Origin of the sequence: Dolichospermum sp. UHCC 0406, from assembly GCF_009712025.1 — a bacterium.
Classification (GTDB): Bacteria; Cyanobacteriota; Cyanobacteriia; order Cyanobacteriales; family Nostocaceae; genus Dolichospermum; species Dolichospermum lemmermannii.
On record NZ_VILA01000018.1, the window covers coordinates 1 to 48,676 of the forward strand.

General features: G+C 37.6%; 23 protein-coding genes, 4 rRNA genes and 1 pseudogene. 11 read left to right on the forward strand and 17 right to left on the reverse strand.

The window, feature by feature from the left end; all coding sequences use genetic code 11:
* Together FJR09_RS17210 and rrf (FJR09_RS17215) are read left to right on the forward strand one after the other, a co-directional pair.
* Window positions 1-186: ribosomal RNA gene (locus tag FJR09_RS17210) — 23S ribosomal RNA — on the forward strand; the annotation flags it as partial.
* Window positions 187-350: 164 nt separating this feature from the next.
* A 5S ribosomal RNA gene (gene rrf / locus FJR09_RS17215) occupies window positions 351-468 on the forward strand.
* A 436-nt stretch (window positions 469-904) separates the two neighbouring features.
* On the opposite strand, the gene FJR09_RS17220 is transcribed toward rrf (FJR09_RS17215), so the two are convergent.
* On the reverse strand, window positions 905-1,150 hold the full coding sequence (locus FJR09_RS17220) for a hypothetical protein (protein WP_015081551.1): 246 nt from the start codon (window positions 1,148-1,150) through the stop codon (window positions 905-907).
* Window positions 1,151-1,468: 318 nt separating this feature from the next.
* Between FJR09_RS17220 and FJR09_RS26225 the strand changes: the two genes are divergently transcribed.
* Both FJR09_RS26225 and nifJ read left to right on the forward strand, forming a co-directional pair.
* Entirely contained in the window at window positions 1,469-1,615 is a 147-nt protein-coding gene (locus FJR09_RS26225) for an AAA-like domain-containing protein (RefSeq protein ID WP_083881489.1), read from the forward strand.
* A 370-nt stretch (window positions 1,616-1,985) separates the two neighbouring features.
* Window positions 1,986-5,573: a pyruvate:ferredoxin (flavodoxin) oxidoreductase gene (nifJ, locus tag FJR09_RS17230; protein ID WP_168652820.1), complete on the forward strand. Its 3,588-nt coding sequence runs from the start codon at window positions 1,986-1,988 to the stop codon at window positions 5,571-5,573.
* Between the two features lie 121 nt (window positions 5,574-5,694).
* Here the strand turns inward: nifJ and FJR09_RS17235 are convergent, their stop codons facing one another.
* On the reverse strand, window positions 5,695-6,399 hold the full coding sequence (locus FJR09_RS17235) for a hypothetical protein (protein ID WP_200863832.1): 705 nt from the start codon (window positions 6,397-6,399) through the stop codon (window positions 5,695-5,697).
* A gap of 37 nt (window positions 6,400-6,436) precedes the next feature.
* On the reverse strand, window positions 6,437-6,589 hold the full coding sequence (locus FJR09_RS17240; protein ID WP_148279087.1) for a type I restriction enzyme HsdR N-terminal domain-containing protein: 153 nt from the start codon (window positions 6,587-6,589) through the stop codon (window positions 6,437-6,439).
* A gap of 572 nt (window positions 6,590-7,161) precedes the next feature.
* On the opposite strand from FJR09_RS17240, the gene FJR09_RS17245 reads away from it, so the two are divergent.
* From FJR09_RS17245 to FJR09_RS17255, 3 genes are all read left to right on the forward strand, one after another.
* A complete protein-coding gene (locus FJR09_RS17245) occupies window positions 7,162-7,590 on the forward strand; it encodes a ubiquinol-cytochrome c reductase iron-sulfur subunit (RefSeq protein WP_015081554.1) in 429 nt (142 codons plus the stop codon).
* A gap of 335 nt (window positions 7,591-7,925) precedes the next feature.
* Window positions 7,926-8,849 carry a LysR family transcriptional regulator gene (locus tag FJR09_RS17250; RefSeq protein WP_015081555.1) on the forward strand — a complete coding sequence of 308 codons (924 nt, stop codon included), beginning with the start codon at window positions 7,926-7,928 and terminating at the stop codon, window positions 8,847-8,849.
* A gap of 58 nt (window positions 8,850-8,907) precedes the next feature.
* Window positions 8,908-9,951 carry an anthranilate phosphoribosyltransferase family protein gene (locus FJR09_RS17255; protein WP_015081556.1) on the forward strand — a complete coding sequence of 348 codons (1,044 nt, stop codon included), beginning with the start codon at window positions 8,908-8,910 and terminating at the stop codon, window positions 9,949-9,951.
* An 85-nt stretch (window positions 9,952-10,036) separates the two neighbouring features.
* Here the strand turns inward: FJR09_RS17255 and FJR09_RS17260 are convergent, their stop codons facing one another.
* The 3 genes from FJR09_RS17260 to FJR09_RS17270 all read right to left on the reverse strand — a co-directional run bounded on the left by FJR09_RS17260 (window position 10,037) and on the right by FJR09_RS17270 (window position 15,609).
* A complete protein-coding gene (locus FJR09_RS17260) occupies window positions 10,037-12,217 on the reverse strand; it encodes a molybdopterin oxidoreductase family protein (RefSeq protein WP_168652821.1) in 2,181 nt (726 codons plus the stop codon).
* Between the two features lie 190 nt (window positions 12,218-12,407).
* Entirely contained in the window at window positions 12,408-13,904 is a 1,497-nt protein-coding gene (locus FJR09_RS17265) for a NarK family nitrate/nitrite MFS transporter (RefSeq protein WP_015081558.1), read from the reverse strand.
* 142 nt (window positions 13,905-14,046) lie between these two features.
* A complete protein-coding gene (locus FJR09_RS17270; RefSeq protein WP_168652822.1) occupies window positions 14,047-15,609 on the reverse strand; it encodes a ferredoxin--nitrite reductase in 1,563 nt (520 codons plus the stop codon).
* Between the two features lie 421 nt (window positions 15,610-16,030).
* On the opposite strand from FJR09_RS17270, the gene FJR09_RS17275 reads away from it, so the two are divergent.
* The 3 genes from FJR09_RS17275 to FJR09_RS17285 all read left to right on the forward strand — a co-directional run bounded on the left by FJR09_RS17275 (window position 16,031) and on the right by FJR09_RS17285 (window position 18,681).
* On the forward strand, window positions 16,031-17,905 hold the full coding sequence (locus tag FJR09_RS17275; protein ID WP_168652823.1) for an AIPR family protein: 1,875 nt from the start codon (window positions 16,031-16,033) through the stop codon (window positions 17,903-17,905).
* A gap of 166 nt (window positions 17,906-18,071) precedes the next feature.
* Entirely contained in the window at window positions 18,072-18,287 is a 216-nt protein-coding gene (locus tag FJR09_RS17280; RefSeq protein ID WP_015081560.1) for a hypothetical protein, read from the forward strand.
* Window positions 18,277-18,681, forward strand: a complete 405-nt coding sequence (locus tag FJR09_RS17285; RefSeq protein ID WP_015081561.1) for a type II toxin-antitoxin system VapC family toxin — start codon at window positions 18,277-18,279, stop codon at window positions 18,679-18,681. Before FJR09_RS17280 ends, FJR09_RS17285 begins: the two co-directional genes overlap by 11 nt.
* 527 nt (window positions 18,682-19,208) lie before the next feature.
* Here FJR09_RS17285 and FJR09_RS17290 read toward each other — a convergent pair.
* The 5 genes from FJR09_RS17290 to FJR09_RS17310 form a co-directional block, all read right to left on the reverse strand.
* Entirely contained in the window at window positions 19,209-19,358 is a 150-nt protein-coding gene (locus FJR09_RS17290; RefSeq protein WP_371260363.1) for a hypothetical protein, read from the reverse strand.
* A gap of 134 nt (window positions 19,359-19,492) precedes the next feature.
* Window positions 19,493-19,876, reverse strand: coding sequence for an aspartate 1-decarboxylase (gene panD, locus FJR09_RS17295; protein ID WP_015081562.1), 384 nt, complete (start codon window positions 19,874-19,876; stop codon window positions 19,493-19,495).
* A gap of 129 nt (window positions 19,877-20,005) precedes the next feature.
* Complete coding sequence (locus tag FJR09_RS17300) at window positions 20,006-20,524, reverse strand: inorganic diphosphatase (RefSeq protein ID WP_015081563.1); 519 nt, start codon at window positions 20,522-20,524, stop codon at window positions 20,006-20,008.
* 200 nt (window positions 20,525-20,724) lie between these two features.
* A complete protein-coding gene (locus FJR09_RS17305; RefSeq protein ID WP_041458148.1) occupies window positions 20,725-20,913 on the reverse strand; it encodes a hypothetical protein in 189 nt (62 codons plus the stop codon).
* A 182-nt stretch (window positions 20,914-21,095) separates the two neighbouring features.
* The gene (locus tag FJR09_RS17310) at window positions 21,096-21,887 is read right to left on the reverse strand and encodes a DUF4231 domain-containing protein (protein WP_015081564.1); all 792 of its coding nucleotides are present in this window, start codon (window positions 21,885-21,887) and stop codon (window positions 21,096-21,098) included.
* A 380-nt stretch (window positions 21,888-22,267) separates the two neighbouring features.
* On the opposite strand from FJR09_RS17310, the pseudogene FJR09_RS17315 reads away from it, so the two are divergent.
* Window positions 22,268-23,098 (forward strand): annotated as a pseudogene (locus FJR09_RS17315) (IS4 family transposase); the annotation flags it as partial.
* A 2-nt stretch (window positions 23,099-23,100) separates the two neighbouring features.
* On the opposite strand, the gene FJR09_RS17320 reads toward FJR09_RS17315, so the two are convergent.
* The 6 genes from FJR09_RS17320 to FJR09_RS17345 form a co-directional block, all read right to left on the reverse strand.
* Window positions 23,101-23,364 carry a hypothetical protein gene (locus FJR09_RS17320; RefSeq protein ID WP_041458150.1) on the reverse strand — a complete coding sequence of 88 codons (264 nt, stop codon included), beginning with the start codon at window positions 23,362-23,364 and terminating at the stop codon, window positions 23,101-23,103.
* Between the two features lie 689 nt (window positions 23,365-24,053).
* Window positions 24,054-45,425 (reverse strand): LamG-like jellyroll fold domain-containing protein, encoded by a 21,372-nt coding sequence (locus FJR09_RS17325; RefSeq protein WP_168652824.1) that lies wholly within the window; start codon window positions 45,423-45,425, stop codon window positions 24,054-24,056.
* Between the two features lie 50 nt (window positions 45,426-45,475).
* Complete coding sequence (locus FJR09_RS17330; RefSeq protein WP_015081567.1) at window positions 45,476-47,473, reverse strand: DUF4347 domain-containing protein; 1,998 nt, start codon at window positions 47,471-47,473, stop codon at window positions 45,476-45,478.
* Between the two features lie 299 nt (window positions 47,474-47,772).
* A complete protein-coding gene (locus FJR09_RS26230) occupies window positions 47,773-47,937 on the reverse strand; it encodes a DNA-binding transcriptional regulator (RefSeq protein ID WP_015081568.1) in 165 nt (54 codons plus the stop codon).
* 284 nt (window positions 47,938-48,221) lie between these two features.
* A 5S ribosomal RNA gene (gene rrf, locus FJR09_RS17340) occupies window positions 48,222-48,339 on the reverse strand.
* 163 nt (window positions 48,340-48,502) lie between these two features.
* A 23S ribosomal RNA gene (locus FJR09_RS17345) occupies window positions 48,503-48,676 on the reverse strand; the annotation flags it as partial.

Here is a 48,676-nt window from a genome sequence, read left to right on the forward strand (position 1 = left end):
GCTGGGTAGCCAAGTGCGGAGAGGATAACCGCTGAAAGCATCTAAGTGGGAAGCCCACCTCAAGATGAGTACTCTCACTACAATTTGTAGGTAAGGTCACGGGCAGAACACCCGTTAATAGGCTTTAAGTGGAAGTGCAGTAATGTATGAAGCTGAGGAGTACTAATAGACCGAGGGCTTGACCTCTAATTCAATTAAAAATTGATAATTAAAAATTAAAAATGTAAGTTTTTGGTGGTTAATTATCACTGCTGATTCTCGTTCTTTTTGCAGTCTTCAGGGTTGTGAATACCCTAAGTTAAAAATCGGTAATTAATTTTTAATTCTGAATTTTTAATTTTTAATTGTTTCCTGGTGTCTATGGCGCGGTGGAACCACACTGATCCCTTCCCGAACTCAGAGGTGAAACGCTGCTGCGGCGACGATAGTTTAGGGGTAGCCCTCCGTGAAAATAGCTCGATGCCAGGTTTATTATTTACAAAAAACTCTCTCTTTAGTTGACTATCGAGGGAGTTTATTTTTGGCGTTTTTTCTAGGAGTTAAAGTCTAGCCCTTTCAAGGTGACTAACGGAAATACGTTGTTTCATTACTACCATCTTGAATCTTTCGGTCATATTTTCGGTTTTGCGAAGCTTAAAACAACCAATTGTCGTTCCAAATTTCACCATCTTGAAAGGGCTAGCTTGAAAGGGCTAGGGTTAAAGTCCAACTACGAACTCAGTCTGAATTAAATATGTTTTGATAAGTTCATTTATTTGAAAACAAGATTTTTGTTGTGTAATTAAACAGCGATCGCTTAATTTTTCGGCGTTGCTGATTAAGGGTATGAATTTTAGTCTCACGCAAAGGCGCAGAGACGCACTGAGGTTTGAGTTTTAAAGGTTCAATTTGGGAATTTCATACCTCAATTCAGCAACGCCAATTTTTCTAATCCATTAATTACTTCATTTAAAGATAAAGATGATTGTTTAAATATATCACTTGTAGATAAAGATGTTTCATTATTTGCTAATATCATTAATATCTTTTTTTCCCTAGTTGAAAGTTGATTAATAATTAGATTAAATTCCTGTTGCATATTATCTGTCAGAAAAGTTTCAGTATTTTCTAATATCAGCGATGGATCACGATTAAGTAAATTTTCGATCACGTTGACAATTTGCTTGAACCATAAAGGATGAGATTGATAAATCTGAATAAGTTTTTCTATTAAATATCTCCGAAAAAGAATAACCGTATGGCATATAAATTAGGTGTTTCATTGGAAGAAGTACAATAAATTCGTAGGGTAATTAACCCTTTTTTAGCACTACCTGAAAGCCATAATTGAGCAAGCGATCGCTATTGTCTATATCTAAATGATAAGAAAAAGTTGGATAGGGTTTTAGAATGATGTTGTAAACTCGTTCCCAGCCGGAGTCTGGGAACGAGAAGGGAGAATGAATGAGAGGAAGGTGAGGCAAAGACGATTGTCAACCAGTCAACTCCTGTAGATTATACTCCAGAGCAAGGTTTTCAGTTACAAAAGATGGGGTTAGTTGATCTAAAAGGTGATCAAGCGAGTCTGTCTTGCGAGTTATTCCTTGAGTATTTTTTGTCTATTTTACCTATTTAACGTGTAACTGAGTGAAACGCGATTTTGTGAGGTACTAAAACCAAAAAAAGGAAATAGGCTAATTTAGGATAAAATGACAACGGAAAAACCTCCCGCACCTCCACCCCATAAAAATCATCAAACCTTGATAAATCAAAGATCATAAATCTTGAGTACAACATTAATATTAATATAGATAGAAAATTTACCATCTGCTATAATTAAAATATTGGCTAAAAGTCAAAATGATTCATAATTAATAATTCCCAATTCATAAAACTGTAAAAAAGATCACAAATTAACTTCCTGACTTTAGCTATTTCTAATGCTTATCTTTTTGGTTTCTCTGCATACAGTTTAAACAACCAGAAAAGACACAAAAAGGAAAATCATGACCAAATCCTATGCCACAATTGATGGTAATGAAGCCGTTGCCCGTGTAGCTTACAAACTAAATGAAGTCATTGCCATTTATCCTATCACCCCATCTTCAAATATGGGTGAATGGGCTGATGCTTGGATGTCAGAAAATAAACCCAATTTATGGGGAACAGTTCCCAGTGTCACCCAAATGCAAAGCGAAGGAGGGGCTGCTGCTGCTGTCCATGGGGCATTACAAACGGGGGCATTAAGTACAACTTTCACCGCTTCTCAGGGATTATTATTAATGATTCCTAACTTGTACAAAATTGCCGGAGAATTAACCAGTTTCGTACTTCATGTTTCTGCTCGTTCTTTAGCTACCCATGCGTTATCTATTTTCGGTGATCATAGTGATGTCATGGCTGCAAGAGCGACTGGTTTCGCTTTTTTATGTTCCGCTTCTGTACAGGAAAGTCATGATTTTGCACTGATTTCTCATGCAGCAACATTAGAAGCAAGAGTACCATTTATGCACTTTTTTGATGGATTTAGAACTTCCCATGAAGTGCAGAAAGTTGAGTTATTAGCAGATGAAGATTTACAATCTTTCATTCCCCAATCTTTAGTATTTGCACATCGTCAACGGTGTTTAACTCCAGACAAACCAGTATTACGAGGAACGGCACAAAATCCTGATGTTTATTTCCAATCGCGTGAAGGTGCAAACCCTTATTACAATGTTTGTGCTGATATTGTCCAAAAAATTATGGACAAATTTGGAGAACGCACAGGCAGATATTACAAACTTTATGAATATCATGGAAGCACTGACGCAGAAAGAGTAATTGTGATTATGGGTTCTGGTTGTGAAACTGTTCATGAAACAGTGGATTATCTCAACAACCAAGGGGAAAAAGTCGGAGTTATCAAAGTGCGGCTTTTCCGTCCTTTTGATGTTTCCAGATTTATAGAAGCATTACCAAATAGTGTTAAATCTATTGCCGTTCTTGATAGAACCAAAGAAGCCGGAAGCGCAGGAGAACCTTTATATTTAGATGTGGTGACAGCTATTTATGAAGGCTGGAAAAAAACCACATTTCCGAAAATTGTTGGGGGAAGATATGGACTTTCTTCTAAAGAATTTACTCCTGCAATGGTGAAGAGTATTTTTGATAATCTCACTCAAATTAAACCCAAAAATCATTTCACAATTGGGATTAATGATGATGTCACTTTCACTTCTTTGAATTTTGACCCTAATTTCTCTACAGAACCAGATCATGTAGTTCGCGCAATGTTCTATGGTTTGGGTTCAGATGGTACAGTTGGTGCAAATAAGAACTCCATCAAAATCATCGGTGAGGGAACAGAAAATAACGCCCAAGGTTACTTTGTTTATGATTCTAAAAAATCCGGTTCAATGACAGTTTCTCATCTGCGTTTTGGTGCTGGAAAAATTCGCTCAACTTACCTCATAGACAAAGCTAATTTTATCGGTTGTCACCATTGGGGATTTGTGGAAAGTATTGATATTTTAAAAGCGGCTGCACCCGGAGCGACTTTGCTGTTAAATAGTCCTTATGATGCTGATCATGTTTGGGAAAATCTACCCCCAAAAGTCCAACAGCAGATTATTGACAAAAATCTGAAAATTTACGCTATTAACGCTAGTCAAGTAGCGAAAAATAGTGGTATGGGACACAGAATCAATACTATCATGCAGGTGTGTTTCTTTGCTTTAGCAGGAGTATTACCAGAAAAAGCAGCAATTGCTAAAATCAAACAAGCCATAGAAAAGACTTATGGTAAAAAAGGCGCGGAAGTTGTCAAGATGAATTTGAAAGCCGTAGACAACACTCTAGAAAATCTCCATGAAGTCGGTAATAGGTCATTGGTAAGAGGTAATAGGGAAGAAACGCAATTAGCAATTACCAAACCCAAATTTATCGAGAATGTTCTTAGCAAAATCATGGTCTGGGAAGGTGATGATTTACCTGTCAGTGCTTTACCTGCTGACGGAACTTTCCCCAGTGGCACTGCAAAATGGGAAAAACGCAACGTTGCAGAAGAAATACCCGTTTGGGATGGTGATGTCTGCGTTCAATGTAGCAAATGTGTGATGGTTTGTCCTCATGCGGCTATTCGCGCTAAAACTTATCAACCCGGTGAGTTAGTCAATGCACCGATAACTTTTAAATCCACTAACAGCAAAGATAAAAACTTTGCTAACCAGAAATTCACCATTCAGGTAGCGCCAGAAGACTGTACAGGCTGTGAAATTTGTGTTAGCGTCTGTCCTGCCAAAAACAAGGCAGAACCCACCCGCAAGGCGATTAATATGAGTCCGCAATTACCGTTGCGGGAACAAGAACGGGAAAATTGGAACTTCTTTTTGAATTTACCAAATCCTGACCGGAAAACTTTGAAAGTAAGCCAAATTCGTCAGCAGCAATTACAAGAACCATTGTTTGAATTTTCTGGTGCTTGTGCTGGTTGTGGAGAAACACCCTACCTTAAATTATTAACACAATTGTTTGGCGATCGCTCACTCATTGCCAACGCCACCGGTTGTTCTTCCATTTACGGGGGAAATCTCCCCACAACTCCCTGGAGTCAAAATGCTGAGGGAAGAGGTCCGGCCTGGTCCAATAGTTTATTTGAAGATAACGCCGAATTCGGTTTTGGTTATCGTTTATCTATAGACAAACAAGCGGAATTTGCAGGCGAATTATTGTCACAATTAAGTAGTGAAATTAGTGATAATTTAGTTAATGCTATTCTGAAATCTGAACAAAAAACCGAAGCTGATATTTGGGATCAACGGGAAAGAATCGTCATTCTCAAACATAAACTCCAAGAAATTTTAAACGCAGATGAACACAGATACACGCAGATAAATGAAAAAAATATCCGCGTTAATCCGCGTTTATCTGCGTTCAAAAATCTTCAATCCCTCGCTGATTATTTAGTTAAGAAAAGTGTGTGGATAGTTGGGGGTGATGGTTGGGCGTATGATATAGATTTTGGTGGGATTGATCATGTGATTTCTACAGGCAAAAATGTGAATATTTTGGTCATGGATACAGAAGTTTATTCTAACACTGGCGGACAATCTTCCAAAGCCACACCAAAAGCCGCAGTTGCTAAATATGCGACTGGTGGAAAACCTGCACCTAAGAAAGATTTGGGTTTAATGGCCATGACTTATGGTAATGTTTATGTGGCGAGTGTGGCGTTAGGTGCAAAAGATGAACATACACTCAAAGCATTTTTAGAAGCGGAAGCTTTTGATGGGCCATCAATCATAATTGCTTACAGTCATTGTATTGCTCATGGTATTGATATGACCAAAGGTTTACATCAGCAAAAGGCTCTAGTAGACTCAGGAAGATGGTTGTTATATCGCTATAATCCGGCATTACAATCACAGGGGAAAAATCCCTTACAATTGGATATGAAAGCACCTTCTGAATCGGTGGAAAAGTCAATGTATCAGGAGAACCGATTCAAGATGTTGACGAAGAGTAAACCAGAGGTTGCCAAGTTGTTGCTAGAACAAGCGCAAGCAGAAGTTAATGCAAGATGGGAAATGTATCAATATTTGGCTAATAGGTAATTTAATTTAGATCCCCGACTTCTTAGAGAAGTCGGGGATCTTGCTATTCACGATTTGGGAAAAATTATTTATTCGATTTTTAAATGCGAGTCCTTCTTTTTCGACTTTGGATTATCTCTAATCAAAATAATGAAAGTTGACCTTCTTTTTTTAATGTCCAACTATTTTCTCCTATTCGTTCTCCAATATCTTCTAATACGCTCAAAATAGTTTGATTTTCTGGGGTAGTTCCATTTTTTAAAAGCGGTAATAGATGCAAAACTATTTCATCAAAACTTGGCTTTTTCTTTTCTCGTTCCATTCTGCGTAAATAACTAATCAAATAGTATTTAATTCTCAATTTTACATCAATATGTGACTTGAATTTCGTGTCTTTTTTCAGAGTAAATAGTTCTGTTTTTTCGTCATATTCAAAATTATCAATTAAAATTGGTGTTAAATCTGAATACTGTTTTTTTAACAAGTCTAAAAAACCTAATTCTAAGCCTTTAATAATGAGTTCATCATTAATTTGTTCCAGGCTTGCACCATCATTTTTTGCAATAATTCCTTCAATAGTCTGAATGACAATTTCTGCAATATCCATCCCTAAATTGGCTTTCATGATGGCTTTAGGACTGCGAACTTTACGAAAATTAATGATTAGTTGTCCTGACAAAACTGTAAAAGGATTTTGTCTTTTCTTAAAACTTGTTTGTCCGTTTTTTTGCGGTACTGCACCAACATATTCAAAACCACAACTTTCCGCAGTGTCAATAATTAAATGCCAAAATTCAGGATCTTTATGAGCAAATACAAATGATAACCAACGATCAAACTTTAGCACTCGATACATTTCTTTGATACTTTCGGCTATTAATTTGTTATTGTAATGTTTTACTACGAACTATATTTGTTTCTGTATACCCAAGTGCTTTTAAAATAGGAAGAATAATTACTTCTCTAACACTATCTTCTTTGAAATCTGGGTTTTCTTGTAGTGTCTGAAAGTTTAAATTACCAAAAAGATTATCCATTTTTTCTTTTTCCTTATCAAATTTTTAGATTAAAGCATTTTTAACCGCATCATGGCAAGTATTCATAGCTATAATATTATACTAAACCAAAAATTCATTATACATCAAACTTAATAGTTAAAAAATTAATTTCAAAATCTGACAAAATCTATTCCTCAGAAATTAACACTGGAGAAATGAACAGACATCAGATAACTAAAAATGCTACAATGTATAACATCCCTGAATATCATTTACATTTTGGTGGAGTATTGTAGGGTGTGTTAGCAATCGCGTAACGCACCTACGTATCTTTCCAAGAATTAAACCGGATTCCTATATGACAATCAATTAAGATTATTTTATGTTTAGTTAAAATTCATGTAATTAAATTATTTAATAATAAATTAACTTACTACTTTAATAAAGCATTTATAACAAAAATAATGATTTAAACTCACAAAAACCGTAGAGTTGCAGAGTATGCGCCCTCAATTCCATCAGCACAAATCAATAATTAAATAATGACATTATCCAACATCGCCAGTAATAATAGATGTTAGTAAAAAATCACATATTGATTACCAGCAAATATGAAACGTCGTGACTTTATAAATTGGGTAGGATTAGGTTGTTTAGCGAGTTCCTTACCTGTCGCAATTGCAGCCTGTTCTCCCGAAACGAGTACATCTGCTAATGCTGCCACGAAAGGCTGGCAAAAAGTGGGTACTGTAGCACAATTAGACAAAACTGGGCAACTATTAGTAGAAAATTCAACCATTGGCGCAGTATTAGTAGTTGGCACATCTAAAGCCGCAAAAAATCTGATTGCTGTTAATCCTACCTGTACTCATCAAGGTTGTAGCATCGACTGGAACGCAAAACAAGGTAAATTTGTCTGTCCCTGTCATGGTGCAAAATTTGCTCCTGATGGTAAAGCACAAGAAGGTCCTGCTAAAAAACCGCTGAAAACTTACCAAGCTAAAATTGAAGGTGGTTCTATCTTAGTTAAAGCAACTTGACAATCTCCAGGCTGTCATCATACAGCAGATTTTGCTCTAATGAGGTACAAACTTGAATTATGAAACTCTTGTAGTGCGGGCATCTTGCCCGCTGGATATGTACCTCATAGCAGGAATCAGGACGAAAGAGGCAGAGGGAAATAATTTTCTGACTTTATTCCCTATTCCTTGCTATATCAGTTGTTATACAACGCATCAATTCAGTATGCACAAGTATTTTTGCTAATGTGATTATGTAAATTAAATGCTGGACAACAAATTAAATTAAATTAAAATTATACAGATAACCCGTTAAATTAATAAGAGTTATTCATTTATACTTAGGTTCTATTAAAATGCGTCTAGAGCAGTTGCAAGCCTTTTTGGCGATCATTCAAACAGGTAGCTTTCAACAAGCAGCTAAACAATGTGGTGTGACTCAATCAACTATTAGTCGGCAAATTCAGGCATTAGAAGCAGATTTGGGCATAGAATTATTTCATCGCAGCACCCATGCCAAATTAACCTTAGGAGGTGAACGCTTACTTCCTCGTGTGCATAAAATCTGCCAGGAATGGGAATCCGCTACACAGGAATTAACAGATTTAATGGGGGGAAAGCAACCAGAACTATGTATTGCAGCAATTCATTCAGTCTGTGCTTCTTACCTACCACCAGTGTTACAAAAATTTTGTCATCATTATCCAGAGGTGCAATTGCGAGTCACATCATTAGGAAGCGATCGCTCTCTGAAAGTCCTCAAAGATGGTTTAGTAGACTTAGCAATTGTAATGCACAATCGCTTTTTAATCACCGGCAAAGAAATGGCCGTAGAATTGCTATATGAAGAACCCATAGAAGTCCTCATCGCAGCAAATCATCCCCTATCTGAATATGAATCTATCCCCTGGTTAGAGTTAATTCGTTATCCCCAAGTGGTATTTAAAGATGGTTATGGAATGCAACGTCTGATTCAAGATAAATTTGAACAGATGAAAGCTACACTCAAAGCAGCTTTAGAAGTAAATACCCTGGATGCCTTTCGGGGAGTAGTTCGTCAAGGAGAACTCATTGCCTTACTTCCCCAATCAGCATTAATAGAAGCCAGACATGATCCCACCCTGGCAGTTCGTCCCCTAGCCGAAAATAGTAATTTAGCTGATAATTCTAGTTTAACTCGTCGGGTAGTGATGGTAACAACTCAAGATCGTCTCCACATTCCCCCTATTCAATATTTTTGGCAACTTGTCAAAGATAATATTCCGGAAATAAAAAATTAAAAATAAACTATTACCTTTTTCCACTGACAACTGACAACTGACAACTAACAACTAACAAATGACTAATAAATTTAGAGAATTTATTCAAAAAGTAGGTAGTGGAACTCACACATCAGATAATTTAACTCGTGCTGAAGCCGCTACTGCAACAAAAATGATGTTATTAGGTGAAGCCACACCAGCGCAAATTGGCGCATTTTTAATTGCTCACCGCATTAAACGTCCCACAGGTGAAGAATTAGCAGGGATGTTAGACAGTTACTATGAAATCGGACCCAAATTGCTACCAATAGCCCAACCTGTGATAGTTTTGGGTGTACCCTATGATGGCAGAACCCGCACTGCACCAATTAATATAATTACGGCTTTATTATTAGCTGCTGCGGGACAACCTGTAATTATGCACGGAGGAGATCGCTTACCGACAAAATATGGTTTACCTTTAATCGAGATTTGGCAAGGTTTAGGAATAGATTGGACTGGTTTATCACTCGAACAAACCCAGCAGGTTTTTGAACAAACAGGAATCGGTTTTATTTACACACCTAAGCATTTTCCTTTAAATCAAACTTTGTGGGAATACCGTGAGCAATTGGGGAAACGTCCACCGTTAGCCACAATGGAGTTGATTTGGTGTCCATATACGAGTGATGCTCACATTATTGCCGGTTTTGTTCATCCACCCACAGAAGGAATGTTTCAGACTGCTTTGGGATTACGTGGGGTGAATAAATACACTTTTATCAAGGGTTTAGAGGGTAGTTGTGACTTACCACGCGATCGCACAGCCATTATCGGCTTATCTTCATCAAACCCAGAAGTATTAACCCGGCTACAACTCGCACCCCGTGAATATGGCTTTATCACTAAAAACGTTCCCCTCACAACCACAGAAGAACTCATTAAGGAAATGCAGGGGATTTTAACGGGAAAAACCAGCGAACTAAGCCAAACAGCCCTATGGAATGGTGGTTTTTATCTATGGCGCACTGGTATTTGTTCAGATATGCAAACTGGTATAGACACAGCCACTGAACTAATCAGCAGTGGTGTATTAGCAGCTAAACTGCAACAAATTAATACTTTGCTGCAAAGATTTTAATCGGTAATTGGTGATAAAGTTTTTGTTCTCACCCTATTTATCCTGTTTATCCTTTAATCCTGGACATCCTGATTCAGACAAAAGCTTACCACTGAGAAGACTGAAGTTGATAATTTTTAACCGTAGATTCTACAAGAATTGGAACTAACTGCACAGCACAGGCTTTTAATTCCGGTTGCAGGGAATCAGGACAAGCTTCTGAATGGGTAAGAGCGTTAGCTTCTGCATCATCTGCCCACAGTTTACCCCAGTGCATAGGGACAAAGACAGTACCGGGAGAAATAGCTTTTGTAACTTTAGCTGGAAACTTAGTTGTACCACGACGCGATCGCACCTCTAACCACTGATTATCAATAATACCCAAAGTAGCAGCATCACGGGGATGAATCTCAATAAACGGTTGCGGGTGCAGTTTGCGAATTTTCTCAATTCTGCCGGTGCGTGTTTGTGTATGCCAATGACCATATAATCTACCAGTAGTTAATATAAAAGGATAATTCTCATCCGGTGGTTCAGCAAGTCCTTTAGAATAATATGCACCAAACTTAGCGCGTCCATCATTTGTATGAAATCGCAAATTAGTATATAGACGTTTAGTTCCTGAATTACTACCCTGTGCATAAGGCCAATGGGTTGGACCTTGTGCGGCTAAAAACCCATGACTTAAACCCGACATATCACAAGGACGCTGACGAGTTAATTGGACAAATTCCTGATAAACTTCTGCCGAATTTTGGAAATTAAACTTATCATTAAAACCTAATCTTCTTCCCACTTCTGCGAAAATTTCCCAATCAGGTTTTGCTTCTCTGGGTGGTTCACGAAAAGCCGAACATAGAGTGACCATTCTTTCCGAATTCGTCATAATCCCAGTTTTTTCACCCCACTGTGCCGCAGGTAACAAAACATGAGCATAAGCTGATGTTTCCGTAGGGTAATAAGCATCTTGATAGATAGTAAAAGGAGATTTTAATAACGCCTTTTTAGTTCTTTCTAAATCTGGCATACTCACAGCCGGATTAGTGGCAGCAATCCACAATAAACCCACATTTCCAGTTTCTAAACCAGTGATCATTTCCCAAGCAGTTAAACCAGGAACAGGGGAAATTTGTCCTCTTTCCAAACCCCAAAAATCCTCAACTTCTGCGCGATGTTGGGCATTTTTTACCAACCGATAACCCGGTAATAAATGGGCTAACCCTCCCGCTTCTCTGCCACCCATAGCATTAGGTTGACCAGTCAAAGAAAAAGGACCAGCACCAGGTTTACCGATTTGTCCCGTCATTAAATGTAAATTAATAATAGTTCTAACTTTAGCCGTACCTTCTGAAGATTGATTAACACCCATTGACCATAAAGAAAGTACAGATTTTGATTTTCCCCAATATTTAGCAGCAGTTTCTAAATCTTCAATACTAATACCACAACGACTCGCCACTACCTCCGGCGAATAATGCCGAATTACCTCAGCATAAGCCGGAAAATTGCTAGTACAATCATCAATAAAAGCTAGATCAACATAATTCCATTTCATTAATAAATGGGCAATACCATTTAACAAATCAATATCTGTACCTGGACGAATAGCTAAATGTAAATCGGCTGCTTCGGCTGTGGGAGTCCGCCGAGGGTCAACCACAACCATTTTAACATGGCGATTTTTTTTATGATATTTTGCTAACTTATTAAAAATAATGGGATGACATTCTGCTGTATTTGTACCAATTAAAAAAGCACAATCAGTTAATTCTAAATCATCGTAACAGCAAGGAGGACCATCAGCACCAAAACTTTGAATATACCCAGATACCGCACTAGACATACACAACCGGGAATTAGCATCGAAATTATTAGTTCCTAAACAACCTTTAAGTAACTTTTGAGCAATATAATAATCTTCTGTTTGAAATTGTCCAGAACCATACATACAGATAGAATCTGTGGCTTGATTCAATCTCAATGTTTGAATCCGGTGGGTAATAATATCAAAAGCTTCATTCCAACTCACACGCCGAAATTCTGCATCTAAAGAATCGCGCACCATGGGATAATGTAATCTACTTTTATCCAAAGATTCAGCAATAGTTGCACCTTTAACACATACCATTCCTTGACTAGAAGGATGGGATTTATCACCCCTAACTCGCCAAATAGGAATTCCTTCACTATCTCGATTTGTGGCTTTTCCATGTTGGGCTGGTGGAGAAACTTCTAAACCGCAACCAACACCGCAATAAGGACAAAGTGTTTTGGTAAATTCTGTCATAATATTTGCAGGTTTAAAAAGTTATTTCGCGCAATCTCTCTTAGAGATCCCGCAGGGTAGACGCTAAGGAGCAAAGTTATGATAAACGAACCACAGAGGCACAGAGGACACAGAGATAATTTCATAAGAGGAGAAATATTTTTAATTTCTAGTTTTTATTTTCTTACCTTTGCGCCTTTGCGTGAGATAATTATTCTTCTATTAAAACAGATTGATGATTAATTATTTCTCCTTCATTTTCATTATCAGATGCAAATGAATTTTTTGGTTCTTTGAGGAAGAATCCACACATAAAGGCGCAAATCATGGCGGCTATTCCCATGGTGGCAAATAGGGTTGATGGGTCTGTTAAACTATAGATTGTTAGATAAACTACGCCGCCAAAGTTGCCGTAAGCACCGACGTTTCCGGCTATTTGTCCGGTTGCTTCTTTTTTGATTAATGGCACTATTCCGTAAGTTGCACCACAACCAGCTTGAGCAAAGTAAGCCGCAAACATGGTGACAGCAATTGCGAGGGGGATAGGCCAATCTTTGTTAATGAAATGTGCCATTAAATAACCTATTGCAATCCCCGCAGAAACTATTGTCATTGTCCATTTACGCGAACCTAATTTATCGGAAATTAAACCACCACTGGGACGAGAAACTAGGTTAAGAAAGGGATAAATGGAGGCAATCATGCCGGCGACAATATGTTCTAAACCAAAGGTTTTTTCAAAGAATGCCGGGAGCATGGAAACGGCTGCAAGTTCTGAACCAAAGTTGGTAATGTAGGTAAATTCTAATAATGCTACTTGACCGAATTGATAACGTTGATTTGCTGGGTAGGTTTTTTTTCCTGTTAGTAATTCGTGATTGACTTGATATGCTTGGTAAGTTTGGTAAGCAAATAATCCTGCTAATACAATCCAAACTATATACATTTGGCTAAGTGTGAGGAAATGAATTTTCTTTTGTTCTAGTCTCCAAGCTAATAAACCCAATGCGAATATTAAACCAAGGTTGGAAACAATCAACGCCCAAAAGCTTTTAATAGAAGTTACTTCTAATGAGCCATTTTTCTTGGGTTTTTGATAAACTTTACCGCTGGGTGTATCTTGAACGCTTTTAAAGTAGAATAATCCGTAAATTGCAGTGACAATTCCTGTTAAGGCAATTGTTAATCTCCAGTTAGAACCGCTACCACCTAAAAAGCTGGTTGCAATTGCAATTGTTGGTAATGCAAATTCTGCTCCAAATGCTCCAAAGTTACCCCAACCGCCATAAATACCCTGGGCAATTCCCATTTCTTTGGGAGGAAACCATTCGGCTACCATGCGGATTCCTACCACAAATCCAGAACCGACTATTCCCATTAATAAGCGACTAATAACTAGTTGGTTAAAGTCTTGGGCTAATGCTGTTGCTAAACAAGGAACAACTGCAAACATTAATAAGAGGGAATAGGTAATTCTTGGCCCGAATTTATCCAATAACATCCCAATAATTAGACGAGCCGGAATTGTTAATGCTAGGTTACAAATTCCTAATGTTTTAATTTGTTCAGGAAGTAAATGTAATTCTTTTCCAATTGTGGTAGCGAAGGGGGCAAAGTTAAACCAACAAACAAAGGTTAGGAAAAATGCAAACCATGTCTGATGTAATATGCGATAGCGTCCTTGGAATGAAAATAATCCTTTTAACATTTCTTTTCTCGCTAAATAATTGAATTTCTGAAAAATTGGATATAAAAATCCAAGGACAATTATGAAATTGCCTAAATTAATGATTTATCAAACGCGGATAAACGCAGATAAACGCGGATGATTTTATGTCTAGTTATTGAGGTTAAATTATTGCTGGTTCTCGCAATTTTGCCCCAAATTTGGTAATTAGTATTTCTTTCAATATGGGTTGTAAGTCTTCGCAGGGAATACTTTTTTGCACACAAGTTCCTAAATGTGCGTCTTTCCCCACTGTTCCACCCATGTAAATGTCTACACCTTCCAACATTTTGCCATTTTTACGCACTTTAGTTCCCATTAAGCCAATATCGGCTACTTGGGGCTGTCCACAGGAGTTAGGGCATCCTGTCCAATGAATTCGCACAGGACGTGATAAAGTTAGTTCAGATTCCAATGATTTAATCATTGCTAAGGCGCGATTTTTGGTTTCTATTAAGGCAAAGTTGCAAAATTGTGCGCCTGTACATGATACTAGCGATCGCATTAATAAACCAGGATTAACTGAAAATTTCTCTAATATAGATTCTGTGAAAAATGTTGTTAAACTGGAATCGGGAATATTCGGGATAATGACATTTTGTTCTACGGTAAACCGGATTTCTCCGCTTCCGTAAACTTCCGCTAATCTGGCAATTTCCAACATATCATCAGCAGACAATCTGCCGACGGGAATATTTAAACCTGCGTAGTTAAATCCAGGTTGTTTTTGTTTATATATGCCCACATGATCCCGTTTTTCCCAGTCAATTTCATCTTTTGCTGCTGCGGGTAATAATGATTTTCCAACTCGCTTTTCTACTTCAGCACGGAATTTTTCTATCCCCCATTCATCAAGTAACCACATTAATCGGGCTTTTAGTCTATTTGCACGTAAGCCATGATCTCGGAAAATCTCGACAATGACTTTGCATAATGATACAACTTCGGCGGGAGATACCCAAACATTGAGAGGAATAGCAGCTTCACAACGTTTTGCCGAAAATAAGCCGCCGACAATGACGTTAAACCCAAAGATTGGTACTTCGTTTTCATTTCTCCAAAAAGCGGGAATAAAGGCTAAATCGTTAATTTCTGCATGAACGGAATTATCTCTTCCTCCAGTAATTGCAATATTAAATTTGCGGGGAAGATTGCTAAATTCTGGATTACCTTCACCGTTGTTAGTCAGCATATCCTGGATTTGCTGCACTAATTCTCTGGTATCATAAAACTCATCTGCATCTAAACCAGCTACAGGATCACCTGTAATATTACGGACGTTATCCATCCCTGATTGGATAGTAGTCAATCCGACTTTGTGAAATTTATTAAAGATATCGGGGATATCTTCAAAGTTGATCCCGCGTAGTTGTATATTCTGTCTAGTGGTAATATCGGCGCTGCCATTTTCACCGTAACGCTGTACCACTTCTGCTAAAACTGACAATTGACTGCTGTTGAGAATACCGTTAGGTAGACGCATTCGCATCATGAATTTACCGGGAGTGACTGGACGGAAAAATACACCTAACCATTTTAGGCGATGGTTGAGGTCGTTTTCGTCCACTGCTTCCCAACCAATTTGGGCAAAATTTTCTATTTCGTTTTTAACTACGAGTCCGTCTTTTTCGGCTTTGAATTTCTCGAATTTATTGAGTTTATCTGTGGTAGTTGCTGTTTCTATCATTATGCTTTTTTTGGGGAAACAGGACTGAATTAACTGTGTATCCGTGTTCTTATCGGTTCTGTACTTGCCACTTTGGGGAAATAACTGATAGTAGTTTCCTGGTTGGTGGTGTAACAGTTTCGATATTGTTACGTTAGTGTGATTTTTCATAACAGTTCGTATAGTAGGTTACTAAATTTGAGTAATTATGCAAAAATTGGATATATTGATTGCGGTTTTTGCATAATTAATGGAAGATTGTTTTTAATAGATATGTTTATACAGATAAAAGCGGCAATAATTGTTTTGTCACTGGTAAATAACAATCACCTTGCTAAGTTTGATAGCAAAGTTTATTTTTGTAAAATTAGGTAGTTTGTTTGTGAGAATTGCTATATTATAATCTTGTGTTAATACCAAGATATTGAAATTAAAAAAAACCATGATAGATCCCGTAATCAACAGTTTTGTTCAGGAATATTTGCAAGATTATGAGCTAGAATCGAAAGATGATCCTACAGATTTTGAACGATTCGCTAATTATTGTGTCTTTTCGTCTTCTAATCGAACAGGAGACGAATTTGATATTACTAAAGTTCATACTGGACAACCGAGTGATACAGGATTAGATGGTATTGGTATTTTAATTGATGATATTTTAGTTAATTCTAAAGATGATGCAGAAAATATAATTGGAGATAATAAAAATAGAAGTTTTGAATTAAAATTTATTTTCATACAAGCTAAGTTAAAAAACAGTTTTGAACTTACTGTTGTAGAGAGAACAATGAGTGCAATTAAAGATTTTTTTGCAGATTATCGAGATAAAAAACCTTTCTATTCAAGAAGTCAGAAAGTTCAGGAAAAGGCAAACTTAGCATCACATTTACTGAAAACATATATTAAAAATATACGGAAACGTCCAGAATGTAAGATTTACTATATCAGTATTTCTCACAAAGATGCTGAGTCTAAAATCAAAAATAAACAATTAAGATTGTTGAAAGAGTTAGAAGAGGAATTGACATTTTTATCTAGTATTAATTTTTCTTTTTGGGGATATAAAGATATTGAAAAGTTATATAGACAAACTCAACTTCAAGTTGAGACTACTATTAAAGTTAATAATTCCTTTGATTTGGAAGTTCCTGGAGTAGAGAAAGCATATATAACAACAATGTCTTTTTCTGAATTTAGGAAAATAATTTTGCGTGAAGATGAAGATAAAAGCATCAGAGATTTTATTTTTTATGATAATGTTAGAGGTTTTTTAGGAGAAGAAAATAGAATTAATGAAGGCATAAAACAAACTCTTGAATCTGACGATAAAATTTATCTTTTTCCTATTTTAAATAATGGAGTTACTATTATTACTCAAGAGTTACACATAGTCAAAGATAAAACATATAGATTAGTTGACTATCAAATTGTTAATGGTTGTCAAACTAGTCATGTACTGAATATTTGTAAAAATGTATCTAACATAGATGATACAATTATTCTTGTTAAAATAATAGAAACAGATAACGATAATATTAGAAATGAAATTATTAAGGCGACTAATTCTCAAACAGAGGTTCAGAAAGAATTACTAGCTGCTTTATCTGATTTTAATAAAAAATTAGATGAATATTATGAGATTCAGAAATCAGGACATCAGAAGCCACTTTATTATGAAAGAAGACCCGGACAATTTCTGCGCCAAGATGTTATTAAAAATAGAATTATTAAAATTAGACCTCAGATTAAAACTTTCACTGCAATGTTTTTGGATGAACCTCATAATTTTAGCTATTTTGATAAAAAATTAATTGATAGAATTGGAAATGATATTTTTGCTAATTCTCATTATCCAATCCCTTATTACACAAGTTCATGGGCATTTTATCAACTTAACTATTTATACAAAAAATTGAAAATATATGTAAATCTGAATTATGAAAAAAAAGATACATCAACTAAAGTTAAATATTATCTACTAATGATTTTTAAATATATTGTTAGTGATAGTGATTGTCCTAGTTGTAAAAATAAGAAAGATATAGAAAAATATTGTGAAACAATTATTAGTATTCTTAATGATATTGAAAAATGTGAAGAAATATTTATCCAAACCAATGATAAATTTAATACTCTAGCCCAACAATATTATCAAAAATCTAATAACTCAGATTTTATTGATTATGAAAAAATTTGTAAACAACAAGCTTTTACTGATTTTATTTTGTCAGAACTAAATGCTACCAATAAAAATCTTCCAAGAATTCGACAAAACCATATAAATAGTAAGCAACTATTGCTTCCCCTGGAGAACTAGTTAATCATATGAGATATATCTGACACAATCTATTACTCGGATATTAACACTGGAGTAATAAACAGACATCACAAAACTAAAAAATGCTATAATGTGCAACACCAGAAAATTTACAGAGTCATTTGCTATAATTGTACTTAAGAATAGTTATGTGAGGTAAGTTACTATGATTACAAAACAAATGATTCAAGAGAAACTAAAAAATTTAACAGAAGAACAACTTAATCAAGTTTATGGAATTATTGAACAGTTAAGCGATTCAGAAAATGCTGTTAAAAAACCTAGTCTCATGTCCAAATTACGAAAGATTAAAATTGATGCTCCTGAAGATTTCTCGATTCAAGTGAGTGTTAGTTTAGGGAGAGATACAAGTGAGGGATAAAATTTTTGTTGATACGCTGTTTATTGTAGCCTTAATAAACAAACGGGATCAATATCATCTCAAAGCTTTAGAATTAGCTCAAAAATTTGAAAATTATCCTTTGATAACCACTGATGCAATTTTATTAGAAGTTGGTAATGCTTTATCGAGTAATTATAAAAGTGAAGCAGTTGAATTAATGGAAACTTTTTTAAATTCTGATGAAGTAGAAGTTATCCGGTTAAATCCTGAATTATTTGAAGAGGCATTAAATTTATACAAACAACATCAAGATAAATCATGGGGTTTAGTTGATTGTGTTTCTTTTGTGGTAATGAAACAAAATAAAGTTACTCAAGCTTTAACTTTTGATAAGCATTTTATTCAAGCTGGGTTTCAAGCATTAATGAGATAATAAAGATTGTCCTAAACTAACATTATTAACAGGTTTTACAATAATCCAGTCATAAGTTTTGACTTCTTTTGCTCCTGGTATTGAATCTCCCCATTGTGTTAATTCTTGAAAAACGGCTGATGATATGATAATTTATCCATAAAGTTGTTCTACTAATTGGATTTTTCCCTATAGCTGATAGATTAGTAATACAGCGGTTTCCGCTCTTATGAGGTACAAAGTTGAATCACGAAACTCTTGTAGTGCGGGCATCTTGCCCGCTAGATATGTACCTCATAACACCGGGAAGTGCTGTAGGTGAAGTATTGCTAACTATGATCATAAATTTTAGATAATTCCCAAGTTTTTTAAATCAACATCTAAATCAGTTTCATCATAATGAATATTAATGTTTCTAATGATAGTGATTTATTGAGAGTTGAAGAATTAAGTTTAGAGAATTGGTAACAGGAAGATGGCAGTTTTGGGCGATTTCACGTTTCTGTACACATTTTGGCGATTTCCCGCCCACCTCTTAGGCGGTTATATTAATTAATACTTAAAATAAGTCCTTCACGAGCTAGTAATGCTTTAGGGAATACTGACTGAATTTCAGTTTGAACATGATCAAGAAAATCATCATCATCAGAATGATGATAGGAGATTACTAACCGTTTTACTCCAGCTTTCTGAGCCACTAGGAGTAGGAATCAAACCACGTACAAGAATCGCACCTGAAATAGATCAGATTCACCAGCAAGAGTAGGACTTAGTTGTTCAGGAGCATAAATTTGAGAATCGGACAACTCAAAATTTAACATTTTATTGAAAATTAGAGCTTACTGAGCAGATCATCATAATGTCGCACTTCTAATAACTGGTTTTTTTCACCCACAATTACAACAGTCGGAGAGTAACATTTTAACTCTTCTATAGTAAACTGCCCGTAAGTCATGATAATCAAGCGATCGCCAACTACACCTAAACGTGCGGCTGCTCCATTTAATTCAATCGCTCCTGAATTAGCGGGAGCAGGTATGGCATAAGTAATAAAACGCTCACCATTAGCAATATTCACTACTTGTACCTGCTCATAGAGGAATATACCAGCTTTTTTCAGGAGAACCTCGTCAATGCTGATACTACCCACATAGTTAATATTTGCTGCTGTGAGCGTACAGTTATGAATTTTTGCCGACAAGAGAGTGCGCTGCATTTGAGTTTAAATTTTTTTTGCAACCAGTAAGATAGTTGGGAATTAGACTCAGTAAGTGATTACTGATGATTCCACAATTATCGGTTTAGTGGGTAATGAGTAATTCACATTACCATCACCCATAATCTATTATGCTTTAGCTTTAGCTGCTTGAATGAACTTTTCCACCAAGGGAGCTACCTTATCCACATCCTGCCAACCGAGAATTTGCGTGACCTTTTTTTCCAAATTTTTATAACTACGGAAAAATTCAGCAATTTCTTCTAGTCGGTGAGGGGATATGTCTTTGAGAGACTTTACATGAGCATAGCGCGGATCTTTATCGGGAACACAAAGAATTTTTTCATCACGATCGCCACCATCAATCATTTCCAAATAACCAACTGGTCTAGCCGCAATCACGCAACCGGGAAATGTTGGTTCATCCATCATTACCATACCATCTAACGGATCGCCATCATCAGCTAAGGTATTAGGGATAAAACCATAATCATAAGGATACTTGACCGAAGAATAGAGAACCCGATCTAAAGCAAATGCTTGTAAATCCTTATCGTATTCGTATTTATTTTTACTTCCGCCAGCAATTTCAATCAGGACATTAATTACACCTGGCTTTGGTTGGGCAGGAATCAAAGATAAATCCACAACAAAACTCCTTTACTAAAAGTGAATAAGCGGTAGCAGCCATTTTCGCTCCCAGTGTAAGATTCTAAGGCATTGTGGATCTCTTCCCCCAGATTCCTGCTAAAAATCTTGGCGAATTTCACAAATGATCAAAAAAAAGCAGAGAAAAAAACTCCCTGCCCATTATCCTCTGCTTTGACTCCTAAATTCTGCTGTATATTTTAATCTCCGGGAATAGATAGGTTATAGCTTAAGGATGGCTGATTGTTTTCAACATTTACTGAAGAATAGTGGGCGATGATAAATACTGGTAAAGTGAGGGTGATCAAAGCGATCACTGTTCCCACAATGTCTGCCAAACGTTGGGAATATGTATCGGAAGAATGGGCAGACTGGCTATTTAAATTCATACAAGGTTGCAATTAATCAGAATCACGAGTGGGTTGACTCCCTGGAAAAGAGGGTCTACACCATTCTAACTATTTTTTTACTATAAACCGTAATGTCAGGGATAACTGACATTTTTGATCCTTCAGAAATTCCGTAGGGGCGCAGGTCTTGCGTCCAATTAGATTAGTCCCTGCGCCCAAGATTATGCAGCCACTTTTTGTCCTGTAGTTGATTCTTCAGGTTGTGGTGACTCTTGTTTTTCTTGATTTCCTTGTTCTGAATCACTGCTGGGTTGAACTATTTGGAGGTGAATATTATTCACTTGATTAATAAATAGTTCTATTGCCTGACTTACTCTTTGTTGTTGTTTACCTTCTTCGGAAATATCATAACAACGATAGGCTGGGCTAATTCCCAAAATAAACTTTTCCTGTTCAGCTTCTAATAATTCAACGGCTTTGTTAGCAGCCATCCAATTTTTTTCAAAAGGAAATGAGGTAACGATACTAGCAACAATGGAAGCAACGGCTGGGCAAATAACAGGCAGCCATTTTAACCAGCTTTGTCCTGCTTCTAATTTATCCACCAACACTAAAATTGGTGTGACACCTGACAAAATAACGGTAGAAATTTGCAAAACATAGTAAAGAGTTCTGGCGAGATTTCGAGAACTTTTATAATCATCAATCAACTCTTGACAATATTCTAAAGCTTTAGCTCGTGCTGGTAAAACTGTATTATAGTCCAATGTAGTGCCATTGCTTAATAGAGAGGTATAGAGTTCAGCTTTTTTGGAAAGCTCAGTTTTTTGTGATTCCTTTTGAGCATTCTTCACAGATTGTCTATTGAAGATAAACAAACCAAGAGCAACAGTTAAAGCAACGGATGCAGCAGTTATATATTGTTGATCACTAGAACCAACATAAATGATGAAAATTGATGTGATAGCAACTGCGGCTAATAAATAATCAATCAACTTGAAAAAAAACAGCATATTTTTTCCTGGTGTGGTTATTGTCGGAATGTTGAATTGATGATTGGAAACCCCGTTGTAAAAATATTTTCACAACCAAAGATCTATATTACACGAAAGTAACATTATTGACAAGTTGCCAGGACTAGCAATATTTTTCGGAAAAAAGGTTAAGATCCGGATTTTCCAGTTGTTTTCAAGGATACGCTCAAAGATTGATGGAATAAGGATTGTAGGCAGGTATGATGGGAAGCGGTAACACATCAAAACCCGTACCCAATAAAAATGTTGCCTATGCTACCTGTATTTTATCAGACATATTTAGAGACACAATTTAGCCCTAGCGAAAGTTTATTTCTAAATATAATAATTACTGTATTACAGTCAATTCAAAATATAGGTTTATGGTAAGTGTGGTATGGGAGAACAGAAGTTTTCCCGTATATTTTGAATTATTACCAAAATTAGGGAGTAGTAATTTTGATGAACAAAAGAAAATATTATCCCATATTTTACCGATATTTGATATTTATAAAATATGTGTATTAGGAGATAGAGAATTCTGTTCTGTTGTCTTGGCAAACTGTTTCAGGGAAAGGGAAGTATATTTCTGTCTTCGATTGAAGAATAATCACTTTGTAGAAATAAAAAAAGATATTTATGTGCAATTAAAAACTTTGGGATTATCTCCAGGTGTTTCTTTATTTTTACAAGGTATTGAAGTCACAAAAACTCATGGGTTTGATAATTTCAATATCGCTGGTAAATGGAAAGGTAAAGTTAAGGGAATAGCCCCAAAAGAACCGTGGTTTATTTTAACAAATTTAGATACTATCGCCGAGGCTATTTCAGCTTACAAGAAAAGATTTTGTATTGAAGAAATGTTTAGAGACTTTAAAAAAGGAGGTTATTGTTTAGAAGGTACTCAAGTTAGAGGCAATCGACTAATCTCTTTGGTTATATTAATAGCTATCGCCTACACTAGTGCTACTATTGAAGGACGGCAAATTAAGCGCCAAGGGTTGCAAAAATACGTTGGTCGCGTTAAAGAATTTGGCAGATATGAACGTCGTCATAGTACTTTTTATATTGGATTTTATGGTACAGCTTGGGTTGATTTTGATACAAGTTGCTGGGACTCGGTTTTAGATTTATTGAGACTTATTCCTAATAAGCGCAAGTACTATCAACGGGGTCTAAGGGCTATAGAGCTTATTCTACCTACATCCTAGCTTCATTGTCGCCCCGTCAGACCATTACCTTGAACTAAAGTAAGTTGACTATTAGATAATTCTTTCAATCTTTTTGCTAATTGAACTCCAATTAATGGCTCATTTTTGAGGACTTTAACCAAAAAATCGTTGCGTTCTGCTTCTGGTAAAGTGGGAATTAATGCTTCTAAAGATGTAAATTCTGCCTGTGTAGAATTACTAGCTGTAGCTGCTACTGTAATTAGGGCTTGCTGAATAAGTATCCAAAGCGAACCTAGATGCCACACAGTGCGAAAAATGGTGGTTTGGGAGATTGGTTTCCAAATTCACCCCCTGATTTTCCATAGAAATGCAAGGATTTTGAGGCTCTAAATGCCATAGCCTTGCACTTTTTTGTTCCCAAAATCAGCAAAACCCTTATTTAGAGGCGGTTCTAGCTTTACTCAGCAAGCCCTACTTAACCAGCTTTTTGTTGATGTGTGACAGTTAGGGTGCGGAATGTGGGCTACAAACCCATCTTCCGCACCCTAAACTGTCACACAACGAAAAATGGTCGTTGGTGGATTTGGGATTAGCGAACTGCTTGCAGCAGCGCTTCGCTATCGCCACATAAAATTTCGACCTTTTTGTATAAAAATCATCCTTTAATATATTAAAAAGTCCGAAATTACCGATTGTGACACCGGGGGGTGCGGAATGTGGGTACAAATACCACCCTTGACAATTTCCCCTTTTCCTTAACTTGTCACCAATGCCTTAGTATGTGACAGTTGAGGGGGCGGAATGTGGGTTTTATACTACTTGCTTATCCGTAGTTTTTGATTCGGGATGGCTATGGTGGGTAAAGCCATCACCCTTGAGGAAAAACTTTTTGGTTTACTGTTTTCGGAAGCTCGACGTTTACTTGAAGATGCTTCAAGTCACATATAGAGTCGTTTCGCCGAAACGACTCTATATTCTTTGAGTCCGATAGCTATTATATTACAGAGAACTTAGCCTGAACAACAATATCATTGAAATCCAAATCACCACCATTAGGTAAATCTTCAAAGCCCCACATATTATCACCCAAAGAAAGAACATGATCTTTCTTGTCGGGATTAGCGCCCAAGAAAGCAAAGTAAACAGGTACGCCCGTATTACCTAAAGCACCATCCACAGTACCATTAGCAATCAAATAGGGAGCATAAATCTTACCACCAGCAAACACACCTTGAGTACCAGCCCCATGGTCATTCATTATTACACCATGCAACTGACTATTACGGATAGCGGCTTGATCATAACCAGCATCACCAGGACGGAACAAAGTACCAGTTAAACCATCCTTCACAGTTCCTTGAGTATCCTCAACCTCATAGAAACCAATAGTATTATCATAAGCCGCCTCACTAGCAACCACAGGGAACAAAGCCTGAATTTCTTTACCATTGAAATCTCGCAAATCAACAACTTCCATACCTGATTGTCGTTGCAAATCAGCACCCAAAGGCACAGGTTCATTAGTAGTTTCCACCGTTAATACTAAATCCTTTTGAGCATCACCCAATTGGTCTTGGAAACTCAATTGCAACTTACCAGCAGCCAGTTCATTAATATCCAAAATCTTGGAACTGCTGCTATTAAACGGAGAACCCAATAACACCCGATTCAACAAACTAGAATCAGCCTTCACCGCATCCAAACTAGTATCCTGCAACAACACAGCACCCAGATATTGACTTTGGAAACCATCAATAATTTTCGTGGGGTCAGCAATGAAATTATCAGGAATTACAGAGAAGATAATTTCAGCACGTTGGAGTAAAGCATTGAGATAACCATTTTGACCTGGTAATAAACCATTCACAGCACCTTGTTCATTGTCATAAGCCACAAAAGCAACTTCATGAATGACTTGTTTCTCTAGATGCTTACTATTCAGAGAGAATTTGAGCTTCTGATTATTTAACTGTCCTTGCAATTTCAAAACATTGTTTTGGTTGTTAAAGACTACTGCTGATTTAACAGAAACATTAACTGAAGCTGAATCTGTACCGCCCTTACCATCATTAACTTGATAGGTGAATTTATCTATTCCCGTGAAATTGCTGTTGGCAGTATAGATAATAAAATCATCAGTTTTGTCATTAGGTGTGCCATTATCATTAATTTGCACTTGCCCATGACTGGGAGTAGAAACAATGCTCAAAGTTAAAGAATTATTATCTAAATCTTTGTCATTGTTGAGAACATCAATATTAACTGCTGTGTTAGTTGTAGTTTGGGCGTTGTCATCTTCAGCAATGGGGATACTATTTAAATTGTTGGTATTGATACCCAAAGGTGCAGTAGTCTGTAATCCCAATTCTTTAGATAATTCATTTTTCTGACGGGGTAACAGGTCGGTATTGAAATTACGGGCATAAATTTCGCTATAGTTACCCACCTCTTTAATCATCTTCACTACAAAGTCATTGGGTAAACCAAGAGATGTACCGATATTTCCTCGCAGTCCTAAGAATGCCTGAATTTCTATTGATGAGTTATTTTCCTTGAGGTCATCGGTATTATCAGCAATGAATTGATCAATATTTTCAGAGGTAATGCCATATTCTTCCGCTTGTTTTAAGGCATTTGTTACCCAGCGCACTACATCAGACCAATCTGATTGATTTTCATCAACAATTAGGGCTAAAGGCTCTTTAGTGAAATTATCTCTGATAATTTGATGTTCTTCGGGATGGGGTAGGGAAGAAATTCTACCTGCTAGTAAGGAAACATCATTAAAAACAGCATCTACTTGTTTGCTGTCGTAAGCAGCATACATCTCACTGCTGCTGCTATAAATGACGGGATTGATCTTGACATCAAAGACCTTGAGGGCATCTTCTAGGTTTTGTAAGGCTGTAGTTCCTGCAACTACACCAATTGTGCGACCGTTGAGCAGAGGTAAAGCAGTAATACCACTATCTAATCGTGTCAAAAGTCCCTGTTCGGTGTAGAGATAAATGGGACTGTAGTCAACACCCAATTTGGCATCACGCATCAGGTTTTGGGTATATGCACCAGCAGAAACATCGACTTTACCATTAGCAGTATTAGCAAAACCATCGTTAAATTGCTGAGACACAAATTCAATCTTGCTGGCATCGCCAAATACTGCTACTGCGATCGCTCGACCTAAGTCAATATCAAAACCTTGGTAAGTACCATCATTGTTCTTCTCAACAAAACCTGGGAATGTAGAGCTTTCTGGGATACCAAATTTGAGAACTCCGCGCTGTTGAATCTCTGTGAGCAAATTGCGTTGATCATTATTAATTAATTGGATATCTTGGGTGACACCAGAGAAGGGTGGAGAATACATTAATCCATTGTCTGTCCACAGAAGATTGCGATCGCGCTCTAATTTAGAGAAATGACGTTGATAAATTTCCCCATAGTTACCAACTGCCTCGATGATTTGCACGACAAAATCATTGCGGATATTTAATGCTTTTCCTAGTTCATCTTGCAAACCTAAGAAGCGACGAATCGCCGGTGAAGCATCATTCTTGGTATCAGTATCAGTATTCTCGGCAATAATTTGGCCAATGTTTTGGGAAGTAATACCAAATTCTTCTGCTTGAATGGTGGCATAAGTCACCCAACGGACCACATCTGCCCATTCTGATTCATTTTCTGGCAATACCAAAGAAATGGGTTCTTGAGAAAATTCTACGTCGAGGATGCGGTTTTGAGCTATGGCATCACCTAAACGATTGTAAATTAATGCCCTGTCTGTAGAAATAGCAGCTATCTCGCCATTCTGATATGCCGCAAATAATTCATCTGTTGTTTTAAATTCTTTGGGTGTGAAGTTAATTCCCTGGGGTGTTAACAGGTTTTGCAGATTACCTAATGCATTGGTATCACTGACGACACCAATAATCAACCCGTTCAAATCTGAGGCATTTTTGATCGTGCTATCGGCTTTAACTGCGATCGCTTGGTAATCATAGAGATATGTAGGCCCAAAATCTACATTCAGTTTAGCATCCCGATCAAGATTTTGGCTGACTCTCCGCGTAGTTAAATCTAAAGTTTGGTTAGCCACCTGTGTGAAGCCATCGTCAAAAGAAGTTGTAACTAATTTGATTTTGCTCTCATCACCAAACAAGGCAACTGCTATGGCTTTCACAAATTCTAGGTCAAAACCCAAGGTGGTAGCATAACTGTTTGATGTTCCAAAGGTGATGTAACCACGTTCTAAAACTTTGTCTAGTAAGGATTTATTACTAGTATCTGTAGATTCTGGTATGGAATTAGCAGCAGTAACACCAGTATTTATAGTCTTTAAGGGTTCTGTTGCTGCTTTAACTTGCGGTGTTACTTCTGGTATGGCTTGAGGTGCATCAACAATCTGAATAATTTCACTCAGGTTCGGGAAGAATGAGTAAGTTGCCCCATTATTTTGGATCAGTGCCAGATTCTTACCTTGGAAATCTAAGATGCCACTGAGGAAAGTAAAATCATTGAGGTCATTAACACCAAAGCCACTCTGGGAAATTTGGATTTTATCACCTTGATTGGGATTGAAATCTAATAGAGTATCAAATCCATCATTAGCAGAATTGAGGAAGAAGACATCTGCACCTTGACCACCATTGAGGATATCATCACCCAAGCCACCAATTAAGATATCATGACCTTCACCACCAACTAACCAATCGTTATCTTCATTACCGACCAGGGTATCATTACCGCTTTGTCCTTCTATTTGGTCATTACCTGCATTACCTTCCAGATAGTCATTGTCCACCCCACCTTTGAGGATGTCGATCCCTGCACCACCTTGGAGACTATCTTCGCCAACACTACCTTCAAGAATGTCGTTTCCGTCCCCACCATTGAGGCTATCATCCCCATAATTGCCTTCTAGAAGATCATTACCTGCACCACCAATCAAGGTATCGTTGTCTTTACCACCACGCAACAGATCATCACCTGCTTGACCATCGAGGATATCACTACCATAATCACCCTCTAGGCGGTCATTGCCGGCTGCACCTGTCAAAGTATCATCAGCAAAAGTACCAAGCTTAACAATGGCTGTAACTGGGTTATTAACTACACCTTGATCATCATCTGCAATTTCAATTAATCCAACTGTGCCTGTGGGGTCAATGGTATAACCTTCACCTACTGATTTCAGTCTTAGGGCAATGGTTTCTAAGGGTTCATCAATGGTATCGTTGAGGGCTGTAACTTTAATGGTGGCACTGCTTTGACCAGGAGCAATATACAGTTCACCAATGTTATCTGCGGATACGTCTAGTTGATAGTCTTGGTTGAGAGTCGCAGTTCCGGTGAGGGAGTAGAAGACGGTTAAACCTTGGTTGGGTGCAGGTTGGTTGAGTTCAATAGTGAATTCTACTGAGTTGGTACTGTTTTCAGCTATTTCTTTGTTAACTGTAACTACGCGAATCCGACGGTTGCCAAAGGCCGCGATGTCTGCATCCACGAAGGTGTTACTCTTCTGGAGAGTAGTTTGAAACTCTTGCTCAACCGCTGCTGATGTTTTCTGACCTTGAGCCAATTCTGTTACCAACTTGGCACTATCACCCTGTACCAACCGTTTCATTGAAGCTATAGCTGGCAACACTTCAGCGAGAGTTCTCTTAGTAGCGATTTGGGCAATTTGAGATAAATATTCGTTACCTTGGACGACTATTTGCGCTACTGTATCTAACTGTTGTTCTGTAGCTGTAAGATTTCTTTCTGTAATCAGGAAGCTAAAGAAGGGTTTAAGGTCAGTTTCTTTAGTGAAATCTAAACCTGTCTGGGTTTGTGCGGAACGTTGTTGGAGGAACTTAGCGAGTCCAGCGATCGCATCTAGTAAATTATTAGGATTAGCTTGTCCCTCTGGTGTAGCAGTTTGCAACCCATCCAATAATGCTCTACCTTGATTGAGCAATGCCTGAATCTGTACATGAGTTAAGTAAACTTTTAAGCCATTTGCTGAGTTTTCACCTACAGCTTTGAGAGGATCAAAGGTTTCTAAATTAACTGCTAAATTTAGCCCTAATTGCTGTTTAACTAAAGTATTCGCTTCATCTCGGTCTAATCCACCTTGTACCAGCTTTGCCTGTAAGCTGGTAAGGGGAGTAATAATTGTTGCACCAGGTAGAGCAATTAACGCCCCTGATGGTAAGCCACTGGAAGTATCAAAACCTCCTAAACCCAGCAGTTGTCCTTCATTGATATCTATTTGTCCATTGTTGTTTTTATCCAGTTCTACAGGCAAATCAAGATTAAATTGACCATATTCATCCGTAATGGATTTAATTTCTTCTTCATCCCACTGATTATTAAAGTTGACATCAAAGAATATCGTTGCACCAGCAATATAGCTTTGAGACAGTGCGCCACTAGCACTAAATCCACTTGCGCCCAAGGAGAATTTCGCTAAATTAAAGCGGGCAAATTCTTTTTGCCATACTGTACCTACGATGGCGACGCTGACTTTAGCATCGAGGAAAGCATCAATATTTCCATTCAGGTCAAATAATTGTAATGGGTTGTTGATCCGAGAAATAATCTCAGAACCGCGAATCTTGCCATCGCTAGTACCATTATTTTCGCCAACATCATTGAAGCCTAGACCAACTTTCCCCTGAATGCCACCGCGCATAAAAGCACTAGCAAAACCAACATCTAATCCTAATCCTGCTGCAATAGTGGCATTCAAAACTAACTCATCAATATCTTGTCCTTGAGCATTCCAATCACCGACGTAAAAACCATCAAAGATTCGATAAATATCTTTAAAGGCAAAGTCTTTGTCTTTCCATTGATTGACACCATAGCTATCAAATCCAACCAGCAAATTAGTTTTAGCACTAAACTCACCACTTAGCTGACCTGCTATTGGCCCCCAAATGGGGAAGTTTTTAGACATTGCAAAGTTAAAGTCGAGGTCGGGAACATCATAAATTACCAAATCTGTAGTTTTACCCAAGAGCAAATCAATTGCTTTCATGGGGTTAGTAAGGACAGGGAACTGTAAACCTTCAATATTTTTCAGCTTGCTTAGGAAACCACTGGCAGGTTTACCACTACTTTTTTGTTCCGCTTGTTTGATTGGGTCTATGGTGCTATTGGTTGTTTGTAATGCCGAGGTATTGCCGTTGTTATTTGTTTCGACTTTATTGGCTGCATCTTTCGCATCTTTACTGGCAGCTTTAAAGCCGCTTAATGTATAACTGCCCAAATCAATAATAATTGGTTGATTGGCAGGCATCTTACTTAATTCAGTAATCAATCCAACAATATCACCAACTGCCTTAATGAATTTTTGTGATGTTTCTATTTTGGCTTTCTGGTCAGCAGGGGCTAATTTTTTAGCGATTTCTAACAGGGTAACTTTCCCATCTCTGTTATCGTCAAATCCACTTAATCTCAGTGTAGTAAAGAGTTTCGTATCGCTATTGAGTAGTTGAATAACAGGTTTCAGAGGCTCAATTATTTCGTTGACTTCTTTGATAATAGGTCCAATCAAGTTACTTATGAACGAGCCTAAGTCAATAGCTATATTATTCAGCTTGATATTTGCCCCGGTTTTTGATGCTTCCTGTTGATTGCCGTAGTTAAATACGGGGAAGTTAGCGGCTAAATCGAAACTAAAGGCAGGGAAGGCAGGATTACCTTCGATACTGGTTTTGGTTGTGAGTCCCAGATTAGCTCCACCAGTCAATTGATATTCCACTAGATCAAAGAAACCTTGTTTGGCTTTTCCTCTGCCTTGTTTGAGCAGATCAATTAAGTCTAAGGCACTTAACCGTCCACCATCATCAATACCTTTAGATGTCCATTTACCATTGCTGTAAGTTAGACCTAAATTTAAACCGCTCACTGTTCCGTTGAGGCTAATTTCTTTACCAGCAGTACCCTTAATAATACTCAACTGGGCGTTATCTAGTTTGATATCAGGGATATATTGGGTAATTACTTCTGGTAAACCAAGACTGTTAATAGGAACTATTGATTTGAGATCGAGACTTTGCGGTGCACTGAAGAGGAGGCGATCGCTACCAACAAATAAGTTAACAGTTGGTAAATATGTGCTGATATTGCTGGGTAATCCCAAAGCTGTAGCTAGTGTATTTAACTCAACCTCACTGCTAGCAAATTGATATTGAGTAGTGCCTTGACCAAAGTTACTTAAAGTTAAACTGGTGTTTTTTAAGGTTAACTCAGGAATCGTGGTAAAGATGCTATTTAGTTCAATAGCCTTGATTACTTGATCCAATTTGATCGTATCGGCACTAAATTGTAATTTGTCGTTGGCTAGGGATAGGTTAACTGGACCAAAGGCAGTCAATATTTCCTCAACTGGTTTAGAAATGGTAGTGGGTAGAATTGATCCAGCTTTATTAGTTAACCAATTTGCTAATTGTTCTGTGGGCAATTTGTCGGCTTTAAAGCTAAAGCTAGCATCTTTCCAAGTTCCAGGAGTACCACTAGCTGTTACTTCCGGTTTGGTAATCGTGACACTGGGGTTAGTAATCGGTAAATCTAAGCCATTAAAGGATAGATTATTGATGCCAGGGATTTTCTCTAAAACATCAGCTAAATCTAAAACCCCTTGGTAGGTAATTTGAACTGTGTTTTTGCCTAGTTGCAGGTCAATACGTCGTGCTAATTCTAGTAAATCATCAACTACATTGAGGACACTTTGAGGCAGTTGGGAAGTAGCTTGTTTGGTTAGCCAATTTATTAATTCTTCCTTCGGTAAATGATCTGCTGCAAAGGTATAATTGGCTTTGCTGATTCCTTTATCTAAGTCATAGATAGTGAGGATGGGATTAGTGATTGGTAGGGCTAAACCAGTGGTTTGTAATTCAGATAAACCAGGAATTTTTTGAATGACTTTGGCAGCGTCTAACGTACCTGCATAACTAATTTGTAGTTTGTTGTTTTTGAACAGGACATCAAAATCAGCCGCAGTATCTATCAGGGCAGTAACTAAATCTTTGATGGATGTAGGTAAGGCATCTTTCGCCGCATCTATTAACCATTTCTTCAAGCCATCTTTATTCAGTTTTTCGCCAGTAAAGCTAAAGTCTATAGGTTGTCCTGTAACTTTTGTGAGGGTGATCGCTGGATTGATAACTGATAGTGTACCAGCAGGGGGTAAAGGGACATCTTTGACCCCTGGAATTTTTTGCAGAATGCTCAATATATCCAAACTGCCGTTATAAAGAACTTGAATGTCATTTTTATCAATTAAGACATTCACGTCTTCAACTACACCAGTGATACCTTCGATGATATTTGTGGCAACTTCTGGTAGGGAATTTACCACTTTCTTAGTTAACCAATCTTTTAACTGCTTAACAGGTAGCTTATCTGCTTTAAAGCTAAAGTCGGCATTTCTACCAGGATTAAGAATGGTGATACTGGGATTTTGAACATTTAGGGTTAAATCGGAGACATTGAAGCTATCTGAATCACCACGAATACCCTTAATAATATCCATCAGGTTCAAATTTCCCTGATACATGACCTGCAACTGACTGTCACCAAAGCGCACATCCAGGTTTTGTCCGATGTTAGCTAAGGTGTTAAATATCGATAGCAGTTCGCTGGGTATAAGGGCTTTTGCTTGGTCTTTTAACCAGTTAATTAATTGTTCTTTGGGTAATTGAGCAGCAGCAAAGCTATAGCTGGCATTTTTACCTGGGTTGGTGATGGTGAGACTAGGGTTAAGAACTGGTAAATCTAAACTTTGAATTGGTAGTTCATTAACTCCAGGAATTTCCTTGAGGACATTACTTAAATTCACTGTTCCTTGGAAGGAAAGTTGAATTTGATTTGTACCAATTTCTAAGTCAATGCCTTGAGCGATCGCACTCAAGCTACCGAGAATTTTCGCTACATCTGCGGGCAGTAATTCTGTAGCTTTTTCTTTTGCCCACTTTGCTAATTCTTCTTTGGGTAAGCGATCGCTCTTTAATAGATACTGTGTCTTGAGTCCTGTACCTGGTTTGGGATTAATAATGGTAATGCTGGGATTGGTGACAGGTAAGTTCAACCCTTTGAAGAAACTAACATCTTGCAGTCCAGGAATTAAACCAATTACTTGGGCAATATCCAAATTACCGTTATAGGCAATTTGCATTTGTCCATTACCCAAAGTAAAGTTGACATCCTTGGCTATGTTCAGTAATTTATCCAGAACACCTTTCACCTCAGCAGGTAAGATATCGGTGGTGGTATTCTTCGCCCAGTTAATTAAATCTTGGGTAGGTAGTTTATCAGCCGCAAATACATAATCAAATGTGGCCAGAGTTGCACCTGCGGCTTTACCTTTATTAATCAAAGTAAAGCTGGGATTAGTAACATTGAGTTTTAATCCATTCAGAGGTAATTCTTTCACTCCTGGGATCAAACTCGCTATCTTCATTAAATCCACATCACCCCGGTAGTTAACTTGGATGATACCCTGACCAAAGATCACATCTAAATTTTCTGACAGATTATTAAAGACTGACTTAACTTCTGTCGGTATTTGACTGCTGATTAAATCGAGTAATTCCTGTTTTGGTAACTTGTCAGCCGCAAAGCTAAAGCTGGCATTTTTCCCAGGGTTAAGGATGGTGAGACTGGGATTAATAATATTCAGTGGTTGGGTAGTCGCAGGTAGTAAGTCTTTGACTCCTGGAATCAACCCCAGCACTTTCACCAAATCAACAGCACCATTATAGGTAAGTTGAATTTGGTTATTACCTACAACTACATCTAACTGTTGTGCTTGGGCTGTGATAGTATCGAGAACCGATTGTACATCAGTGGGTAATTGCTGTTTAATCCAAGTAACAAGTTGTGTTTTTGGTAACTCGTCTGCGGCGAAACTGTAGCTGGCATTTTTGCCAGGATTAGTAATTGCCAAACGGGGGTTAAGAACGGGTAATTGCAGATTATTGACAGGTAGTTCTTTTAATCCGGGAATTTCTTTGATAATCGTCGCTAAATCCAGTGCGCCTTGATAGTTGAACTGCACTTGATTACTACCCAACTGCACATCCATCTTATCTGCTACAGCTAGGAGTGAATCAACAATACTCCGTACTTCCGCAGGTAATTGGTTTTTAATTTCTGTTCCTAACCATTCAGTTAATTCTTGTTTGGGTAAACTTTCCGCGGATAAGCTAAAGGTGCGAGTTTTGCCGGTGCGTGTAACTGTAAAACTGGGGTTGAGAATAGGTAATGTGAGATTGTTGGGGGTGAAACTTTCTAACCCTGGAATTGTTTTCAGTGCTTTAGCTAAATCCACTGTTCCCAAATAGGTGATTTGGGTTTGTGTATCTCCTACCACTAAATCAATTTGGGCAATTTCATTGAGGAGTCCAGTTAAGAAATTCTGAACACTAGCATCAGAGACATAGGTTTTTACCTGTTCGGTTAACCATGTCTTCACCTGATTCATGGGGAGATTATCTACCCCAAAACTTAAACTGGGTGTTTGTTTGGGATTGGTGATGGTAATGCTAGGGTTAGTGAGAGTGAGATTTAAGCCTTTGAGGGGTGATAAGAAATCTCCTAGTTGAGTGCCGATTTGATCAATGATAGTTTTGAGGTTTAAATCACCCAAGTAACCTATTTGAATTTGGTTATTGCCAAATTTCAGGTCAATATTTTTCACTATATCCAGTGCTTTTTGCAGAAATGATTGAACATCGGCAGGTAATTGTTGGAGAAGGGTCGTTTTTACCCAGTTGACTAATTCAGCTTTGGGTAAACTATCACTGCTAAATGTGTAGTCAATATTTTTGAGATTCTTAGTACCCAAATTGCTTAATGTCAAACGGGGATTAGCCACAGGTAAAGCTAAACTATCTAGGTTTGGTAATTCTTGAATACCGGGAATTACCTTGACAATTTTGGCTAAATCAATATTGCCTTTATAACCTAGTTGTAATTGGCGATCGCTAAATAATACATCTACCTGTTGAGCAGCATTAGAAACGGTATTTAAGATTGATTTCACATTATCCGGTAACTGTTGCACCAACCAATCAATTAATTCTTGTTTCGGCAGGTTATCAACAACAAAGCTGTAATCAATATCTTGACTATTAGGGTTAATAATTGTCAGTTTAGGATTAGTGACAGGTAACTTCAGTGTATCCAGTGGCAAATCTTGAATTCCCGGTATTTGTTTGAGTATTGCCCCTAATTCTAAATTACCCAAATAAGCAACTTGAATTTGATTTTTACCCAGTTTCAAGTCAACATTTTCTGCAACTTGCAATAAATTATCTAAAACGTTTCTTACTTCTTGAGGTAACAGTGATACAGCTTTTTCCCTCAACCATTTAGTTAATTCGTCTTTGGGCAATCTGTCAACACTGAAGACATAATCAATATTGTTAACACCTTGATCCAAATTGATCAATGTCAAGCTGGGATTGGTAACAGGTAAATTCAACCCATCTAAGGGTAAATCACTCAAACCAGGAATGAATTTAATAAAGCTATCTAATTGCAAATCACCTTTATAAGTAATTTGCATTTGTTTTTTACCCAGAACCAAATCCACCCGATCTAATCCTGAATTCAACAACTGAGTTAAAATCGTTTGAGCTTCTAGCGGTAATAAAGATTTCGCCTGATTTCCTAGCCAATCAAGAATTTGACGTTTTGGTAAACTATCCGCAGCAAAGGCATAATCAGGATTGGCAGATTTAGGATTAGTAATTGTTAAGCGGGGATCATTAACATTTAAAGTTAATCCTGTCAACGGTAAACTGTTGACACCTGGAATTTCCTTGATGATAGTTGCTAAATCTAAATTACCTTGATACGCAACCTCAATTTGGTTTTCACCCAATACCAAATCAACTTTGTCTGTCAGTGCTAAGAGTTTATTTAAAACATTTTGCACTTCTTCTGGTAATAGGACTGTACCTTGCTTAGTTACCCAATCTGCCAGTTGTTGTTTAGGCAAACTTTCCGCTACAAAAGCGTAATTTGCACTCTTACTTTGAGGATTGGTAATGGTAATACTGGGATTTTTAACAGGTAAGCTCAAATCATCTAAAGGTAATTCGTTAATACCGGGAATTTCCTTAATGACTGTAGCAATATCTAAATCACCTTTAGCAGTAATTTGGATTTGTTCTTTACCTAATACCAAATCAACATTTGCTGTCAGCGCCAAGAATTTATTGAAAATATCTTGCACTTGTGTAGGCAGCAATGTTTTGGCTTGGTTAGATAACCAACTTACTAACTGCGCTTTCGGCAAATTTGCGGCTGTAAAGCTATAGTTCGCACTCTTACTACCAGGATTAGTAATAGTAATGCTGGGTTTTTCCACAGGTAAAGTTAACCCATTCAAAGGTAAATCTTTAATACCTGGAATTACTCCTCTTAACTGAGCTATATCTAAACTACCTTGATAGGTAACTTGGATTTGGTTTGAAGCTAAGACCACATCCAAATTTTGTCCGAATTTTAGCAGTTCATTGAGAACAGTTTGTACTTCTGCGGGTAATAAATTTTTACCTTTATTTGCTAACCAAGTGACTAATTCTGCCTTGGGTAAACTGTCAGCAGCAAAGCTATAATCAGCATTTTCTAAACCAGGATTGGTAATTGTTAATCTGGGTTTGGTAACAGGTAATTTCAACTCATCCAGTGGTAAATCTTTCACACCTGGAACTACGGTTCTCAGTTTTGCAACATCTATTGTTCCTGCATAAGTAATTTGCAGTTGTTTGTCATTCAAGCCAATGTCAATCTGTGTTGCATCTTTGAGGAGGGTTTGCAATGCAACTTTCACTTCTGGAGAAGCATTTTTCAGAACCGCAATTAGCTGTTGATTGATTGCAGAGACATCTGTATCTGGCTTCCCTAACCAAGTTCTGATGGTTTGTGCAGAGATGTTGCTAAAAGTAGAAGTTAACGGTGCAGTGGCTAGAATTGTTTGTAAATTCTGGTTATACTGTACAGTTTTTTCTCCTACTGTTTCCGTCAGGGTTTTGTCAGCTACAGGAATTTGTTCAATATCCTGACCGGGGACTGTAGTGCTAGGTGCTTCAGGTAATGTAGCTTGAGAATCGGTCAGAGGTTGGATAGCCTCTTTTTCCGTTGGTACAGAGGGTAAGGTTTGGGTTTGGGGAATTGTTATCTGATCAGCAGGAGTAGTTTCCACTTGAGATGCAGCCACATCAATGGTTGTAACTGCTGGGGTTGCTTCTTGGAGGTTATTCTTACCTGCTTGTGGGTCTTTGAGTTTGATGTTAAAGGAAATCCCTAATTTGGTGGGATTTTTGGGATCATCAGCAAAGTCTACTTGCAAGAAGCCAAGATTACCCTTACCTTTGAAATCGTCTAAATCGAGGCTAACATCTGCATTAAATTTTGTTTTCTCTGGATCAAGATAAAAACCGAGTAGTTTATTGATACCAAAGCCCAAGCTAACATCATATTTAAAGTCACCTGTGAGTTGTCCTTGGGTGTCAAAACCAATACCTAGTGCTGGCACACCTAAATCACTGGATAAATCCAATTTAAACAGGTTGTACTCTTTACGCAAGTTAACTGCAAAGTAGACATCGGTATCTGTCATTTTGGTAGTGACATTTACCCCTGTCGCACCTAAAGCTGATAAAGCATCTGTGAGAATCTTCTCTAGCTTCGTGGAAGTAAGTTGATCTCCTTCTAGTTGATTTATTTGCTTACTGACAAGATTACCTAAATCTGCCATTAAGGTGGGAGAACGACCTTCTAACGAGCCGATGATGGGCAATTCCAAATTGTTAATTGTGGATTGCAGGGTATCCAAACCTGCTTTTATCCCTTCATTGGTTTGGGTTTTATCTAATACCCGATCAGCTAAACCTACGATTTGATCTGCTACTGGCAGATTGTTGTAGTTGGGGTCACGACTGGTAATTTGATATTGAATGCTGGCTTCATGGGGCTGACTGGGATTGGTATCATCTTCGACAATCCCATCATCAATGGCTTGGATATTGACAGTTTGCAGCTGATACCAGTTGTCTGGTTGGAAAGTTAAGGTAATGAAGTCAGCCGGTCTAATGATCTTCTTTGTAGGATCTTTAGGATCAATATCAACATTAATAAACCTTAGCTGTTTTTTCTTGTTATTGTCTTTATCAACAATGAATGTATTACTGGTTAAGGTTAAGGTGACTGGTGCTGAAGGTTCACTCAGTAAGGAAAGTTCATATTGGGAATAGCGAATTTCGTCTTTGTCATTGGTTTTAAAAGGATCATCCTCAATGGCTACTGCACGATTACCACCAGTGACAATTCTAATGCCAGGAACATCATTGTCAATGATATTCAGGCTAGATGACTTAGAATCACCTAATTTATAGCCATCACCGGGTAGTAACTCAACGGTGACAGTTTCTGATGGGAAACGGGCAATAGAATTAGCTGTAATTTGATTAGCTATGGACGAGTCAACTTCTACCTGAATCTGTCCTTTGTAATTGAGAACGTTATTATCAATAGGATTGTTTACAGTTGTAACTGTCCATATCGCCCCATTCTGTAAAGTACCATTAATGCCGTTAATACCCTGAATTTGTGTTGTTGTTCCTGGTTGGTTAAAATTACTGGTATTAGCACTGAAGTAAACTTTCAAATCAGTTTCTTGATCTGTAAGAAAACGGTTGATGTTTTCCTTAATTTGTTGGTGGCTACGTACTGTGTCCCAAACCCTTAATTCAGCAATATCACCGTTGAAATACTTTTCATTTGACCAATTACTTTGGGCGATAAAGTTCTTGCTACGAGATATATTTTGAGCGATGTTTTGCCCAGCTTTTGATTTAATTAACTCACCATTAATGTAAAGATAAGCGTTGCCTTGACCATCATTAACTCCAGCAACATGAATCCATTCTCCAGTAGGTATCTGACTATCTGAGGTGACTTCTGTATAGCTTGAGCCATTATATGTTTCTAAGCGTAATCTACCTGTAGCGCCGTCAAAGTTCAAAATGATATTATCGCTGCCTTGGCCATTACCAAAGTCAATAATACGGGCGCGAACATTACCAGTGTTACTTTGAGGATGTTGATTAACTCTCACCCAGGCTTCAACGGTAAAGTCACCACCCATTGTGAGACTGGGCAAAGAAGCATAATCATCAATACCATCAAAGCTAAACCAGCCTTGTCCAAATTGATCAATTCGACCTGGGGTTTTAACTGAACCTGTTTTTTGACCAGCCAATTCAACAATACTGGCTGTAGGTACATCAATTATATTCTTCTGTTCCAGAGTAAAATCAGCTAACTGAAGCTCAATTCCTCCATTGTTTTTGGTAACATTGAGACGATAATAACGATAGGGTTGTGGATTATTGACTGTAAAGGCTTTTTGTTCAAATCGATTGGCAAATGTAATACCCAATCGTTGATCTAGTGAAGTCCAACTCTCACCATCATTTGACCCTTGTAGCACCCAATCACGCGGATCTCGATTCGAGAAATCATTAGCTGAGGTAATGTAATATTTGCTTACAAGGGGAGGATTATTAACAAATTCGTACTGAATCCAACCTGAGTTAGTAAAAATCAACCATTTCGTTTGAGAGTTGGTATCAGCAACATTTTCCTTTTGTTCTCCATTGGGAGAACTTAAACTCGAAGCAGTAACAACAATACTATTATCGGCGGGTACTATACCTTTTGCTGAAACATCTAAGGTTAAGGTCGTTTTACCGTTGTTAGTAGCGCCGATAGTAACGTTGTTAATGGTAAAGGTGAGGTCTTCAATTCTCTTATCATCAATGGGGACAATTGGTAATAAAACTTGATTACCAAATACCCGCACTTTGCCAGTGTTATTGGTGGTATTAATGGATTGGTAATCTGCATTTAAGGTTGCAGTACCACCAACTATCTGATAGTTAACTTCAATACCTGTATTATCTGGAGGCAGGTTATTGGAATCACGATCTAATTCAATGATGAAATAGCCCGGTGTGGAGTAAATTTCTGCTCCGGCTTTGCCTGGAATAATTCTAGCAGTGGGAACATCGTTATCTTTGATGATAACTTCTAAGGGTTTGAAGAAAATATCGTTGGTGGTTTTCCACTGCACACCGTTTTGGAATACGCCATTGTGGTTATTTCCACTACTGTCAAAAATTTGGTTAGGCGTTGCTTGTTGGGAAGCGGAATTGTAATACAACTTCAATCCCGGCTCATTACCCACCAGGGATTTGTTCTTGTTCATATTGGCTTGAATCTGCTCTTGTGTGCGAGCAGCATTCCAAATTCTTACTTCGCTGATTTGTCCAGCAAATTGCCGTCCTGTTGCTTCGGCATTCTCACCAATCAATACATCATAATTATTTGTAGGAAGAGTCCGACTAACTTGAACTTGATTATCCAGTTGTCCATCAATGTAGAGAGATAATGCTGCACCATCATATACTCCTGCCACATGATGTAATTTACCATCATTGACATTAGTTATGCCTCCTACCACATTTGTTGTATTCCCACCACCAATCGCAAATTCTAAACTATTGGTATTGTTGTTGCGAGCTAACCGCCAACTACTATCACCTTTAGTAACAATAGATTGCCAGTTTTTGTTGAACTGATCAACTTTGATCCAGGCTTCAACAGTGATAACATCTGTGAAATCAAAATCCGATTCTCGATCTACTTTAATGTAGTCATCAATGCCATCGAATTGCAAGAAGGAGTTAACAGTGGTGCTTAGGCTGTTATATTTTGGATCTTCACCACTGACTTGGAATGCGATTAAACTCTTTTGCAGATATTCTACTTTGTTATCATCAACCGCAGTAATTTGAATTGTTTGCGGTGTATTCCAGTTTTGTGGATCGAAGGTGATGCTGTGAGTATCCCCTGGGTTTTTACCTAAGAAGTAAAATTCTTCATTACCAGGAGTCATCGTGACTACAACTTTACCTACAGGTTGACTATTCAGCTTAATACTAAAAGCGTCTCCTGCGCCTTCTGTTGTACTCGATAGGGGCGTAACTGTGAATCCTTGTGTGTCGTTATCATCATTGTTAGCGATGACTAATTGATCTTTAACGTAAAGATTAAATTCCGCTAATTGAAGTTCATTTGCACCGCCATTAGCTAGAATATTCAGCCGATAGTAACTGTAGGATTTACCGTTATCAAAGGTAAAGGTTTGAGTTTCAAAGCGATTATTAAATTTAACTCCAGACTGCCGATCTAGAACTTCAAAGTTTTCGCCATCGTTTGAGCCAAGTAATTCCCAATTGATGGGATCTCGCTGTGGAAAATCGTTAGCTGAAGTTAGGGAGTAACTATTAACAACTGCTGCACTATCTAAAAATTTAGCTTGCAGCCAACCTTGCTTGTTAAAAATTAACCATTTAGTAGCAGAATCGTTGTCAAAAGCTTTCTCTTTTTGTTCAGTTGTTGGAGAATTGGGATCGGAAACAGAAAGTTGATTGTTCGCTTTCCCTAGTTCAATTAATCTGTCAGTAATTCCTAAACTAACTTGATAATCATTGGTGTCATTGTAAGTGGGATCTTGGCTGCGGACACGATTAGTAATTGCATAACGAACTTGCCCATCAGCAACGCTATCATTTTGAGGAACAACCGAGAAGCTTTGGGGTTGATTCCAATTATCTGGTGTGAAATTCAGGACAATTTCTGAGTCGGTGATGGTAGTTGTATTGCGTGTTGTTGTTAATATTCCTTCACCGGGGTTGCTGCTAAAAAAGTATAATTGAACCTTATCTGTCGGTTTGCTGGTCAGTTGAGCGGTAAAGGTAAGAGGAGTATTACTGTTTTCCTGGGTTGAGAATTGTAAACTGCTGATAGGTTGCCCTTGGGCATTTTTCAACAAAATACCAGCTTTTTCATTATCCTGAATAGTAATAGTTTTCTGGACATTCTCTGGTTGCTCGGTATCAACTCGATAACCTTGTCTTTGATTTAATCTGATGTTGATAGTTTCGTTGCTTTCTTTGATTTGATCGCCAAAAGAGTTAATGGTAATTTCGGCGGTGGTTTGTCCTTCAGGAATGATAATAACTTGTTCTTGATATTGTAGTTTGCCATCAGCTGCACCAATTACCGCATCTAAATCACCATCACTATTAACATCAGCAAAAACAGGCGCACTGTTAGCTTGTACTTTCCAAGTGTTGCTGGGCGAGTTGGCATTATCTAAGGTAAAAGCAGGTGTGGTGGCATTACCTGTGTTGCGATAGAAAGAGATAGTACCATCTTTGCGTCCTACAAATAGGTCAAGGTCGCCATCGTTATCGGCATCTATAATATTGGGATTGCTGTTGTCACCGATATCAATATTATTGAAGGGGTTGCTAGTGCCTGTTTGGGCTGAGAAAGTGGGTTGTTTTGGTGTACCCGTGTTTTTGTAGTATTTGATTGTGCCATCGGCTGCACCAATAACTGCATCTAAGTCACCATCTTTATCCAAATCAGCAAAGTTGGGAGTGCTATTATCACCTACATCAATACCGTCAAAAGGATTATTTGTACTGGTGCGTAGTCCAAATTTGATTCCTGTACTATCAGTAATATTTTCGTAGTAGGATATCTTACCTGCACTATTGCCAATAATGATATCTAAATCCCCATCTTTATCCAAATCAGCAAAGGTTGGAGTGCCGTTATTGCCGATATCAATGCTGTTGAAGGGGTTTTTGCTTCCTGTTTGTTCAATGAAGAAAGGAAGTCCCGGAGAACCAATATTCTCATAAAACTTCACAGTACGATCAGCATTACCCAAGGCAAGATCCAAATCGCCATCTTTATCCAAGTCGGCAAAGCTGGGAGTGCTAAAGTTGCCAATATCAATCTGATCGAAGGGATTTGCAGTGCCAGTTTGTGACTGGAAGATATTAGTGTTAACTATGAAATCTTGGTTCAAGGTTGCAGTGCTACCATCTACAGAGAAGGAGACTGTCAAACCACCTTGAGGTGCTGGTCTATCGAGTGTAATTTGTACTTTTTGTGAACCGCCTTCTTCAGCAATAGTAGCATTGTTTCCTGAGAATTTTGCTACTGGTAAAGTTGGATCAGGACGAGTTATATCTGATGAATTAATAGCAGTATTACTGTCAATGTTTTGATTGGTAACAGTAATATTTTGTTGTAAGTTAGTGTTGTTGTAGTTAGAATCTGCGCTGCTTGGTGTTGCTTGAATCTGATAAGTGATATTACTATCAACTAAAGTATCAGCCTTACCAACAACAGTAATTATTTGATATTGATCCCAATTATCAGGTGTGAACACAATTGGAGATATAGTTCCACCTTGATAAAGTTTTAATTCACCTTCGGTTGTATTTAAACCTGTAAAACTAACAGTTACATCGCTACTGGGTTTACTTTGCAAACGAATGGCAAAACTTTCTCCATCTCCGTTTTCAGATGTTTGCAAAGGACGGAAACTAGAGGCAATAATGGGGGTAGGTTGACCTTGTGCGTTTAAGTTCTGTAAATTAAAGCTGACATTAGCTATTTCTAATCCAGCAATATTGCTATCAATGATTTGCAGGGCTTTGCTTTGATTATTGCTATCAATTGTGTAGCCGTTACCAGAATTTAAGGAAATAGTAAGATTTTCCTTTTGTTCTTTAATAGAGTCACTAACTGGAAAAATAGGTAATATAGCAACAGTTTCACCTTTGGGAATGATAATTCTGTGATAGAGATTAAATTCCGCTAATTGTAGTTCGTTGGCTCCATTATTGCTGGTAATATTCAGGCGATAATATTGATAAGCCTTAGTGTTGTTGATTGCAAAAGTTTTAGTTTCAAAGCGGTTAGTAAATTTAATTCCTGATTGTTGGTCTATTTTTTCAAAGGTGATACCATCGGTTGAACCTAATAGTTCCCAACTTTGTGGATCTCTACTAGGTAAATCATTCGCTGAGGTAATGATGTAGCTATTAAAAATAGCTGCATTATTATTTGGTAATTGATATTGAATCCATGCAGATTTAGCAGAAATCAGCCATTTGGTATTGGTATTGTTATCAAAGGCTTTTTCTTTTTCTTCACCTACCGGAGAAACCAAACTGGAACTGGAAGCGGAAATTTGTCCATTAGCTGGTCTGGTATTAACTGTACTTAAATTCCCTGTATAGTCACTGCCTAAAGTTGCAGTCCCACTGACAGTATAGCTAACTGTTAAATCTTCTTTGGCAGCATGACTTAGTTGTAGTCTAAATTGACCAGGTTTATCACTATTTTCAGTAATACTGCTATCAGCCAACAAACTCAATCTAGGTGTACCTAAATCTTGAAGTTGCGCTCCCTCCGTTACCTTGTTTTGTAAAGGTATCTGCGTAGTAACAGGAACAGAAATGTTCAATTTAGTATAATTACCATCTGTACTGCTAACACTTGCTGTCAGATTAAAGTCGGAATTAACACCATTGAGTGTAATCGTTTGCCACTGATCCCAAGGATTAACAATTGGTGAATTTGGATCTGGTGCATTTGAATTAGGTATAACATTGACTGACAGCTTATATTTACCAGAATTTTGGCTGCTATTATTTATTCTGGTTAAACCGTAATCTACACTATAATAAGCGACACCAATGTAGTAAGTATCGTCAGATGTAATTGTATATTCAATTGAGGGATCGGTTGATCTGCCAGGATCATCATCTTTTTCAGTGACAATTACACCTTGGGAATTAAAAAGTTTTAATCTAGAATCTAAATTAGATATTATGGGATTCGTAGACCTAGCATCTACACGAATGCTAATTGTATCACCTTTTCTGAGGGCAATTTTAAATAAATCAACATCAGTTTTGGAATAATCGCTACTAATTTCACCATCAAAAGTGAACGCCGTTGTTGTAATCGCAATAGCTTTTTCTGATGTATCATTAGGTTCAATTGTACCTGTTGAACCTTCCGTTAAACTCCTACTTCCTGAAATTAATGAGGAGCCTTTGGAAGCTTGATATTGAAATTGAATCTGATTATAATCTAAATTCCCAGAAGTGGGTTGATTGAATTGAACAGTAACATCTTTAGTAGGTTGACTGCCCAATTTTACTTTAAAAACTGATTTGCCATCCCTGATTACCAAGGGATTATTCGTGTTAACTAATTGGTCATTTTGGTCAACAATGAATACTTGCGATTGATAAAGACCACTATCTTCTATAGTGATATCGGCAGTAATGTTGTTAACAATCTGACCATTTTGTTTTAACCGGAAATTGGAAATATCTTTATTATTAGTGACATCCAGATCAAAATAATAGGGTTGAATGTCTATTCTTAAATTTTCCGCGTTTTCTTTAATGGCATCTGGTAATGCCATAAAGTAAATTCTAATTTTATTTTGGTCAACTACTGTATTACCGGGAATCTTTAACTCTTCAATTTGGGGGATGATAATCCCATTTTGTTGGGTATCGGGTTTAAAGGAAACTTTGCGATATTGGGAATTGAGATAATCAACTCCTTTGGTCTTTGTCGGTCAAAAATAAGTTTAAATTCGGCATTCTTGCCTCTGTCTTCTGACCCATTTGTGAGGTTTTCAATGCCAATAATTGGTTCATCATCTATAATTGGAACATCAAGACTATAGCCGCTTTGATATTGTACTCCTGGAATAATTTCTATGCGGAGGTTTTCGTTTGATTCAGCTATATCATCATCCGCAATATTGATGGTAATAACTTTCTCTTTCTCAGTCGGAGTTAAGGTTAATTGTCCAAGATTGGGATCTGAGAAATCATCAGTTGATGCACCGTTAAGAGGAAGTAGTCTATAAAAAACATTAATTCCACCTGCTGGGATAGTTGATGATGTGCCAATTTTAAATTGTGCTTTTCCATCTCCATCTTGTTCAGAAGCTCCTGTAAAAAACGAAATGTATATGTTAGGTCTATCAGTGTAAGGAATTAGACTGGTTGTTGGAATAAAACTTTTGGAAATAATTTCATTAGTTTTGTTATCGTTTGTCCAAGCTTGCCAGAGTAATTTGGCTTTGGCACCGCCACTATTTTCAAAATATTCCAAAGTAATTGGAACTACGTTTCCTTTTGAGAACGTCCTAATGTATCCACCGTCTTGGGATCTAGATCCATCTGACCAACGGTCAATATCGTAATTTGAAGAGTTATTAATCCGCAGCCTGACTCCATCATCAGTCTCTGCAGAAAATACATAACTTCCAGTTTCTGGAATGACAATACTACCTGTCCAACGCACGCTAAAGTTATTACTGTTAACTTTATTGTTGGGGCTACCATCACCCCAATCAAAATTAATAGCAGAATCAACTTGTGTATAAACTGGATCACCAGACAAGTCGCGGTTATTAAAATATTCCCCTTTTAACCCATACCCTAAATCATTTGGACCAGTAGCGGTACTACTCGCTAGGGGAATTAAGTAATTATTAGGAATATAGGCTTTACTACTTCCTGGTGGTTGCCATTGTAAATTTACAGCAGCACTAGCATCCCAATCAAAATAATCCATTTGGATGGCATACCATTTTCCCCCTTCTAAATAGATAGAAGCTGAATTTTCCTTATCTAACCCACTTTTATTCCATTCCTGAATAAGCCGCCTATTGTTGACCCAGAGACGAACGCCATCATCAGAATTTTCGTAAAATTTATAATCTCCCGTGCTGGAAGCATACACATATCCTGTCCAGCGGACAATAAAATTATCTTGGTTTACGTTGGAGTTTGGTGGTGATCCCGTTCCCCAATCTTCACGAATCAAACCTGCGCTATTGCTGGTGGTACTTCTTGCAGACCATTGTTTTACTTCTGTTCTTTCAACTCCGTTTCCCTCTTTGGTGTTATTACCAATAAAATACTCTACTATCAGAGGCAAAATACCTGCATAAGCTTGTTGTCCTTCCGAGGAAATAGCAATCCCAGATTCAATATTTCCAGTGGCAAATTCTAAATCCCAATCTCCGCCTAACAGTGCATTACCTGTAATATCTACGGAGGCGGCAACATCTGCTCCTGTGAATATACTTAAATCCCTTAAAAACTCCTGACCCTGACCAAAACCGACACTACAGCCAAACAGTAAAATATCTGCTTCTGCTGTTAATGCCTTACGCCATTGTTCTAATTGCTCACGATAGGCTTGGATACTGTCGCGGTTTAGCCGAGTTCTTCCCAGTTGAATTTCTCCCTCACCACCATGAGAGATAATTTGCACGCTAGTAATATTTTGTCGATTCTTAAGAGTATTGGTGATTTGCTCTATTCCGTCTTGGTCTGCGTTGATGAGCAAAAATTCTGTATCGGGCTGAACTTGTTTGAGCAGATTTTGATAGTTAGCAACCTGAGCATTAACAAAAACAATGGTGGTGGTGGGTGTGTTTGTTATCATTTTTCTTGTAGTCTTAGCTTTTTTTAGTAATATTAATGAACCGATAGGATTCCTACTTGATTTTTGTAACTATACGTAAGGTAGGTATTGCCCAGCAAAACTCGGCTACGATGGGCATCGCCCACCCTTCACTACTTACTATTTTTCAGGAATCATTTAGGATTGCTATAAGTAGGTAAACAAAATAAAAATGAGGGGTATTGCGTTTTGTAAAATGGCTGAAACTTAATCAGAATCTCGCATTGAGACAACTTTACATACCGTTATATACCTTTAAATTTTTCTGTTCACCTACTTAGTTAAGCTTTCAGGACATTTTCCCAACGGTTAATAGTGGCATAGGTCACGCATAGATAAGCCCCAAACTGTTCCTGGGTAAGTCCAGTGACCAGGTGAAATTCCCGAATTAGCCCCCCAATTTCGGTTTTTTTGACCAGCAATGGTCTTTTCAACATCTGGTTCATGATAACATCAGACTTTATCTCTTAATTACAGTTTATTGATTATTTGTTTATAATACTTATTTTTGTCCCTAAAGTCTAATTCTTAACCGTTTTTAGTATACCTAATTGTTAAAATCATAAATTTTACTTGACCGTCAATGTAGTTTACCTGTGCTACTTTTTGAAGTGCGGAATGTGGGTTATATTATTAAAATCAAGCTACACAAAGGCTTATCAATTTCTGTTTGTACAAAAAACAAAACCCCCTCTAAATGAATAGAAGGGGCATTGTTGTTAAATAATAAACCTGGCATCGAGCTATTTTCACGGAGGGCTACCCCTCAACTATCGTCGCCGCAGCAGCGTTTCACCTCTGAGTTCGGGAAGGGATCAGTGTGGTTCCACCGCGCCATAGACACCAGGAAACAATTAAAAATTAAAAATTCAGAATTAAAAATTAATTACCGATTTTTAACTTAGGGTATTCACAACCCTGAAGACTGCAAAAAGAACGAGAATCAACAGTGATAATTAACCACCAAAAACCTTCATTTTTAATTTTTAATTATCAATTTTTAATTGAATAGAGGTCAAGCCCTCGGTCTATTAGTACCCCTCAGCTTCATACATTACTGCACTTCCACTTAGAGCCTATTAACGGGTGTTCTGCCCGTGACCTTACCTACAAATTGTAGTGAGAGTACTCATCTTGAGGTGGGCTTCCCACTTAGATGCTTTCAGCGGTTATCCTCTCCGCACT

Coding starts and splice junctions, on each gene's coding strand:
- FJR09_RS17260 (WP_168652821.1), bottom strand. CDS start 12,217: ATGACAGAATTTACCAAAACACTTTGTCCTTATTGCGGTGTTGGTTGC.
- FJR09_RS17240 (WP_148279087.1), bottom strand. CDS start 6,589: ATGGATAATCTTTTTGGTAATTTAAACTTTCAGACACTACAAGAAAAC.
- FJR09_RS17265 (WP_015081558.1), bottom strand. CDS start 13,904: ATGTTAAAAGGATTATTTTCATTCCAAGGACGCTATCGCATATTACAT.
- FJR09_RS17280 (WP_015081560.1), top strand. CDS start 18,072: ATGATTACAAAACAAATGATTCAAGAGAAACTAAAAAATTTAACAGAA.
- FJR09_RS17310 (WP_015081564.1), bottom strand. CDS start 21,887: ATGCTGTTTTTTTTCAAGTTGATTGATTATTTATTAGCCGCAGTTGCT.
- FJR09_RS17255 (WP_015081556.1), top strand. CDS start 8,908: ATGACTAATAAATTTAGAGAATTTATTCAAAAAGTAGGTAGTGGAACT.
- panD (WP_015081562.1), bottom strand. CDS start 19,876: ATGCAGCGCACTCTCTTGTCGGCAAAAATTCATAACTGTACGCTCACA.
- FJR09_RS17330 (WP_015081567.1), bottom strand. CDS start 47,473: ATGATAACAAACACACCCACCACCACCATTGTTTTTGTTAATGCTCAG.
- FJR09_RS17325 (WP_168652824.1), bottom strand. CDS start 45,425: ATGGCATTACCAGATGCCATTAAAGAAAACGCGGAAAATTTAAGAATA.
- FJR09_RS17275 (WP_168652823.1), top strand. CDS start 16,031: ATGATAGATCCCGTAATCAACAGTTTTGTTCAGGAATATTTGCAAGAT.
- FJR09_RS17305 (WP_041458148.1), bottom strand. CDS start 20,913: ATGAATTTAAATAGCCAGTCTGCCCATTCTTCCGATACATATTCCCAA.
- nifJ (WP_168652820.1), top strand. CDS start 1,986: ATGACCAAATCCTATGCCACAATTGATGGTAATGAAGCCGTTGCCCGT.
- FJR09_RS17245 (WP_015081554.1), top strand. CDS start 7,162: ATGAAACGTCGTGACTTTATAAATTGGGTAGGATTAGGTTGTTTAGCG.
- FJR09_RS17250 (WP_015081555.1), top strand. CDS start 7,926: ATGCGTCTAGAGCAGTTGCAAGCCTTTTTGGCGATCATTCAAACAGGT.
- FJR09_RS26230 (WP_015081568.1), bottom strand. CDS start 47,937: ATGAACCAGATGTTGAAAAGACCATTGCTGGTCAAAAAAACCGAAATT.
- FJR09_RS17270 (WP_168652822.1), bottom strand. CDS start 15,609: ATGATAGAAACAGCAACTACCACAGATAAACTCAATAAATTCGAGAAA.